Source organism: Aeromonas sp. R4-2 (genome assembly GCF_040908295.1).
GTDB classification, from domain to species: Bacteria; Pseudomonadota; Gammaproteobacteria; order Enterobacterales; family Aeromonadaceae; genus Aeromonas; species Aeromonas veronii.
The window spans coordinates 230382-282181 of record NZ_JBFODL010000024.1 but is presented as its reverse complement, the minus strand read 5'-3'; the positions used below and the strand labels follow the sequence as shown (position 1 = coordinate 282181).

The window sequence follows — 51800 nt, the reverse complement described above, 5'->3', positions numbered from 1 at the left end:
GGCCTGTCACGCCGGGGGTCGCGGGTTCGAGTCCCGTCCGCTCCGCCACTAATTTGAAGGCCTTCCCGAATGGGAAGGCCTTTTTGCTATGGGCGGTTTTCGCCCCGTGGCCCACAGATTTGTACGCAAGAACCAACACATAGCCCAGTCTGGCGACTGGGCTATGGTGCTTTTAGTCTGCTGGTGAGCTGCCGACGTCCCACCACGATGACAATACCTTCCCCTGTTGGTGTTCTTGCTACTGTTTCCACCTCTGTATCGCTGCACATCCCACCTTGGCCATATTGTTCTGCTGCGAGCTGATAGAGCTTGATGATTAAATCAGACCATCGTGCAATGGTACGTCATCACTTCCACTTGTTTGTGTAATCCCTTTCTTGTTTATGGATTTATTCCATTAAAACAGTCTTTTATCAATAACTAGCTGTTTTGCAGCAGGAATGCCACATGAGACAAATGATAATGATTATTGTTTGAATGATCGGGGCAGGGTCGTTACAATGCGGGCTGATTAATAAAGTGCTTTTCAAATGAGCCTTTTCTAATACTGCGCGTGGCCGGATGCCAGGGCGTTGTAATGAGTGAAGTAAGGGAATACGTCACCTTCCTACTAAAAATGTTCAGGCTAAAACATGACAACAGTGAAACCGAACAAGCTTGCCTTGCTGATCTGCTCCCTTCTTGTGACCCAGGCCTATGCTGCCGAACAAGAGGTGATGGTCGTCACCGCTTCCGGCTTCCAGCAGAAGATTGAAGATTCTGCCGCCTCCATCTCCGTGATTACCCGTGAGCAGCTGGAGAAACGGGCATATCGCGATGTGACCGATGCCCTGAAGGATGTTCCCGGTGTTGTGGTGACCGGCGGTGGCAGCAGCAGTGATATCAGCATTCGCGGTATGGGTTCGAAATACACTCTGATGCTGGTTGATGGCAAGAAGGTGGATAGCCGTGGCACTCGCCCGAACAGCGATGGTCCGGGTATCGAACAGGGCTGGCTGCCGCCACTGCAGGCGATTGAGCGCATTGAGGTCGTCCGTGGTCCTATGTCATCCCGTTATGGTTCCGATGCCATGGGGGGCGTGATTAACGTGATTACCCGCAAGACCACCGGTCTGGCTTGGCAGGGCTCGGTTCACGCTGATTCGACCTTCCAGGAGAACAAGGATGCTGGCAACAGTTTCCAGACCGATGCCTATACCGCAGGTTCACTGATCGATGGCGTGTTGGGGCTGCGTTTCAACGGTCAGCTTGCCCATCGTGGTGAAGACAAATTTACCCAGGGTTTTGCCGAGCAAGAGACTCGCAGTGGCACGGCCGTGCTCAGCTTCAAGCCTGATGACCATAACCGCTTCGATCTGGAAGCCAGTCGCAGCCTACAGGATCGGAATCGCACGGCCGGCAATTCGCTGGCTGCCAAGGCGAAAGATAACCTTTATCGCTACGAGCGCACCAACTATGCGCTGACCCATGATGGCCAGTATGATTTCGGCTCTTCCAGCAGCTATCTGCAGCAGGAGACCAACAGCAACCCCGCTCGCAAGATGGAGCTTACCAACACCATCGCCGATACCCATACCCAGTTTATTCTGGGGGATCACTACCTGAGTGTCGGTGGTCAGTATCGCTATGAGGATCTGCACGACCAGGGCAATAACCTGAAAGTAGCCAACCCTGCCGAGCAGCTGACCCGCTGGAGTTGGGCGATGTTTGTCGAGGATGAGTGGTCACTTACTGACAGCTTTGCCCTGACAGGGGGCGCACGCATGGATCGGGACCAGAACTACGGTTCTCACTGGAGCCCGCGTCTCTACGGCGTCTGGCATCTGGATGACAGTTGGACTCTGAAAGGGGGCGTATCAACCGGTTACCGCTCCCCTGACTTGCGGATGTCGGCGGCCAACTGGGGCCAGGTCACCGGTGGTGGCAGCCTGGATGGCATGCTGGTCGGTAACCCGGACCTCAAACCCGAGACTAGCGTGAGTGAAGAGATCGGCCTGCTGTGGAACGGTCATCAGGGCTTCAACGCCGGGGTTACCCTGTTCAACACCGACTTCAAGAACAAGATCTCCGAAGTGCGTCGCTGCACCAGCAAGAGTGATCCCGCCTGTACCCTCAATGGTCACAGTTATGACTTCATCAGTGATCGGGTCAACGTCGACAAGGCGAACATGCGCGGTGTCGAGGGGATGATGGATTGGGCCATCAATGAGGATTGGTCGGTCAGCTCCAGCTACACCTTTACCCAGTCCGAGCAGAAGAGTGGTCCACTGGCGGGTCATGCCCTCAACCAAATGCCCCGTCACATGGTCAACGGCAGTGTTGACTGGCAAACCACCGAGGATCTCAGCCTCTGGTCACGGGTAAACTTCCGTGGCGAGACCTCCGAGTACCTGAGCCGGGTCAAGATGGCGGAGGGGACTCCTTCCTACACCTTCTTTGACATGGGCCTGGTCTACAAGGCCAACAAGCATCTGGATCTGACCGCCGGGGTCTACAACATGTTCGACAAGACGGTGGATTACAGCAGCTATGGCACTGTACTGGATGGTCGCCGCTACAACCTGGGCGTGACCTACAACTTCTGATAGGGAACCTGTCATGCGGCCGCCATCTTCCGATGGTGGCCGTTTTTATTGCGCGTCCGTCAGGGGGCTATGCCTGATAGGAGGCGGCTTGCCAGGTATTGCGCCCCCGTCCCTTGGCCTGATACATGAGGGCATCAGCCTGCCGTAGTAGTTGGTCGGCATCAGCCTCTCTCTCTGCGGCTACCCAGACTGCCCCGGTGCTGATGGAGAGGGTCACCTCGCCGCTGCTGGTGTGCAGGGTTTGCCGGTTGCTCTCCAGGCAGATCCGCTCGGCCCATTGCTCTGTCTCTGCCAGCGTGGCCAGCGGCAGCAGCAGGCAAAACTCCTCGCCGCCGATGCGGGCCAGCAGAGCCTCTTCGGGCAACAGGTTGGTCACAGTCGTGGCCAGCTTTTCCAGCAACAGATCCCCGATGCCATGACCAAAGCGGTCATTGGTCTCCTTGAAGTGATCCACATCGAACAGCAACAGGGCACAGGGCTCCCCGCTTGCCAGCCGCTGCTCCATGGCAGGCATGAATGCCCGTCGGTTGAGCAGGCCGGTCAGCGGGTCGGTACTGGCCTGCTTCTCCAGTCTGGCGTTGGCGCGGCTTAACTCGGTGGTACGGCTTGCAACGGCGCGGCGCAATTGCACTATGTAGGCCACCATGATCAATGCACCGGCCAGCAGTAGCCAGGGACCGAGATGGATGGGGTAGACGGTTTCGACATGCATCCACTTGCGGATGATCCTCTCCCGATCGCTCTCTTTGAGCTTGGCGAAGCCCTCTTCCAGCCGGTTTAACAGGGCAAGGTCGCCCTTTTTCACCGCAAAGCGGATCTGGTCGGTATAGAGGTGGCGAACCGGAATAAAGCGGGTGGGATCGTCGGAGGTATAGATGTAGAAGTTTGCGACCTGCAGATCGGCGATAAAGGCCTTTATGTCGCCCCGAAAGGCCGCCGCCAGTAGGGTGTCATTGTCATTGAAGGTCTGCAGTTGGGTGCCGGGGAAGTATCGTCTGGCGTAATACTCCTCGTAGCCACCGGCTACCACACCGACGGTTTCATGGAGCAGGTAGTAATGTACATCGGTGCCGCGCAATTCGCTCGAGAAGAAGAGCTGGGAGTCGAGCTGGGCGAGAGGCCGGCCATAGTCGAACAGCTTGTCCCGCTCCGGTGACCAGAGCAGTCCGGCGTGAACATCCGCTTTCCTCTCATGGAGCAGGTCGAGGGAGCCTTGCCAGTCGACCAGCCTGAAATCGATCTTCTGGCCGGTGACCCGGGCATATTCACGCCACAAATCGATCAGCAGGCCATCCGGCTGGCCCGACTCATTGATATAGGAGAAGGGCTGCCAGGCTTTGGAGTTGGTAATGATGATCGGCTCTTCCGGGGCTTTGGCCCGGGCAGGCAGAGCAAGGGCGAACAGCAGGAGCCCCCACCCGATACTGACTATGACTCCTGTCCTGGAAGAGGCCATCCTTGCTCCAATCCGTTGCCGTATACCGTCCCGTGGTCATCGATTATCACCGCCTTTCTCATCGAAGAACAAGCGCCCAAATGATGAAGTTTGCATGATGCAAATGGCGCCATGACAAGGCTGGCGGATAGAGTAATTACTTACAGCGGCAGGCTGATCCGCGCCTCCAGTCCCCCCTGTGGCCGATTGAGCAGGGTCAGCTCGCCGCCGTGCTGATGGACCAGAGTGCGGGCGATGGAGAGGCCCAACCCGACACTGCCGGACTCGGTGTTGCGCGCTTCATCGAGCCGCACGAACGGCTTGAACACATCCTCCAGCCGCGCCGGATCGATCCCCGGCCCGTTATCGCAGACCCGGATCAACAGCTCCTCCTTGCGCCGCTCCAGCGACACTTCGGCGCTGCCGGCATATTTGATGGCGTTGCCGATCAGGTTCTGCAGCACCCGGCGCAGGGTGTTGGCCCGGCAGGCGTAAACCTCTTTGCCCTCCGCCAGACAGGTGACCGGCTGGCCGGTATCGGCATAGTCATCGCACAGGCTGACCAGCAGGCTGACCAGATCCAGTTCGCGAGTGGCCTCCTGCTGCCCCTCCTCGCGAGCAAAGCTGAGGGTGGCCGCCAGCATCTGTTCCATCTGTTGCAGGGTCTGCTGGATCCGCTCCTTGTCCTCGCTATCGGCCAGAAACTCGGTGCGTAGCCGCAGGCTGGTGATGGGGGTGCGCAGATCGTGGGAGATGGCCGCCAGCATCCGGGTTCTGTCCTGCACGAAGCGGTCGAGCCGGGTGTGCATCCGGTTGAAGGCCTGAATCGATTCGCGGATCTCGGTCGGCCCCTCCTCTTTCAAGGGCTCGATATCCTCGCCCCGTCCTAGCCGCTCCGCATTGCCTGCCAGCTGCTTGAGCGGGCGGGTGGCACGACGAAACAGCAGCACCATCAGCCCGATCACCAGACTGGCGACCAGCATCAGGTTGAGGGTGGTCTGCCACGACCAGCTGCCAGCCTCCTTGTCGACCAGCGAGCTGAACTGCAGCCAGCCCCCCTGCGGCAGTTCGATGGAGCCATAGAGCCGCATATCCCGTGGTGGGGGCGGCCCCTTGCGATCCCGCATCATGCGGGCGTGATGTTCCCACGCCTTGCTGCGCTGGTTATCCTCTTTCAGCTCGGCGCTGATCTCGACGGTGAGGCCGGGGGGGTAGTTGAGGCGCGAGCGCACCAGCTGCTCGAAGCGGGGGCTGCGGTTATCCGGTTGCAGCGGTTCGTCGGAGAGGCGCAGCAGCAGGGTCTCGCTGCGGCTCGCCTTGAGGATCTCGTCATAGAGGGACGGGGGGGAGAGGGAGAGCAGCCTGACCACAGAGATGATCCGCTGCATGGCGTTGCGGCTGTTGACGAAGCCGAGCGCCTCCTCCCGATCCGTGCGGTAGATCTGGATGCTGAGCAGCTGGATCAGGATCAAGCCCGCCAGCGCCACCAGAATGATCTGCCCGGTCAGTCCCTTGGGCCACATCTGTGCCCACAGTCGTCGCAAGGTGCCCATTGTTTAAACCTGCGTCACGTCGGCGGAGAACATATAGCCGCCACCCCAGATGGTCTTGATCAGCTCCGGATTCTTGGGATCCCGCTCCAGCTTGCGGCGCAGGCGGCTCACCAGGGTATCGATGGCGCGATCGAAGGCTACCGCCTCGCGGCCACGGGCCAGATCCAGCAGTTGATCCCGGCTCAGCACTCGCTGCGGGCGTTCCAGAAACACCTTGAGCAGATCGAATTCGGCAGTGGAGAGGCTGAGGCCCACCCCATCCTCATCGACCAGCTCCCGGCGATTGACGTCGAGCAGCCAGCGATCGAAGCGCAGATCCCGGGTCAGGGTTTCGGCGGCGGGTTGGAGCTCTGCCTGGGTGCGGCGCATCACCGCCTTGATGCGCGCCAGCAGCTCGCGCGGATTGAAAGGCTTGGCCAGATAGTCATCGGCCCCCATCTCCAGCCCTATGATGCGGTCGGTCTCTTCCCCCATGGCAGTCAGCATGATGATGGGCAGGTTCGATTTGACTCGCAGCTCGCGGCAGAGGGTCAGACCATCTTCACCCGGCATCATCAGATCCAGCACCAGCAGGTCGAACTCCCGCTCCTCCAGCAGTCGCTTCATCTCCTTGCCATCCCGGGCGCAGCTGACCCGCAGGCCGTGCTGTTCCAGAAAGCGTTTCAAGAGATCGCGGATCTCGCTGTGATCGTCGACCACCAGAATGTGGGTGTTGCCCTGGTTCATGAATACCTCCCCTGCTTGGCGTTGGCACGAGTATACGAAAATACGCTGCACGGTTTGTGTCAAAGTGTGCCAGATCCGCACGATGCCACACTCTGCTACAAAAAAGGGTGAGGCTGGCAAAGTTCAGACACCGATAGGGTGTTTACTTGAGGGCAAGGCAAGAGCGCCGAACCAGAATCATCCCTACAGGAGATAGACCATGAAAAAGCTGACCAAAACCCTGCTGACCGCCACCCTGATCCTTGGCCTGCCGCTGGGTGCCTATGCAGCCAGTGAAGCAGCCCCCACTGGCCAGCCCGGTGCCATGGTGGATTGCCCGATGGACGGTGGTGGCATGATGGGTGGCAAACACCACGGTGGTCGCCACGACAAGATGGCCCGCATGCAGAACATGACCCCGGAGCAGATCCAGGCCAACCTGCAGCAACGTTATGACCGCATTGAAGATCCGGCCAAGAAGGCGGAGTTCATCAAGAAGCTCAACGAGCGTGCCGCCGGCATGACCAAGCACGCCGAAGCGATGAAGCAGTTCGCCGAAGCGAACCAGTAACAGCGCCAGCTGTTATCAACCCAAGGGTGGCCGAGGCCACCCTTTTTGTGTTTACTGCGTTGAGTAGCAGATTGGTTGAACGCTGGTGATTGCCAATAAAAGAGGGGAGCCTGATGCTTCCCCTCTTGCTATCTGTGCCGGTGCGGGTGTGCAACCGACTTCACCGGACGAGCGAACTTAGCCCTGAGCCTTGTCGGTCAGTTCTACTTTCTTGACGGTTTCGCCTTCGAACTTGATGACCACGTTTTTCTTGGCGGCGTCGGTATCTTTCAGCAGGGTTGTGGTTGTCTCTGCCAGCAGTGGAGAGGCCTTCTTCAGGGCATCCAGATCATAGGTCCACACTTCCAGACCGGCCTCGGTCTTGGTAGAGGCAGGTGCGCCCAGCTTCTCTTTGACTGCCTGCTTGTTGGAGCCGCCTTCCTTGATATCCAGAGCCTTTTTGATGGCTTCGTTGGATGCACTGTCCATGGCACCGGATACGGCAGTGCTGGCCGCATCCTTGACGCTGCTGGTGACGCTGTCGGTCAGCGAATCCATCAGGCCGGCATTGGCAAACAGGGGCAGGGTGGTGAGGGCAACCAGCAAACTCTTTTTCATTTTCTACAGCTTCCATGGGTTCAATGAGGCGGCTATGAAATCAGCAAAGATATTGGGCGTCAAGTGAGGCATGCAATTAACATTTCTGTTAACTGGATCTCATTTCTCACCAGCCGTAAACAGTTTTGGTATCTCCCGCACCAGCCAGCTTTTGGCCTTGCCCATGGTGTCTCGCCGCCAGGCCAGCACCACCTGGATCTGATGGCGATATTCGGGGCTGATCACCTTAAGCCGTCCGGCTCGGATGTCCTCCTCAATCCAGCTCTGTGGCATGGTGCCGACCCCGATCCCTGCCAGCAGGGCATCCCGTTTCTCCGTCATGGTGCTGACAGTGAGGCGCGGCTGCTTGTCCAGCAGGCGGTAGGTGAGAACCGGTTTGCGCAGGGCTGTGTCGGCCACCGCGATGGCGCGGTAGCGGCGCAGGGTCTCGTCGGCCAAGGGTTCGGGCTCCTGATGCAGCGGATGATCGGGATGGGCGACGTAGAGCATCACCTCGTCCTTGATCACCTGATGCTTGATGCCGGTCATCATGATGTCCGGGTTGATGGAGGAGATAAGCAGGTCGGCGCGGCCATCTTCCAGACACTCCCAGCTACCCGCCAGCACCTCGGCCCGCAGCCGCAGTCGGGTATCGGTCTGCTCGGCCAGCTTCTCCACCAAGGGGTAGAGGGCCTGCACCGGGACCAGCGCATCGACGGCGACTGTGATGTCGGTCTCCCAGCCACGGGCCAGCGCCCGGGTCTCGCCTACCAGATGCTCGGCTGCCTCCAGCAGCACCCGGCCGCGCTCCAGCAGCATGCGTCCGGCCGGGGTGAACTTGGTGCGGTGGCCGCTGCGGTCAAACAGCATGGCATCCAGTTCGTCTTCCAGCTTCTGCACCGTATAGCTCAATGCCGAGGGCACCTTGCCCAGCTCGTCGGCCGCCGCCGCAAAGCTGCCGCGGCGGTCGATGGCGTCCAGCACCCGGATTGCCTCCAGGGTCAGCGCCCGTTCCTTGTTCGATTCCTTGGCCATTCCTCACCTTCAATTTTTTTGAATATGTTTGCCAGTTTATCTCGCTAACAAGTTAGGTCATGTCACTTTAATATTCAATCAACGCTTAGGCAGGAACGTCGAGCGGCCAAATACGCGGGTAGTTCCGCACTGTGACACACCAAATCGGTCTGTCTGATGTCGGTGAAAGAACAACACACTATTTGAATAACCTCTTGCATGGATGCATTGATTCTGGCCGAAAAGGCCTTGGCAATGACATATAAAACAAGAGAGTGAATAAACATGAAAAACGTAATCAAGATGCTGGCCGTTGCAGGCCTGATGACCACTGGTTTCGCCCAAGCTTCCGTACCGGCTGACTTCAATGCCATGCCCGGCGTGCTGTTTGTGAACTGGAACGCCGCTGCCGCAATGGATGGCAAAGCCAATCCGATGCTGGAAGTGCGTGACGAGTCTGGCGATCTGCTGGCATCAGTCCACGCCAATCTGACAGGCACCCAGCAGGTGCGGATCCCGAGCCGTACCCAGGGCAACCTGACCGTCAGCCTGGCTGACCAGAGCAGCGAATACCGTATTCCGTTCGGTATCGGTAGCGGCAAACAGCGTTAATCAACCGTCCCGGTAGGTGAGGAGCAGACCATGATGCAATTGAGAGCCGCAGAAGCGCGGGGCAAGGCCAACTTTGGCTGGCTGGACGCGCGCCACAGTTTCTCCTTCGGTCACTACTATGACCCGGAGTGGATGGGGCACTCGGTACTGCGGGTGATCAATCAGGATCTGGTTGCGCCGGGTGGCGGATTCGCCACCCACCCTCACGCCAACATGGAGATCCTCACCTGCGTGCTGCAAGGCACCATAGAGCACAAGGACAGCCTCGGCCATGCCGAGCAGATCCCGGCAGGGGATTTCCAGCTGATGAGCGCAGGCAGCGGGATCCGCCACAGCGAGTACAACCCCTCGCAGACGGATCCTCTCTCCCTGTTGCAGATCTGGATCGAGCCGAACGAGTTCGGCACGCCACCCGGATATCAGCAGAAGAAGATCGAGTCCAGACCGGGCATGACGCTGGTGGCGTCACCGGATGGCGAAGCGGGATCGCTGCGGATCCGCCAACAGGCCCGCGTATGGCGGCTGGAGCTGGCCCCGGGCGAGACGCTCGAGTGGGCACTGGCTGGCCGACACGGTTACCTGCAGATGATTTCAGGGGAGCTTGCCGCCAACGGTCTGGCTGCCCGACCCGGCGACGGGGTACTCAGTCGTGATGAATACCGGTGGGAGCTGGTTGCGACCAGTGCCAGCCAAGCTCTGTTATTTGACCTACCCTGAAGCAGTCAGCGGTGATGTGACACAAACGAGGAATATGAAATGGACAAGATGAAAGATGTAGCGCTGCTGGCGGGTCGTGTACTGCTGGCGCTGATGTTCGTAATGGCGGGCTGGAGCAAGATCGGCGGCTATGCCGGTACTCAGGGCTATATGGAAGCGATGGGGGTACCCGGCTTTATGTTGCCGTTGGTGATCCTGCTTGAGCTGGGCGGTGGCCTTGCCGTCGTGCTCGGTCTCTTTACCCGCAGCCTCTCCGTGCTGCTCGCCGGTTTCACCCTGATGGCTGCCTTTATTTTCCATTATCAGCCTGCAGAACAGATGCAGATGCTGATGTTTATGAAGAACGTCTCAGTGGCCGGTGGTTTCCTGGCGCTGGCGGCGGCTGGTGCGGGTGCCTTCAGTGTGGATGCCCGTCTCGGCAAAAACTGGTAATGCCCTGAAGAGTCAAGTTTTCCAATGCCTTTTGGCCGGTGCAACTGCACCGGCTTTTTTCTGTCTGCGTTTTCCGGATAGGTGAGGCGACGGCACAAATCTGCGGCGCCCCTCATGGTTCGGCGGTTTGCCCGCCTGCTGGCCACAAGTGCCTTTTGCATCTTATCCCCCGATCCCTGACAATTCCCTCTCTTGTGAAGTGACGGAAATGGCTCGCCTTTTCCCTCGCCCCCTCTCATCCACAGGCGGGAATTGCTCATGTTTACCCTCTACCACTCCAATCAGCTGGATCTGCTCAAAGAGCTGCTGGTGAGCCGCATCCGGCAGGCCCCTCTCTCTCACCCCTTCGATCGGGAGCAGATCCTGGTGCAGAGTCCGGGCATGGCCCAGTGGCTCAAGCTGGAGCTGGCCAAGGCGTTCGGCATTGCCGCCAATATCGACTTTCCGCTGCCCGCCAGCTTTATCTGGGAGATGTTCACCCGGGTGCTGGCGGATGTACCGCGCCAGAGCCCCTACAACAAGGGCTCCATGAGCTGGCAGCTGATGACCATTCTGCCCGCCTTGCTGGATCGCCCCGCCTTTGCCCCGCTCGCCGCCTATCTGGGCGGTGGGGATGAGGAGGATCCCGCCAGGGATCCCGAGCAAGTGCGGCTGTGGCAACTCTGCCAGAAGGTAGCGGATCTCTTTGACCAGTATCTGGTCTATCGGCCGGACTGGATCGCCCGTTGGGAAGAGGGGGAAGGATTGAGTCAGGAGCTGGCCGGGGTGAGCGGTCAGGATTGGCAGCCCGAGCTGTGGCGCGAGCTGGTGGCTCGCACCCTGGCGCTGAGCCCAAGCGGCTACCACCGCGCCAACCTCTATGAGGGGTTTATCCACGAGCTGGAGCGTACCGCCGATCTGCCGGGCAAGCTGCCGCAGCGGGTCTTTGTGTTCGGCATCTCGGCACTGCCGCCGCGCTATGTGGAGGCACTGCTGGCCCTCGGCAGTCGGTCGGAGGTGGAGGTGCATCTGTTCGTCACCAACCCCTGCCGCTACTACTGGGGGGATCTGCTGGATCGCAAGACCCTGGCACGGCTCGAAAACAAGCTCAAACCCGGCACCGATATCGAGACATTGCAGGGCCCCGCCAACCCGCTGCTCGCCTCCATGGGCAAGTTGGGGCGCGACTACCTGCATCAGCTGATGGAGCTGGAGGTGCCGCAAATCGAGGCCTTCGTCGATATCGACGAGGTGGATGGCAAGGGCAATGTCAGCCTGCTGCGCGCCATCCAGAAGGATGTGCTGGAGCTGGCCGAACGGGGCGCCGGTCAGTTCGACCTCGACAGCAGCCATCACAAGAGCCCGATCGATCCGGCTGATGGATCCTTGCAGATCCACGCCTGCCACGGCCCGATGCGGGAGCTCGAGGTGCTGCACGATCGGCTGCTGGCGCTGTTCGAGCAGGATCCGACCCTCACCCCGAAAGATGTGGTGGTGATGATGCCGGATGTGAACAGCTACGGCCCCTACATTCAGGCGGTGTTTGGCGCGCGCGGTCAGATCCCGTTTGCGGTCTCGGATCGGGCGGCGAGTCAGGAGAGCCCGCTGCTGCAAAGCTTCCTCGCCCTGCTCAGGCTGCCCAACGCCCGCTTCGGGGCAGGGGAGCTGCTCGCCATTCTCGAGGTGCCCGCCGTGCTGCGCCGCTTCGAGCTGGATGACGACGAGTTCAACCAGCTGCGGGTCTGGGTGCAGGAGACCGGTATCCGCTGGGGGCTGGACGACGGCTACCCCGTCCGTTTCGATCTGCCGCCCATGTCCGGCAACAGCTGGCTGTTCGGCCTGCGCCGCATGCTGCTCGGGTTCGCCATGGGGGATGGCGAGCCGGTGGCGGGCATCTTGCCCTACGCCGATATCGAGGGGCAGCAGGGGCTGGCGCTCGGCAAGCTCGCCTGGTTTGTCGACTCGCTGGCCGAGTTTTTGCCCCGCCTGCAACAGGCCCAGCCGCTGGCGGAGTGGAACGCCTGCCTGCTGGCGCTGCTGGAGCGCTTCTATCTGGCCGACGAGGATGAAGAGCGTCAGCTTCAGCTTATTCGCAGCCAGCTGGCCGAGTGGCAGACTCGGCTTGGCGAAGCCCGCTTCGAGCAGCCCATCACCGCCGACCTGTTGCAGGACTACCTCGGCAGCGTGCTGGGGGAGTCCCGCTCCAGCCAGCGCTTCCTCGCCGGTCAGGTCAACTTCTGCACCCTGATGCCGATGCGCTCCATCCCCTTCAAGCAGGTCTGCCTGCTCGGCATGAACGATGGCGTCTACCCGCGTACCCTGGCTCCCATGGGGTTCGACTTGATGGCGGTGGCCTCGCGGCGCGGGGATCGCTCCCGTCGCGATGATGACCGCTACCTCTTCCTCGAGGCGCTGCTCAGCGCCCAGCAGGGGCTCTATATCAGCTATCAGGGCTTCAGCGCGCAGGACAACAGCGACAAGGTGCCATCGGTGCTGCTGGCGGAGCTGATCGACTATGTGCGGCAGGGCTTTGTGCTGGCGGGGGATGAGGATCTCGACGATGAAACCTCCGGCAAGCGGTTGCTCAACCACCTGATAGTGGCGCACCCGCTCACCCCCTACAGCCGCAACTACTTCTACCCGGAGCCGGGTTCACGCCTCTTTACCTATGCCGCCGACTGGCTGCCCGCCCTCAATCCGGTGCGCGGCGCGGCCAACTTCCAGAGCGGTGAGCTGCCGTTGCCGCCAGATTGGAACAGAGGGGGGGGCAAGGAGCAGGGGCTGGAGCTGGCGGAGCTGCTGCGCTTCTATCGGCAGCCCACCAAGTATTTCCTCAACCGTCGCCTCAAGGTTTGGTTTGAGTTGAATGAGGCCAACATCGAGGACAGCGAGCCGTTCGAGCTGGATGGTCTGCAACATTATCAGCTGAAAAACCTGCTGCTCGATGCCCATCTGGCGGAAGGTGACAGTACCGAACGTCGCGAGCGGTTGCAGCTCACCGGCCTGCTGCCGCAAGGGTGGTTCGGCAGCCTGCTGCTGGACGATCTGGACGCCGAGATGGGCAAGTTGGCGGACCGGCTGCGCCCATGGGTTGCGGCCAATGAGTCAGAAAAGCAGGCGGTGGAGATCGATATCTCCCTCACTCAGGGTCAGCTGCAAGGGTGGATCGACACCCAGAAGGGGCGTTTGCTGGTGGTCAAACCCGGCAGCTTCAACGGCAAGGATCTGCTGCTGGGCTGGATCCAGCACCTCTGCCTCTCATTGAGCGGCGCCCCCGGCGACACCCTGCTGTTCGATGCCAAGCAGAGTCTGCGCCTGCCTGCTCTTGCTGCCGACGAGGCGCGGCCCAAGCTGGCGGCGTTGGTGGCGTGTTGGGCGCAGGGGATGAAGCGGCCGCTGCCGTTCTTCCCCAACACCGCCTGGGATTGGCTCAAGGCGATCGAGAAGGATCCCGACAAGCCGGAGGCGGCCGACAAGGCGGCCCTCACCCGTTTCAACGGCGGCTGGATGATCAATGGGGAGGGGCAAGACGTTTACGTTGCCCGCTGCTTCCCCGAACTCGATGACGAGGTGTTGGGGCAGTTGCAGGCACTGGCCCGCGAACACCTGACCCCGCTGCTCAAGACCCTGGAGGAGCTGAAATAATGGCTAACCCGCTCAATACCCTGCGTTTTCCCCTCCATGGCGAACGACTGATCGAGGCCTCCGCCGGTACCGGCAAGACCTACACCATCGCCGGTCTCTACCTGCGCCTGCTGCTGGGCCACGGCCCGCTCATTGAAGAGGGTGCCGATGCCGGTCAGCCGAGCGCCCACGAGCGGCCGCTCTCGGTGACCGAAATTCTGGTGGTGACCTTTACCGAAGCGGCCACCGCCGAGCTGCGCGGGCGGATCCGCGGTCGTATCCACGAGGCGCGCCTCGCCTTTATGCGCGGCCATAGCAATGATGCCTTGCTGGCCCAGCTGCTGGCCGAGGTGGAAGATCACGAACTGGCGGCCCGTCGCCTGCTGGCCGCCGAGCGGCAGATGGACGAGGCGGCGGTCTTCACCATCCACGGCTTCTGCCAGCGGATGCTGAAACAGAACGCCTTCGAGTCGGGTGCCCTCTTTGAAACCGAATTTCTCACCGACGACAGCCAGCTCAGGCTGCAGGCGGTGAGCGACTACTGGCGCGCCGAGTTCTATCCGGTGGATAAAGCCCTCGCCAGCGCGGTGCGTGCGCTCTGGCCGAGCCCCGCCGCCCTGCTGCGGGAGATGGGCAGCTGGCTCGACAACAGCGAGCTGGAGATCCACCCCGCGCTGGGGGACGAGACCCTCGCCGCCCGCCATCAGGCCGCCATGAGTCGCATCGCTGCGGTGAAGAGCGAATGGCTGGCGCAGACGGACGAGATCCGCCGCCAGACCGACGGCCAGATCAGCCGCTACACCGGCAAGAACTACGAAGGGTGGCTCGCCAAGATAAGCGACTGGGCGCAGGACGAGAGCAGCGGCTACGCCATTCCCAAGGAGCTGGAGCGCTTCGGCCAGACGGTGCTGGAGGAGAACCTCAAGAAGGGGGGGACAGTACCGACCCTGCCGCTGTTCAGCCAGATCGACCAGCTGCTGGCCAGCCGCCCCGGTATTCGGGATCTGATCCTGCAACGGGCGGCCAAGGTGGTGCGCAGCCGGATGCAGGCCAGCAAGCGGCAGGCCCATCAGCTCTCGTTCGATGACCTGCTGAAAGATCTCGACGGGGCGCTTGGCTCAAGCCTTGGCGAGCGGCTGTGCGAGCGCATTCGCGCCACCTATCGGGTGGCGATGATCGACGAATTTCAGGATACCGATCCCCAGCAGTACCGCATCTTCCATCGCCTCTACGGCGGCCATAGCGACACGGCGCTTTTGATGATCGGTGACCCCAAGCAGGCCATCTACGGCTTTCGCGGCGCCGACATCTTTACCTACATTCAGGCGCGGCGAAATGTGAGCGCCCACTACACCCTCGGGCGCAACTGGCGCTCCAGCAGTGCGCTGGTGGGGGCGGTCAACGGCTTGTTCGAACGGGCCAAGGATCCCTTTATCTACGAGGCGGATATCCCCTTCCTGCCGGTGGATGCGCAGGGCAAGAGCAAGGCGCTGCTGCTCGATAGCGCCACCGCGCCGGTGCTCCACTGCTGGCAGCTGAGCGGCCAGCCGACCTTCAATCGGGGGGATTACCAGAGCAAGATGGCCCGCGCCACCGCCGCCGAGATCCACCGCCTGCTGACCCTGGCCCGCGAGGGCAAGGCGAAGATAGGCGATCAGGCTGTGAAGGCCGGGGATATCGCCGTGCTGGTGCGCACTGGCGCCGAGGGCAAGCTGGTGCAGCAGGAGCTGGCGCGCCTCGCCATCGCCTCCGTCTATCTGTCGAACCGCGAGAGCGTGCTGGAGCAGACGGAGGCGCGGGAGATCCTGCTGATTTTGCACGCCTGCCAGAACCCGAGCGAGGAGCGCAGCCTGCGGGCGGCGCTGGCGACCGGGCTGTTTGATCTCGACGCCAAGGCGCTCGATGGGCTGGCCAGCGACGAGCGGGCGTGGGAGAGCGCGGTGCAGGAGTTTATGGAGTACCGCAAGATCTGGCACCGCCGCGGCGTGCTGGCGATGCTGCGGGCCCTGCTGCACCGGCGCAATCTCGCCTCTTCCCTGCTGGCGAGCCCCTATGGCGAGCGGCGGCTGACCAACTTCCTCCATCTCGGCGAGCTGCTGCAACAGGTGAGCAGCGAGCTGGATGGGGAATATGCCCTGCTGCGCTGGTTGGGGGAGGCGGTGAGCCGCCCCAACGGGCAGGATGCGGAGCAGGTACTGCGCCTCGAATCCGAGCGCAAGCTGGTGCAGATCGTCACCATCCATAAATCCAAGGGGTTGGAGTACCCGCTGGTATTCCTGCCCTTTATCTGCAGCCACAGAACCGCCGAGACCCCGCTCTATCACGAGGCGGATGAGGCGGGCAATCGCACCATTCTCGATCTGACCGGCGCCGACTCGTCGCTCGCAGAAGCTGACAGGGAGCGCCTTGCCGAAGATTTGCGGCTGCTCTATGTGGCGCTGACCCGGGGCGTCTACGCCACCTGGCTGGGGCTGGCGCCGGTGCGGGCGGGGGCGGGCAAGTCGGAGAAGACAGACCTGCACCATACCGCCATCGGTTACCTGCTGCAAAAGGGCGAGGAGGGGGATGCGCAGACGCTGGCCACCGCCCTGACCGAGCTGGCACAGGCGCGGCCCGGGGTGGCTGTCGGTGAGCCCTCGCTCACCCGTCCGGCCCCGCTGCCGCCAGAGGAGGAGCAGCTGGGCGAGCCGCAGGTGCGCCACTTTAGCGGTTCCCTCGAGCGGGACTGGTGGATCAGCTCCTACTCCGGGCTGGCGGCGCAGGGTCATGGTCACAGCAAGGGGGTCTTGGCCAATCCCGGCTTCGATGACGAGGTCGTCACCGAGGCGGCTGCGCTGGCTTCCGAGCAACCGGAGGAGGCACCCCAGCCCTCCATCTTCACCTTCCCGAAAGGGGCGCGCCCCGGCACCTTGCTGCACAGCCTGTTCGAGACCATCGACTTTCAAAGCGCCGCGGGCGAGCCGTTGGCAGAGCATATCGCCAGTCTATTGGCTCAGGACGGCTTCGACGAAAGCTGGGCTCCGGTGCTGCAACAGCAGGTGGAGGCGGTGCTGGATACCCCACTGGAAACAGGCTTTGGCGAGCCGGTGCGGCTACGGGATCTGGCCCCCGAGCGCAAACAGGTGGAGCTGGAGTTCTTCCTGCCCATGGGGCGGGTGACGGCACCGGCGCTGACCGCGCTCTGCCAGCAGCACGACCCGCGGTCGCGGGGCAACAAGCCGCTCAGCTTTGCCACCGTGCAGGGGATGCTCAAGGGCTTTATCGACTTGGTGTTCGAGTGGCAGGGGCGCTGGTATCTGCTCGACTACAAATCGAACCACCTCGGCATGAGCCCGGCCGATTACAGCCGTCCGGCGCTGGAGCGGGCGATGGCCGAGCACCGCTACGACCTGCAATACCAGCTCTACTCGCTGGCGCTGCACCGGCTGCTCACTTTGCGCCTGCCGGGCTACGACTTCGAGCAGCACTTTGGCGGGGTCTTCTATCTGTTCCTGCGCGGCATGCCGCAGGGGGGCATTTTCCATACCCGCCCGAGCCGTGAACTGGTGCGGGGGCTGGATGAGTTGTTTAGAAACGGTGATCGCTCTGGCGGTGTTTCATCAGCAGAATTAAACGAGGTAGAGGCATGAGCGGCACCATGATCAGCACCGCGACCAGCGCAATGATGGTTGAACGGTTGAAAACACTGGCGCTGGCTGGCCGTATCCGCCAGCTGGATCTGCAATTTGCCAGGCTGGTGGCCGACCTTGGCGGCAGCCCCGAGCTGGTGCTGGGGGCTGCGCTCACCTGCTTTGAGTTGGGGCGCGGCCATGTCTGTCTGCCGCTTGAAATGTTGACTGCCGGATCCCTGCGACCGTTCGGGCTGGATCCCCAGCAAAGCCGGGATCTGCTGGGGGATCTGGCGGATCCTGCCCGCTGGCCCGCCCTGTTTGCAGAGAGTCCCTTGGTGGGTACCGAACAGGATGAGGGGCTAGCCCCGCGCTGGCCGCTGCGGCTGTGGCGCGGGCGGCTCTATCTCACCCGCTACCACGATTTTGAACTGGGGGTGGCCCGCCATCTGCGCGCTTTGAGTGAACGTGCCGAATGGCCGGAGATTGCCCCGGCCCTGTCGCGGCTGTTTGCCCGCGACTACGGGCTGGTGTTCGCGGCGCTGCTCAACGCCCGCCTCGCCCCCGACTTCTCGGCCCGCCACTTTATCGAGAAGTATCTCGATCTGGTGTTCCCCAATGAAGTTGATTGGCTCGCCATCGAAGGGCTGCTGGCCAGTGTCCAGGCGGCGAGCGACTTGAGCAAGCTGGATGCGCTGGTGCCCGAGGCGCTCTGCTGCAACGGCCAGAAGCTGGCGGCGGCCACGGCGGCGGCGCGCCCCTTTGCGGTGATCTCCGGCGGCCCCGGCACCGGCAAGACCACCACGGTCGCCAAACTGCTCGCCATTCTGGTGGAAACCGGGCTGCAAGCAGGCAAGGCACCGGCGATCCGGCTGGTGGCCCCCACCGGCAAGGCGGCGGCGCGCCTCACCGAGAGTATCGGCTCTGCCCTGCAGGCCCTCGATCTGCCCCCCGAGTGGGTCGAAGCGATCCCCACCGAGGCGGGCACTCTGCATCGGCTGCTCGGGGTCATTCCGGGGCGCAGTCAGTTCCGCCACCACGCGGGCAACCCGCTGCACCTCGACTTGCTGGTGGTGGATGAGGCCTCCATGGTCGATTTGCCGATGATGGCGCGCCTGCTCGATGCGTTGCCGAGCCACGCTCGCCTGATCCTGCTCGGCGACAAGGATCAGCTCGCCTCGGTGGAGGCGGGGGCCGTGCTCGGCGATATCTGCAGCTTTATCGAACAGGGCATCAGCCCGGCGCAGGCGGATTGGCTCTCCCGCCAGACCGGCTACCGTTTGCAGGGTACGCCCGCGGGGGCGCCGGTGCGCGACAGCCTCTGTTTGCTGGCCAAGAGCTGGCGCTTTGATCAGCATTCGGGCATCGGCCAGCTGGCACGCGCCTGCAACAGCGGCGATGCCACGGCGGTGGAATCAGTCTGGGGCATGGGCTTTAGGGATATCAGCCTGCACCCCTGGGCCGGGGAGGCCTACGATGCCCTGATTGCCCAGGGGGTGGCCGGTTACGGCAGCTATCTGAAGGCGGCCCGCGCGGGGGAAGCGCCCGCCGCCGTGTTCAAGGCATTCAACAGCTTCCAGATCCTCTGCGCCCTGCGCGATGGCCCGTTCGGCGTGCTGGGACTTAACGAGCGGCTCGAACTCGCCTTGTCACGGGCTGGCCTGATTGCCCGCGATGGTGACTGGTATGCCGGTCGCCCGGTGATGGTGGTGCGCAACGACCACGGGGTCGGCCTCTACAACGGTGATATGGGGCTCTGCCTGCCCGATGAAACTGGGCGGCTCAAGGTATGGTTTGAGCAACCGGACGGCACCCTGCGTGCGCTTTTGCCCAGCCGGCTGCCACCCCACGAGACGGTCTACGCCATGACCATCCACAAATCCCAAGGCTCGGAGTTTGCCCATACCGTACTGGTGTTGCCCGACAGCCCCAGCCCGCTGCTGACCCGCGAGCTGGTCTATACCGGTATCACCCGCGCCAAGGCCCGCCTCGATCTCTACGGCGATCGCGCCCTGCTGGCACAGGCAGTACGGAAAAAGACCGAGCGTTATTCCGGATTGGCGGAGCGGTTGGGGGAGTGATTGGGTATATTGTCCAGATTTCATTACTGTCAACATGATAATAATTAAAGGAGTTGTATGGTTATCAGTGAGGAAAGAATGGCAGAGGTCATGAGAATAATGGAGATATCAGGTGACCTACGAAAAGCTAGCATTAATGATGAGGAGTTAATTTTTGCTGCTATTAATGCCATTCTGGCACATACACCAGCAGGTCTAGTATACTCACTGGAGCATCTGTCTGAGCTGAGGGATATGATTGATGAAATTATTGAGGGGAAGGTTTATAAGGAAGTTGGTCAGCTGTCTGATATAAGTGAAATTAAAGAGCGCTTGAATAATAATTCCAGTTTGGTTAGAGATGTTTCTGCCGGACGTGTAGCCAAAGAAAGTATATCCGAGCTGATCGCGTTTATTGAAGAGTATGAGCCTGATGACTATGCCAAGGACTTTGTTAATTTAGTGACAGAGGTAATATCTAATATCAATGATTTTTATATATCCACCAGAATTTTACCAATAGTGCAAAGGGGGATATATTCAACTGATATCAGTAAGTTAATTGAATCTATGGAACGTGACTTCGTAGATAAAAGAAATGACGAGTCTTTCTGGCAAAAAAAGTTCGAGTTTAATAAAAAACTTTTAGAGTATCTTCTTGGTGGTAGTATTAATATCTGCTCCAGAGAGTTTAGTGTTGGCAGTACGGATATCTCAGGAAAAGGTAATCGACGGACTGATTTTGCATTACTTCATTCTTTAAGTAGAAACATTAGTCTTGTTGAAATAAAAACTCCAGGTACCGCTCTTTTATCTAAGCGAAAATATAGAGGGACGTTTGGACTTTCTAATGACTTGTCAGGTTCTATTGCTCAAGTTTTAATACAGAAGTCTGAATTGATGAAGAATTTTTATAGTAAGAAATATAATGATGAGCTTGATTTTGAGGTTTTTGCACCGCGTTGTTATGTAATATGCGGTTTGTTATCTGATCTCAATAATGAGAAAGATAAGTTGCAGGCATTTGAAATCCATAGAGATGCAGTATCTTCTCATGTGAAAATAATTACTTTTGATGAGTTGTATCGTAATTTTTTAGATTTCAATCGGTCTAATTAGGATGTATTTCGTAGGTTCATCTCGTATATTGGGCTTCGCAGGCTCAGCACCAACCTACCGATTGTGTAGGTTGGTGCTGAGCGTAGTGAAGCCCAACGTTTACTGCGTAATCTCTTTTTTCCTCCCCCTCATCCCCGACCCTTCTCCCGCAAGGGGAGAAGGGAGGTTTGGCCCAGTGGCTATATCTCGAATTTACACGCGATTGCCAACACCATATCCCCGATGCTGCTTTATCCCCTCTCCCTCTGGGAGAGGGCTAGGGTGAGGGGAGCCAGTTTACACAATGCCCATTTCGTAAAATCGGGTAGGGTGCAATGAACGAAGTGAATTGCACCGCCCATATTTATCTTGCAAAATGGTGGGATACTTTTCGTTTTTAATAATAAATCAGGCAGTAAAATGACAATTCATAGTTTTAAAAGCGAACAGCAAAAAAACATGCTGCTTGGGGTTGGCTTTATATTTCTGGTTGTTCTATGGTTGGCAAGTATCTTATTCAAGACAAGATTGTCAGATAAAACACTTATTGCTGACTTGGTTCCTGAGTCGCTCACCTACATTACTGTCAGTGCATTATTTGGATTGGTTGGTGCGATAGTAACTGCTTTTAGATGTCCCAGACGTCATGCCTTAAAATATATTGCAAAAGCGTTTGGCAATTGTTTCTTTATGATGCTTATAACGTCATGGTATGGCTATGATATGTACGTCTATTATTATCCAGATAAAGTGGTCAGTTATGATACGGAATATAAAGTGGTTTATCCCGGGCCATCCAAAGGCAAATACGGCCGTTGTGAGGCAGGCTTAAAAATAAAAGATAAGCATACAGGGTATTGGTTTGATCTTTGTTACAGTGATAGTGAGCTTGGTAAGGCACAGATTCGGAATTATGGTGAGATCTGGGTGAAAACTCGGGTTAACGAGGTGGGGTCATACCTGGAGAGCTACAAGGTATATCCAGACAAATCTTATTTTTCTATCCCCTCACCGCCAACCGCTCTCCAGCAAGTAAATAAGGGATAATCTCGTTCCCGTGCCCAGATTAATTTTCTCTAATCGAACCTACACGGCTGGCGATCATATTTCCGATGCTGCTTTATCCCCTCTCCCTGAGGGAGAGGGCAGGGTGAGGGAGGGTAGGGTGCAAAGAACGAAGTGAATTGCACCGCTGCTATTTATCTGCCAAAAGGTGTAATGCGCTGCGCTTATTACACCCTACATCCAACCCACACATGACAGGATGTCATTGCTTGAGACTTGAATTTAACCCCATCGACCTGGATCGGGATTACGAGCTCTGTGTGCTGGCGCGCAGGGATGCCTATTTTTGCAGCTTTCATACCCATGATGGTTTTGCCGACTTTATCGACGGCTATCGGGAGCGGATCCGCGAAAGGCTGGGGCAAGCGCAATGGCACTACCTTCATGTCTGGGCGGGTGAACAACGGGTGGGCCAGCTGGAGTTTCGCAGCTTTTCCGATGAGCCCGAGACAGGCTATGTGCAGCTGATTTATCTGTTCCCCGAATATCGTGGCACCGGTTTGGCTGCCGTGTTGCAGGCCTATATTCGTCAGCAGTTGCTGGGGGCGGGTTGTAAATGGGCGATCCTCTCCGTGAGTCGTACCAATGTGCGGGCCTTGAATCATTACCGGCGCTTCGGCTGGATATTTCTGCGCCCCAATCCGAAACATCAGGAGACGGATTTTTATCGGCTGACTCTGGCCGAGTGACCTCTGTGGGGCCTCTGGGTATCCCCTCATTTATTCCCATCCCCCAAATGACTGAATCGTGAGTTAAATCCGGTAAATGGGGCGCGCTTGAGCCACACTTATGGCCACCCTGATTCAGCCTGCGCCGTGAGTGGCCGATAACCGGGGAAACGGTGGTGCGGTGGGGTTCTGGCTGACAGATCTGTTGCAATATGCCAAGGTAGCGCCTCATGACAACAGCGCGATTCCCCGTGGTGGCGCGGGGCGGAAGAACAAGGATAACTGCTATGGTGCAGGACAGTGACACGATCAGGATCTCGGATGTCAGCGAGGCCGTGGTGCATGGCATTCTGGAGGTGACCAGCGATGGCATCTGGGATTGGCATGCCAATACCGGTTTTGTCTATCGCAACCCGGGCTGGTACCGGATGCTGGGTTACGAGCCTCACTCCCTCGGCAATACCGTCTTCACCTGGGAGAACGTGATCCACCCCGACGATCTGGCGGCAGTGATGGCGAAGTTCGATCTCTGCCTGAGCGGCAGCGCCCATGAGTATCGCGCCGAGTACCGTTGCCGCTGCCGCGATGGCAGTTACCTCTGGATTGAGGATTGCGGCCGCATCATTGAGCGCAATCCCGACGGGTCTGTGGCGCGGATGATCGGCGCCCATCGCGATATTCACGCCAGCAAGTTGTTGCTGGAACAGCTGGAGCTGCGCAATAACTCGCTGGAGCAGCAGGTTGCCGAGCGCACCGCCGAGCTGGTGCGACTCAACGAGGCGCTGCAACAGAAAGCCGAGGAGAACCGTCTGTTGGCAGAGACCGATGCCCTGACTGGCGCCGCCAGCCGCTATCGGCTGGAGCGGGCATTACAGCTGGAGTGCGAGCGGGCGCGCCGCTTCCATCAGCCGTTTACGGTGATCGCCATGGATGTGGACAACTTCAAGCAGATCAATGACTGCTATGGCCACAACGCCGGGGATCAGACCCTGATCAACATAGTGGCGCTGGTGCGTCGCCATATCCGCGAGATCGATCTGCTGGCCCGCTGGGGCGGTGACGAGTTTATGGTGTTGTTGCCCAACACCGGCCGCGAGGATGCGCTGGTGGTGGCGAGCAAGTTTCAGGCATTGATGGCGAGCGAGCCCATCTGCCCGCACGCTCCCGCTACCATGAGCTTCGGGTTGGCGGAGTATCAGCAGGATGAGCAGAAAGAGAGCCTGATGGTGCGTGCCGATCGGGCGCTCTATCAGGCCAAGCAGCTGGGTAAAGACCAGATCTGCTAACGCGCAGGGTACGGAAAAAGAGCAGTAAAAAGGGCCGCAGGCGTGAAACCTGCGGCCCTTTTGCATTGTTGCTGACGCGGCGCGACTTAGAAGTGGTAGCGCAAGCCCAGCTTGAAGGTATCCAGAGAGTAGTGCTCGTCACCCAGGCTCAGGGCGTCGAACTGGCGCTCGTAACCGATACCGGCAGAGAAGTGGTCGTTGAAGGCGTAGTCCAGACCTACTTCCAGATTGGGGTGTACCTTGCTCTTGGTTGCGCTCTCGTTTACCTGACCGCTGAAGCCGAGGAGGGTGGCGTTGCCGACAACTTCCACTTCGGTGCGGGTGTAGGCGATGCCCGGTTTGGCATAGGCGCTGAAGCCCCAGGCCAGCGGCTGACTCAGCTTGGCTGCCAGGCTGATGCTGCGGGTTTCGATGGTGGTGTCGGCAAAGCCGGTTGCAATCGGGGAGGTCACCCAGGTCAGCTGATCCATCTGTTGGGCGTGCAGGCCGCCTTCAACCGCCAGCCAGGGTTTGAAGCTGTAACCCACGATCAGGCTGCCGCCGTCGAGCTGGTCGTCGATCACTTTGGCGTCATAGGCGTCTTTGGCCGCACCATCGAGATCCATCTTGGAGGTAGTCAGGTCCAGACCTGCATACCAGCCTTCGGCATGGGCGCCGCCATTCATGGCCAGAGCAAGCAGGGAGAATGCGGCAATTTTATTAAACTTGTTCATGGATAAATAACCTTGTGTTGCGTGAACTGCGTGTGATTTATATTGCTCAATCCATGAAGCTTTTTATATTTCCGTCATCGCTCTGCTTTCACAGAGGGGCCGCAGTATAGTCAGCGTATTTCTGAATAACAAGAGAGTGATTTCCCCATTTTTCTAAATATGACTGGCTGCAAGAAGGGGCATTTTGTTTAATAAATGGTGTTATTAGAGTTTTAGCTTTATTGAGATTTAAATAATTAACTGGTGAGGCAAATGACAGGCTGAGAGTTCGGTTTTGGTTCTATGTGATTGATTTGTATCGGCATTAAATTTTCATTCGAGCGTAGCCGTGATGAGTTGTCTAAAAATTGGTATCTCAGATGTCACTGATTGGCATCAGGCTCATTTTGATGTTTTTGTGAGCGCCTAACAAGGTGAAACCGTGAGAAAAAAATCTATCTTTTTGCCTGTTTTTTGCTCTTTTTGAGGTTTGGGATTGTTCCCATTGAGGGTTTTGGTGGTCTTTTGAGGCTGTTTTTACGTGGGCCATGTTGCCCATCAGATACGCGAATGGGCGTTTGTGGGTGGCTTTTCATTTCTCCCGGCAGCACTCATTGGGGTGGGCATGAGGTGTGATAAGCAGATATGGGGTGTGCGGTCTGATTAATTTTGTTTGCTTATATATCCAAGCCATTTAAAAGATAGGTTTTTGGCGTTTTAAATAACTTTGTTATATTCGTTTTTATATTTTTCGAAGCTTTCCAAGCAAGCCATTTAAATATATTGAATGGCAATAACACGGTATTGGTGGCTGTTTAGAATACCTTACCAGAGAGGTCGTGGTGGCTGGTGCATCAGTGGGCGGCGGGTGACCGGTGACACTTCCCCTTGCCGGGGCCCTTGACCTGACCTGCGAATTCAGGGAAAAGAAAAGGGCGGTGCTATCAGCGCCGCCCAATGCCAGGAAAGAGAAAAAACCTTACGGTTTAAAAGATAAAAATTTGGAAGCAAACAATCGATTTCTCAACCAGGAAGGGTCTTGAATTCGATACGTTTCGATTATGCGCGATGTTCTATGCAGCACTAGCAAAATGTTTGCGGGTTGAAAGATATGCACTGTCTGGTGTCAGATTTTGCGACCTCATCGTTCAACTGGTCTGTCCTGATGGGCGTTGTAGGCGATTTTTTCTCTAGGCTGTTTTTTCGGTGTCAATATCTGAGCCTTGAAGGTAAAAACAGGTCAGAAGCTGACTCGGCATAACCATGCAATGAAAGTGCGATAACAAGGAAGAGTGGCATGACCTACAGCCAGACCCTGGCCAACAATATTCTCGACACCCTGAAGAAGACCCTGACCGACAAGGGGATCCGCTATCAGACCCTGGCAGAAGCCATGGGTGTCTCCATCGCGACCGTGAAACGGATGATGAACAAGCCCTCGCTGCCGTTCGATACTCTGCTGGAGATCTGCCATCTGGTGGGGCTCTCGTTCGAGGAGCTGCTGGATCGCACTCAGGACGCCCAGAGCCGCCGCGCCGTCTTCACTCAGGAGCAGGATGAGGCGTTTCACAACGAGCCGGGGCTTTACGCCTTTCTCGCCAATATCTTCTGGCGCGACAAGACGCTGATCGATCTCAAGCGGGAGTACGGCCTGACCGATGCCTCCTGCTACCTCTATCTGCGCAAGCTGGAGAAGCTCGGCATTTTGCAGCTCGGTATCGACAACAGTTACCACTTCCTGATCAGCGAGCGGATCAGCTTCGAGCAGCACAGCCGTTTCGCCCGCCAGCAGGCACGGCAGGCGATGTCGGTGCTGGGGGAGTATCTGGTGGAGAACATGCACAAGTCGAACAACTATATGGCGCTCTGCCAGCTGCACCTCAACGAGGGAGAGGCGATGGCGCTGATCGACCGGATGAAGGAGTACTGGCATCAGGAGATCAAGCTCAACCGCCCCGCCATCGGCCAGCAGGAGCACGCCAAGACCTACACCATGTCGCTGCAACTGGCCGACTGCGGCTACCAGAGCTTTGACGACATGATCCCCAATATCGACAACTGATCCCGGCGGATCCTGCGGGATCCGCTCTGTTGGCTGGAGTCTAATCTGCGACCCGTGTTTGTTGCAGCTTGCCTGCGAGCGGCTGCAACGCTCGCGTATCGAGACAGATACGAATGGCATCCGGCCGCCAGTGCTCGATATCGCAATCCACCAGAGCGCCTCGCTCGTCATAGTTGACCCGCACCAGCCGCAGCACCGCGCTCCCCTCCGCCAGATTGAGGGCGCGGGCGATGGCGCCGCGCGCCGCCGAGGGGGTGATCTCGAGACTCGCCCCACCCTGGCCTATGCCATAGCGCTGCTGATAGAGCTCGGTGAGGGAGCTGGCCAGCGGCGCGCTGGCGATATCGGGAAAGCGGCTCGCCAGCAGGTGGTGGCTGACATGAAGCACCGGGCGGCCGTCGATCAGTCGCTGGCGGCGGATCTCATAAAGTGGAGTGAAGGGTTCCAGCCCCATCCAGCGGCACAGTTCGCTGCTGGCAAGTTCGCTGCCGTGGGCCAGCACCCGGGTTTCGGCGGTGCGCTGCTGCTCGCCGATCCACTGGTGAAAGTGGGTGTGGATGGCGGGATCGTAGGTGAGGCGGGGCGGTGCCACGAACCAGCCGCGCCGCTCGGCCCGGTAGATAAGGCCGTCCGCTTCGAGGCTGGAGAGCGCCTCCTTGATGGTGATGCGGGTGGTAGCGAAGCGTTCGCTCAGGGCCCGTTCGGCGGGCAGCTGCTGCCCGGCCCCCAATTGGCCGCTGCCGATATAGCGGCGCAGGGTCTGGCAAATCTGTTCGCACTTGGAGGAGGAGCGGCCATCGGCCATGCTCTGTTCGTTCACTCTCTGCTCGCTCAATCTCGGCTCGGTCACACTCTTGTCCCTGTTGCTTATTCAGAAGGCGGATGACTGGAGTAGTCCAGCCTCACTCGGGTTCAGAGTTGTAACTGCTGTGGATGACAGCGCCATGACAGGGTGATTGTCATCAAACTGCCATTAAAGCGCCCCGCCACCGTCACAATTCCCCTCTAGCATCCCTCTCGAACCTTAACTGACCTAGTCCAGAGGGATGGGATGATGAAAAGCGTGATCGCAAGTGCACTGGCCATGGTGGCCATCAGCCAACCACTTTTTGCAGCTGAAAATATCGCGGATCTCGAAAAGGCCGCCCGTGGCGAAGGCCAGCTCCACAGCATCGGCATGCCTGACAGCTGGGCCAACTGGAAGGATACCTGGCAGCAGCTGGGCAGCATCTACGGCATCAAGCATCAGGATACCGACATGAGCTCTGCGCAGGAGATCGCCAAGTTCGCCGCCGAGAAGGCCAATGCCACCGCCGATATCGGCGACGTGGGTGGTGCCTTCGGCCCGGTTGCGGTCAAGCAGGGGGTCACCCAGCCCTACAAACCCTCCACCTGGGCTGATATTCCCAACTGGGCCAAGGATGCGGACGGTCACTGGATGCTGGCCTATACCGGCACCATCGCCTTCCTGATCAACAAGGATCTGGTCAAGGCCGCCCCCACCAGCTGGCAATCCCTGCTGGGTGGCGACTACAAGGTGACCCTGGGTGATGTGGGCGTCGCCTCCCAGGCCAACAACGGCGTGCTGGCGGCGGCCTATGCCACCGGCGGTAGCGAGAAGAATCTGAAACCTGCACTGGAGCTGTTCGGTCAGCTGGCCAAGCAGGGTCGTCTCTCCCTGAACGATCCCACCATCGCCAACATCGAGAAGGGTGAGGTGGAAGTGGGTGTGCTGTGGGATTTCAACGCATTGAACTACCGCGACCAGATCGACCCCAAGAAGTTTGATGTGGTGATCCCGAGTGACGGCTCCGTCATCGCCGGTTACACCACCATCATCAACAAGTGGGCCAAGAACCCCAACGCTGCCAAACTGGCCCGTGAATACATCCTTTCCGATGCCGGTCAAATCAACCTGGCCCGTGGCTACGCCCGCCCGATCCGCAGCAACGTTGCGCTGCCGGATGACGTGAAGGCCAAGCTGCTGCCGGCCGAGCAGTACGCCAATGCCAAGCCGGTGCAGGATCACGCCGCCTGGGAGCAGAGCTCCAAAGCCCTGCCGCGCCAGTGGCAAGAAACCGTCATGATCAACATGCAGTAAGGGAATCCAGTGCAACACAAGGTGATAGTGGTACTTGTGGATGGTCTGGCAGCCGAGGTAGCCCACACCATGGGCTACCTCGGTGGCATGGTGGAGGCGGGGCGGGGCCTGCATACGACCCTGAATGCTGCCCTGCCGTCTCTCTCCCGACCCCTCTACGAGTGCATCCTGACCGGCGTGCCGCCGGTGGTGAGCGGCATCACCCACAACGGGGTGAGTCGCCTCAGTCTGCATGACTCCATCTTCCATCTGGCCCGCGCCGCGGGCAAACGCACCGCAGCGGCGGCCTACCATTGGGTGAGCGAGCTCTACAACAAGAGCCCCTGGCTGGCGGCCCGCGATCGCTTTACTCATGACGAGCTGCTGCCGATCCAGCACGGCTGCTTCTACTGGGATGACCACTACCCCGACAGCCATCTGCTGATGGATGGGGAATGGCTCAGAACCCAATATGACCCCGATTTTCTGCTGATCCACCCGATGGGGGTGGACGATGCGGGCCACAAGTTTGGCCTCGATTCCCGCCAGTACCGCAATCAGGCGCGCCGGATGGACAGCCTGCTGGCCGATCTGCTGCCCCAGTGGCTGGCGGAGGGGTATCAGGTGGTAGTCACCTCGGATCACGGCATGAACAACGACCTGAGCCACGGCGGCACCCTGCCTGAAGAGCGCACCGTACCGCTCTGGCTGTTTGGCGATGCCTTCGTCGAGCGCTGGCCTGATGGGGTGGCGATTGCCCAGACCCAGCTCTGCGCCCTGATGGCGGATCTGCTGGGGGTTTCCCACGACAAGGCGGCAGCGCCACCGCTGCTCAAGGCCGCCTTTATGCGCGAGGTGCACTGATGATGCCTGCAACCACCGAGATCCTCGTGGATCAACCCGTGGCAACCAAGCAGAAGATGCGCCGCCACTGGCTGCCCGCGCTGGTGCTGCTGCCCTTTATCCTGCTGATGATCCTGTTCCAGCTTGCCCCCATGGTGTGGGTGCTGGTGGGCAGTTTCCAGACCCCCGATGGCTGGGGCCTCGACTACTACCGGGAGATTTTGAGCTCCCCCTTCTACCTGCAATCGTTCGGCAACTCGCTGCGCATCGCCGGTATCGCCAGTCTGGCGGGGCTGGCCATCGGCACCCTCGGGGCAGCCGCGCTGCGCCACAGCGGCGAGCGGGTCAAGCGGGTGCTGCTGGCCTTCGTCACCATGACCGGCAACTTCAGCGGTGTGCCGCTGGCATTCGCCTTTATCATCATTCTTGGCATCAACGGCGCGGTCACTCTGCTGCTGAAATCCTGGGGCCTCATCGACGGTTTCAACCTCTACTCGGGCAGCGGCCTTATCCTCATCTACACCTACTTCCAGATCCCGCTCGCCCTGCTGCTGCTCTATCCGGCGTTTGATGCGCTGCAGGATGAGTGGCCGCAAGCGGCCGCGCTGCTGGGGGCGAGCAAGGGGCAGTATGTGTGGCATGTGGCGCTGCCGGTGCTGACGCCTGCGCTGCTCGGTACCCTGATCATCCTGTTTGCCAACGCGGTGGGGGCCTATGCCTCTGCCTACGCCCTCACTACCGGCAACTTCAATCTGGTGACCATCCGGGTGGCCAGTCTGGTCTCCGGCGATATCTTCCTCGAGCCGAATATGGCGGCGGCGCTGGCGGTGATCCTGATGGTGCTGCTGGGGGTAGTGACGGCCGCCAACCAGTGGCTGCTGAAAAAGAGCTATGTGAACAAGGGGCAATCCCATGCATGATTTGACGCCGCGCTGGCCCAAGTGGGTGCTGGGTGGGCTGGTCGCCACCCTGCTGCTGCCGCTGCTGGCCACGTTTCTCTACTCCATCTCCACCCGCTGGGGGGCGACCCTGCTGCCGGACGGCTTTACCCTCGACTGGTATGTCAAGCTGTGGGGCGATCCGCGTTTTCTGGCGGCGTTTGGCCGCAGCCTGCTGGTCTGTTTCGCCACCCTGCTGCTGGGGACCCTGGTGCTGGTACCGACCGTGCTGGTGGTGGCCTACTACTTCCCAAAGCTGGATCCCTGGATGAACCTGCTGATCCTGCTCCCCTTCGCGGTGCCACCTGTGGTCTCGTCAGTGGGGCTGCTGCAGATCTACGCCGATGGTGTCTTGCCGATTATTGGCACGCCGTGGATCCTGATCGGCACCTGGTTCACCGTGGTGCTCCCCTTCATGTACCGAGCGCTGGCCAACAGCCTGCAAGGGGTGCCGCTCAGGGATTTGATGGATGCCGCCCATCTGCTGGGGGCCAGTAGTCGCCGCGCCTTTCTGTTGGTGGTGATCCCCTGCCTGCGCAAGGGATTGCTGGCGGCGCTGTTTCTCTCCCTCTCCTTCCTGCTCGGCGAGTTCGTGTTTGCCAACATGCTGGTGGGCACCCGTTACGAGACCCTGCAGGTCTACCTCTACAACATGCGCGCCACTTCTGGCCACTTCACCAGTGCGCTGGTGATGAGCTACTTCCTGCTGACCCTGCTGCTCACCTGGGCGGCCAACAGATTTCATCGGTGATCCAAGATGTTTCATTTAGAAGTCAATCAGTTGCATAAATCCTACGGCGATACGCCGGTGTTCGAGGGGATCGAATTCGGCATCCGCAAGGGGGAGCTGGTGACCCTGCTCGGCCCCTCCGGCTGCGGCAAATCCACCCTGCTGCGGGCGCTGGCCGGGCTCACCCCGGTGGATGGCGGTCAGGTGCGGGTGGCCGGTGAGGAGATCACCTGGCAGGAACCCCAGAAGCGCGGCATCGGCATGGTGTTCCAGAGTTATGCGCTGTTCCCCAACATGACTGTGTGGGACAACGTCGCCTTCGGCCTCAAAATGAAACCCCAGCCGGGACGGGATCTCGCCGCCAGCGTGCAGGAGGCGCTGGCGCTGGTGGAGCTGACCGGTTTCGAGCGCCGCTATCCTGCCGAGCTCTCCGGCGGTCAGCGCCAGCGGGTGGCGCTGGCCCGGGCGTTGGTGGTGCAGCCGCGGATCCTGCTGCTGGACGAGCCGCTCTCGGCGCTGGATGCCCGCATCCGCCGCAGCCTGCGCCAGCAGATCCGCGAGATCCAGCAGCGGCTCGAACTCACCACCATCTTCGTGACCCACGATCAGGAGGAGGCGCTCACCATGTCGGATCGGATCTTCCTGATGAACAAGGGATCCATCGTCCAGAGCGGCACGCCGGAGGAGATCTACACCCGTCCCGCCAGCGAGTTTGTGGCGAGCTTTATCGGTAACTACAACCTGCTCGGCGCAGAGCAGGGCAAGTCGCTGTTCGGCCCCCGTTTTCAGGGCAAGCTGGCGCTGCGGCCGGAGTCCATCACCCTGCTGCCCGCTGGGGCGGCCAGCAGCGAGCCCAGCCTGCCCGGCATCGTTCGCCAGCAGCAGCTGCTCGGCAACGTCATCCGCTATCAGGTGGAGTGCGAGGCGGGGCTGTTGACGGTGGATTGCCTCAACCGTTCGGCTGGCGATCTGCTGGCAACCGGCAGCGCCGTGACCCTGGCGGTGGTCCGGGATCAACTCTGTGAGGTAGCATGACGCCTCGTTTCATTTTCGTTGTTACCGCAAGGAGCCCTCATGGCACTGGCACTGTTTGATCTGGACGAGACCCTGATTGCCGGGGATTCAGCCAGCCTCTGGCTGGAGTACATGGTGGCCGAGGAGCTGGCGCCCGCCAGCATGATCGCGGAGGAGCAGGCCATGATGTCCCTCTACCATCAGGGCAAGATGGACATGCACCAGTACATGGCCTTCACCCTGCAACCGCTGGCGGGCAAGACGCGCCAGTGGCTCGACTCGCTCTCTACCCGCTTTGCCGAGCAGGTGCTGCGCGAGCGCCTCTACCCCGAGGGGTTGGCGCGCATCGAATGGCATCGGGAGCGGGGCGACGATCTGGTGCTCATCTCCGCCTCCGGCGAGCATCTGGTGACCCCCATGGCGAAGATGCTGGGGATGGATCACTGCGTCGCCATTTTGCTCGATGAGGAGGAGGGGATGCTGACCGGCCAGACCCGCGGCACCCTCAGTTTTCGCGAAGGCAAGGTGGCCCGCATCAACCAGCTGTTTGCCGGCAGGGACCACCTCTGGCAGGGGAGCTTTGGCTACAGCGACTCCCACAACGATCTGCCCATGCTGCGGGCGGTGAGCCATCCCCACGCGGTCAATCCTGCCCCCGCGCTGCGTCAGCAGGCCGAGGAGCTGGGTTGGCCAGTGTGGGAGTGGCAGCGCTGAGCTGCCCGCCACACAGGCTTAACGTGCGGCAAGAAGCACGTTAAACAAAGAGAGAGGCTGGAGCCTCTCTCTTTGTTTTTGCGGACGGCGTTGTGGTTGAGGCTGGCGGCGGTGGCTACCCCTCGTTGGTTTGTTGCCGGGGCTCGCCAAAGGCGGGCACTTCCTCCTCGGCACTCTGGTGAGGGGCGTGGCGCAGCGGGAAGCAGATACGGTTTTTCCCCTCCCGCTTGGCCTGATAGACCCCCTTGTCGGCCAGCTCCACCAGCTCTTTGGCCGAGAGCCCGGAGCGGCTGAAGGCCACCCCGCCGCTGATGGTGATGGTGATGTCGGGTTCGCGCCACTCCAGCTGCTCCACCCCGAGCCGGAACGCTTCCAGCAGGGAGGGGAGCATCGGCTGCTCTTCGCCGTAACGGAAGATCAGCACCAGCTCCTCACCGCCATAGCGGCAGAACCAGCCCCACTCGTGGAACAGATTCATGCCCAGCTTGCTCACCCGCTTGAGCACCACATCCCCCGCCTGATGGCCGTGGGTATCGTTGACCCGTTTGAAATCATCCAGATCGAACATCACCACCCCGAAGGGGGCGCCACTGTTGAGCTGCTTCTGCAGGCACTCGTCGAAGAAGCGGCGGTTGTAGAGGCCGGTGAGCTTGTCCTGATGGGCTTGCAGGCGGATCTGGGCAAAGTCCTGGCTGGCGGCATCCATCTCTTCATAGACCTTGGCCAGCTCCAGCATACGGCGGCCGTTGTAGGCAATACCGCCGGAGCGGCTGGCGCGGATCAGCAGGGTGATCTCCCCCAGCATGCGGCGGAAGTAGCGGGACCAGAGCAGTGCCAGCAGCAGATAGAGAATGCAGGCGACGGCAATCATCAGCTGCACGTTGATGGAGACGCTGTCGATCACCTGCTGCATGCTGGCAGTCGGCTCGACGCTGAGCAGGATCCAGCGCTGCTCGGGGATGCGGTAGTAGGAGACCATCAGGCCGCTGGCATTATCGAGGAAAAAGCCCTGCGGCTGTTGCATCCGGGCCAGCCAGTCGGGGTGAGCGAGGGGTTTGAATACCCGTTCACGATCCGGATGGGCCAGCACCAGTCCGTCATGGTTGAGCAGGAGCTGATAGCCATTGCCCAAATGGTGACTCTGATCATGCCGACTGTTTAGCCAGCTGGCGAGGGGGGTGAGCTGGGTATCCAACGAGAGTACGCCAACCCGCTTGCCGTCAGGATCTTCAATCACCCGGGCCAGCGCCATGGTGAGAGTGCCCAAGGTGTAGTCGTAATAAGGATCAGTCCAGACAATCTGTCCGGGATGGCTGGATGCCAGCAGATACCAGGGGCGGGTTCTGGGATCGAACTTCTCGTCAGCCTGCCAGGAGGGGTGGATCAGCATCTTGCGATGCTCGGTACCCACGTAGACGTAATCGAGCTCCATCACCTTGTGGTAGGCCTGCCACTGTTGCAGGTAGCGCTCGCCGTTGCGGATCTCCGGGCCGCTGAAATCCTGATAATTTACCTGCTGATAAATGAGCGTAAACTGGCGTTTGAGGGTCGCCAGATAGGGTTCGATCAGGGTATGGAAATACTGGGTGTTGCGAGCAATCAGATATTGTTGCTGCTCGTGGCGCAGGGTGCGCTCCATATGCAGGTAGTAGATGCTGCCGAGCAGCAACACAGGGATAAAGAGCAAGAGGAGGCCCAGCCGCATGCGGGTGATCAAAGACCAAGTGTTCTTGGGCTTGGCGGGGGACATGAACAGATCCTTTTCGTCTCGGGTGACACCAGCATATATGATGCGGTGCGGCTCGTCTAAAGGCAGAAAATGAGATGTTTCCGATGCTGAACCACACTCTGCTCTCAATGATTCATTATGGCAGCATAGCGGTGCTAATCCTTGCCCTCTGTGTCGAGTATCTGATCTTTCGGCGCGGCCTGAACATGCTGCGAGTGCGCCGCCTGCTGCTGGCAGATGGGGTGGCTGCGCTGGCGCTCTTCTCCATCTTTGCGACCGGGTGTCTGCTGGCCCTCGAGCATGCCAGCTCGGTGGCAGAGATCTTTGCCCATCCTGCCCACGGCCTCAAGATGGGGCTGTTTCTGCTGATTGTTGGCTCCCTCGTTTATCCCAGTCGCCTCTTCTATCGCTGGCGTCGCGCCCTGCGTCTGGGCAAGGCGCCGATGATCTCCATCCAGCAGCACTTCCGGGTGGTTTGGATCCTGCGGGGCAATCTGCTACTGATTGCCCTGTTGGCCGTGTTCACCAAGCCCTCGCTGCTGTAACACTCGCGGTGCTCAAAAGCAGTGCGATGCAGCGCGTTGAGAGCGAGAGCGAAGACAAAGAGTGGAGACAAGAGGATAGGGAGGCGGGTATCTTGGATCGGATAACCCGTCACGCGCCGATTTAAGGAAGAATCGCCATGCGCTCCAATCTGATGTTGCTGATGGCTGCCACCATCTGGGGTATGGGCTTTGTCGCCCAGCGCCTCGGGATGGATCACATGGGGCCCTATACTTTCAATGGCCTGCGCTTTCTGCTCGGCGCCCTCTCCCTGCTGCCACTGCTCTGGTGGCTCAAATCCCGACAACCTGTTGCCGTCGCGGGCGACCATCGCCAACTGCTGATCGGTGGTGTGCTGGCCGGGCTGGTGCTGTTCTGTGCCGCCTCCCTGCAGCAGGTGGGGCTGCTCTATACCACTGCCGCCAAGGCCGGTTTCATCACCGGGCTCTACATCATTCTGGTGCCGGTACTGGGGCTGCTGCTGCGCCACAAGAGTGGTCTCAATACCTGGATCGGCGCCGTCATTGCGCTGGCCGGTCTCTATGTACTGAGCGTCACCGACGAGTTCACCATCGGCTTTGGCGATCTGCTGCAGGTGGTCGGCGCCCTGTTCTGGGCCGTTCACCTGCTGCTGGTGGATCACTATTCCAACCGGGTTGCCCCCATCAAGCTGGCTGGAGTGCAGTTCGTAGTCTGCGGCCTGCTCAGCCTTGCCACCGCCTTTGTCATCGAAACCCCGACGTTAAGTGGCGCAGTGGCCGGTTGGCAGGCGCTGCTCTATGCCGGGCTGGTATCGGTCGGGGTGGGTTATACCCTGCAGGTGGTGGGGCAGCGGGGCGCTCATCCTGCCCATGCCGCCATCATCCTCAGTCTGGAGACCGTCTTTGCCGCCGTGGGTGGCGTGTTGCTGTTGGGTGAGACGCTGGATGAGCGCGCCATTGCCGGTTGCGCCCTGATGCTGGCGGGGATGCTTATCTCCCAGATCCGGCTGCGCTGGTGGTGGAAGTCGCGCCGCGACAAGGTGCCAGCGACCAAGTAAACCGCGCTCGCTGCATAACAAAACGCCCCGACTGTCGGGGCGTTTTTCATGGTGGCTGTTCGGTCAGGGGCGCTGATCCAGCTCGCGCTCCAGCTCTACCGCCTTTTGACGGGCCGGATGGGTATTGAGGCGCTGCCAGTAGGCTTGCAGGTGCGGGAAGTTGGCCAACTGACCGCTTTGTGCCAGCAGATCCACCAGGAAGGAGTTCATGATGTCGGCGCCGGAGAGGCGATCCCCCACCAGATAGTGGCGATTCGCCAGTACCTCATTGAGGTAGCCCAGCACCTTGGCACACTCCGCCTTGGCGTAGTCCGGCAGGAAGCGCATCGGGCTGCCATCCTTGCGCACGAACATGTCGAGCAGCAGCGGCAGGATGCCGGAGCTCTCGGCAAAGTGGAGCCACTGCAGATATTCGGGATACTCCGGGCTATCTGGTGCCGGTGCCAGCCGCTCGGCGGCGTAGCGGGCGATCAGGTACTCGGTGATGGCGCCTGATTCCGCCAGCACCCGGCCGTCGAACTCGATGACCGGCGACTTGCCGAGGGGGTGGATGGCTTTCAGCTCGGGCGGTGCCAGAAAGGTGGTGGCATCGCGCTGATACGCCTTGATCTCATAGGGCTGGCCCAGCTCTTCGAGCAGCCAGATGATGCGCTGGGAGCGGGATTTGTTCAGGTGGTGCAGGACTATCATAACGACCTCGATTCGGTGGCAGGATGGGGTATACGAGCGGGTGAGGAGGGCGGTTCACCGGCAGTACAAAAAGAGCGGGCTGATGCCCGCTCCCTCGTTGACTGACTCAGGCCTCCAGCGCCTGATCCAGATCCGCCAGTATGTCCTCGATCGCCTCGATCCCCACCGACAGCCGGATCATCTCGGGTTTCACCCCGGCCTTGGCCTGCTCTTCCTCGCTCAGCTGGCGATGGGTGGTGGAGGCGGGGTGGCAGGCCAGCGACTTGGCATCGCCGATGTTGACCAGCCGCTTGAAGATCTTCAGCGCATCGTAGAAGCGCACGCCCGCCTCGTAACCATCCTTCAGACCGAACGAGAGGATGGCCGAGGGGCGACCGGCCATGTACTTCTCTGCCAGCAGATAGTGGGGATGACCCGGCAGACCGGCGTAGCTGACCCAGGCCACCTTTGGGTGATGCTTGAGGTGGTGGGCGACCCGCAGGGCGTTGTCGACGTGGCGCTCCATGCGCAGGCTGAGGGTCTCCAGCCCCTGCAGCAGCAGGAAGGCGTTCATCGGCGCCAGCGCCGCGCCGGTATTGCGCAGCGGCACGGTACGCACCCGCCCGATAAAGGCGGCCGGGCCAAAGGCCTCGGTATAGACCACCCCGTGGTAGGAGGGTTCGGGTTTGGTCAGCTGGGGGAAGCGCTCGGCGTGATCCGCCCAGGGGAACTTGCCCGAGTCGACGATGACGCCACCCAGCGAGTTGCCATGGCCGCCGACATATTTGGTCAGGCTGTGGACGACGATGTCAGCGCCGTGTTCGATGGGCTTGCAGAGCACCGGGGTGGCGACCGTGTTGTCGACGATAAGCGGCACGCCGCGGGCGTGGGCTGCCTTGGCCAGCGCGGCCAGATCGACGATGTTGCCCGCCGGGTTGCCGATGCTCTCGCAGTAGACCGCCTTGGTCTTGTCGTCGATAAGGGCGGCGATTGCTTCGGCGCTGTCATCTTTGGCAAAGCGCACCTCGACCCCGAAACTTGGCAGCATGTGGGCGAACAAGGTGTAGGTGCCACCATAGAGCTGGGGTGTGGAGACAATGTTGTCACCGGCGGCGGTCAGCGCCTGAATGGCGTAGGTGATGGCGGCGGAACCTGCCGAGACCACCAGTGCGGCGATCCCCCCTTCCAGCGCGGCCATCCGCTGCTCCAGCACATCGTTGGTGGGGTTCATGATGCGGGTGTAGATGTTGCCCGGCACCGCCAGATTGAACAGATCCGCCCCGTGCTGGGCGCTCTCGAACTCGTAGGCCACCGTCTGGTAGATGGGCACGGCGACGGCCTTGGTGGTGGGATCGCTGGAAAAGCCGTGGTGCAGGGCCAGGGTCGCATCTTTCATCACACACTCCTTGTTGGATGTTGCTTGTCGCAGTTATAGATGGATAGACGTCCAATCTATCAGGCCCGTGGCCGATGTAAACAGCAAGATCCGGCAAAGCAATGTCGCCCGCAGGGGATGCGCGTCCCGAGTGGCTGGCATGGCCCGCACTCAGAGGCGACGGCGATACTCCTTGTCATCGATCTGGTTCATATCCCACTGCATCAGGCGGTTGAGCTGCTGCATGGGATCCTCGATGAGCGCCAGCGGGCGCGGCAGGATCCGCTTGAAGTAACGGCGCAAGGTCTGCTGGATCCGGTTAGGTTTGAGGGGGTTGGCGTGGCTCATGATGGTGCTCCTCTACTGTGGTTCTCACGTTCATCAGCAGTATTGAGCTAAAATGCGGAAGTAAAAACTGATGACTTACAGCAACGGGATTTCCTCTTTTATGCCGACCGGTCGCCTCTATCAGCAATTTCAACGACTCGCCCAGCTGCTTGGCAGCGACGAGCGGGAGATCAGTCTCGCCGAGGTGGCGGATCTGCTCTGCTGCACCCCGCGCAACGCCCGTCTGCTGCTGCGGCGAATGCAGGATCAGGGCTGGCTCAGCTGGTCGGCCGAAGCGGGGCGGGGGCGGCGCTCCCGGCTCACCCTGCTCGACAGTCAGGAGAGCCTGACCCGGCGCCGGCTGCGGGATCTGCTCAGTCAAGGCCAGCTGGCGCAGGCGGTGCGGCTGGCGGAAGATCGCCTCGATCTGCTCACCCCGCTGCTGATCGAGCAGCTCGGTCAAGCCACCCGCGAAGGGCGGCAGATCCTGCGGGTGCCCTACTACCGGCCGCTGCCGCAGTTGCTGCCCACCGGCCCGATGCGCCGCTCCGAAATTCACCTGAGCCGCCAGATCTTCAACGGCCTCACCCGGCGAAATGAGGAAAATGGGGAAATCGAAGGGGATCTCGCCCACCACTGGGAGTGTCTGGGCCCCTGCCGCTGGCGCTTCTATCTGCGTCCGGCGGTGCGTTTTCATCACGGCCGCGAGCTGGTGGTGGAGGATGTGATGGAGAGTCTGCTGGCCTTGCGGGATCGCCCGCTGTTCGCCCATCTGGACCGGCTGGAGAGCCCCTGGCCGCGCACTCTGGATCTCTATCTCGACAGTCCGGATCCCTGGCTGCCCCACCTGCTGGCGGAGCCGGTGGCGACCATCTTGCCGCGGGAGCTCAAGGGGGAGGCGGGCTTTGCCCTGCAACCGGTGGGCACCGGCCCCTACCGGGTCGCCGCCAACGATCCCCTGCATCTTTGCCTTGCCGCGTTCGACGATTTTTTCGGTTTGCGGGCCCTGCTCGACGAGATCGACATCTGGATGCTGCCGGAGCTTGCTGAGCGGCTGGAGACCCACCTGCAGCTGGGGCGCGACAGCCCAGAGCTCGGCACCATGCGCGGCGAATCGGAGCTGGAGTCGGGATGCTACTTTCTGCTGCAGGACGATCGCTCCGGATCCTTGCAGGCTCCCGCTCTGCGGCAGTGGCTCGGCCAGTTGCTCAATCCGGTGGCCCTGATGGGGCGGGTCGCCCCCGAGTTGCAACGGGGCTGGACCAGCGCCCTCGGCCTGCTTCCTCACTGGCGCGAAGCGTTGCCCACGCCCTTGCCCACACCTGCGCAGTTGCCGGGGAGACTGGTGCTCGCCTGCTTCAACCAGCATCTGGAGTTCAACGAGTGCGCCAACGCCATGAGCAGCCTGCTGGCCGAACAGGGGATCAGGCTCGAGGTGCGCACCCTCGATTACGGTCGCTGGGTGAGTGGCGAGGATGAAGACGTGGATCTCTGGCTCGGCACCCTCAACCTCGAACATGCCGGCCCCTTTGCCCCCTACGTCTGGTTGCAGGGCACCCCGTTGCTGCGCAAGGTGTGGAGCAGTCAGCATGAGTTGTGGCAAGGGTTGATGCAGTGGCGCGCCAGCGGTGAGGAGCCAGGCCCCCGCGCCCTGCTGGCAACGGTGCAGCAGCAGAGCTGGTTTGTGCCGCTGTTTCACCACTGGCTGGAGCTGGAGAGCCGGGTCGGCGTGCACGGGGTGCGGATGACAGCGCTCGGCTGGTTCGATTTTCGCAGCGCCTGGCTGCGGCCCGAGCCGCCCCATCAGCCCGCAGAGGCGCCATAGTTCGTCCAATTTCTGTCGCGGCCGACGGGCGCTCCGTGGCCGCTTGCGTGAAAGATCCGTAAATCGGCCGTTGCTGCACAGTTTGTGTCACGCCTCTGTGCCATGCTGTTTCAGGTTATGGACAGCAGAGCAAATGAGGAAAACGATGAGCAATAATTCAGACAGTTCCGCAGGAAAATGCCCGGTCATGCACGGGGGAACCACCTCTGTCGAGACGTCCAGAATGGAGTGGTGGCCGAAGAGCCTCAACCTCGACATTCTTCACCAACACGATACCAAGACCAATCCGCTGGGGGCCGGTTTCAACTATCGGGAAGCCTTGAAGGGGCTCGATATGGCGGCCCTCAAGCAGGATGTGACCGCCCTGATGACCGACAGTCAGGAGTGGTGGCCCGCCGACTGGGGCCACTACGGCGGCCTGATGATCCGCATGGCCTGGCACTCGGCCGGGACTTACCGCATCGCCGATGGCCGCGGTGGCGGTGGCAGCGGCAACCAGCGTTTCGCCCCCCTCAACTCCTGGCCGGATAACGCCAACCTCGACAAGGCCCGTCGCCTGCTGTGGCCCATCAAGAAGAAGTACGGCAACAAGATCAGCTGGGCCGACCTGAGCATTCTGGCGGGCACCGTGGCCTATGAGTCCATGGGGCTCAAGACCTTCGGCTTCGCCTTTGGCCGCGAGGATATCTGGCACCCGGAGAAGGATATCTACTGGGGATCGGAGAAAGAGTGGCTGGCGCCCAGCGGCAAGCCGGGTGGTCGTTACTCCGGCGAGCGGGATCTGGAAAACCCGCTGGCGGCGGTGATGATGGGGCTTATCTACGTCAACCCGGAAGGGGTGGATGGCAAGCCAGATCCACTGAAAACCGCGCAAGATATGCGAGTTACCTTCGCCCGCATGGCGATGGATGATGAAGAGACGGTAGCGCTGACCGCCGGTGGCCACACCGTCGGCAAGGCCCACGGCAACGGCGACGCCAAACTGCTTGGGCCCGAGCCGGAAGGGGCCAGCCTCGAAGAGCAGGGGCTCGGCTGGATCAATCACCACAGCCGCGGCATCGGCCGCAACACAGTGACCAGCGGCATCGAGGGGGCCTGGACCACCCACCCGACCCAATGGGACAACGGCTACTTCGAGCTGCTGTTCAAGTACGACTGGTGGTTGCAAAAATCACCGGCGGGGGCCCATCAGTGGGAACCGATCAATATCGCCGAAGAGGATATGCCGGTGGATGTGGAGGACCCGTCGATCCGCTGCAAACCCATGATGACGGATGCCGACATGGCGCTCAAATTCGACCCCGAGTACCGCAAGATTGCCGAGCGCTTCCGCGATGATCCGGCGGCCTTCTCCGACGCCTTCGCCCGCGCCTGGTTCAAGCTGACCCACAGGGATATGGGGCCGAAGAGCCGCTATGTCGGCCCCTATGTGCCGGCAGAAGATCTGATCTGGCAGGATCCGGTGCCAGCCGGACGTGCCGATTATGATGTGGCGGCGGTGAAGGCCAGGATCGCCGCCAGCGGCCTCTCCATCAGTGAGCGGGTCACTACCGCCTGGGATAGTGCCCGTACCTTCCGAGGCTCCGACAAGCGGGGCGGTGCCAACGGCGCCCGCATCCGGCTGGCGCCGCAGAAGGATTGGCCGGGCAACGAACCGGCGAAGTTGGCGAAGGTGCTGGCGGTCTATGACAAGCTGGCGGCCGAGTGTGGCGTCAGCGTCGCGGATCTCATCGTACTGGGGGGCAACCTCGCCATCGAGCAGGCTGCCCAGGCCGCCGGAGTGACGGTGAGCGTACCGTTTGCGCCGGGCCGGGGGGACGCCACTCAGGCTCAGACCGATGTGGCCTCGTTCGAGGTGCTGGAACCGCTGGCCGACGGCTTCCGCAACTGGCTGAAGCAGGACTATGTGGTGACGGCGGAGGAGCTGCTGCTGGATCGCGCCCAGCTGATGGGGCTCACCGCCTGCGAGATGACGGCGCTGGTCGGCGGGATGCGGGTGCTCGGCACCAACCACGGCGGTACCGGGCACGGGGTCTTTACCGATCGGGTCGGGGTGCTCAGCAACGACTTCTTCGTCAACCTGACCGACATGGGCTACCAGTGGCTGCCGAAAGCGAGCAATCTCTACGAGATCCGCGATCGCCGCAGCGGCGCGCTGAAGTGGACGGCCACCCGGGTGGATCTGGTGTTCGGCTCCAACTCGGTGCTGCGCGCCTATGCCGAGGTCTATGCCCAGGATGACAACAAGGAGAAGTTTGTCTGTGACTTCATCACCGCCTGGAACAAGGTGATGAATGCGGATCGCTTCGATCTGTTGGGCTAGTCCCCGAGCCGTTTGGTTATCTGCATCAGCCCCGCACACCCTAGGTGTGTGGGGCTTTTTACTGCCCGCTTTTCTGTGCAGCCCTACAATCCGCCGCGCTGCGACACCCGCTGGCCGGTCGCGCAGGGCCGCTGGCATCCCTGTGCTTGGGCCAGCAGTATCATGTAACATGCTGATCCGCTGGTGATGCCCGGCGGCCACCCATTGGCCACTGATGTCCCATGAACGGACAAGGACAGAAACAAAGAGACAAGGAGTCAACCCATGCTGGAAATGCATATCCAACCCCGTTTTCAGGAGACGGATGCCCTCGGCCATATCAACAATACGGTGCCGGCGGTCTGGTTCGAATCGGCGCGGGATCCCCTGTTCCGGATCTTCTCCCCCGATCTGGATGTGCATAACTGGCATCTGATCATCGCGGGTTACACGGTGCAGTTCAAACGGGAGCTGTTCTACGGCCAGCCGGTCACCATCAAGACCGGCGTGCGCCGCATTGGCACCAGCTCATTTACGGTCTGGCAGGAGGCCTGGCAGGGCGGCGAACTGGCCGTCACCGCCGAAACGACCCTGATCCATTTTGACTACCGGGCCCGCCAATCCCTGCCCCTGAGCGATGCTCACCGGGAAGGGCTGCGGGCCTGGCTGACAGAGAGTTAACCACGGGCCGGATGGCCCATCACAGGAGTGTTATGTACAACTCAATGCGCAACACAGCGATCGCGCTGACCCTGGGATTCTGCTCCCTCCCTTCTCTGGCCGCTTCTCTCGCCGAGCAGTTTACCCTGATGGAGAAGGGGGCCGAGAGCGCTCTCGATACCCGTCAATTCAGCCATGACGGTGTCGACATCAAAGCCTGGATCGATGGCGCCCCCGTCATCATCGCCGTGCCCATCATGAACGAGCTGGGCAAGCTGGAAGGGGAGAGCCGCTACTACTTCAAGGGCGGCAAGCTGTTCGGGGTCAAAGAGCCCGCCGCCCAGTTCGCCTTTGACGACAGCGGCAAGCTGACCCAATGGCTGGACGAGAAGGGCCAGCCCGCCGAATTCGTCAGCAAGATGAGCATGCAGCAGCGTCAGGAGTGGCTCACCAAGCGGGCCGCCGAGCTGAGCAAGCTGTTTGTGGTGAGTGCGGCCGAACAGAAGGCGGCCAAGGGGGGCGTCAAGCTGAAGGGGGCGGATCTCGCTCACTGGCTCTGCAACGGCAAACTGATGGATCTCGCCCACGGCGACAAGGTGATCTTCGAGCAGGATAAGCTGAAGATTGGCGAGCAGGGGATCGAAGGGGAGGTCTCCCTGCGTCAGGAGAAGGGGTGGCAGGAGCTGAGCCTCAAGTGCGAGGTGCAGGGCACCCAAGTGACCCGCCTCACCTGGCAGCCGCTGCCGGGGGCCAACAAGCCGCAATAAGCGCAATAGCAAGGGGGCCCATCGCGGGCCCCCTTCTCATTCGGCTTGTGGCTCCCCCAGTTTGAGCCGGGTGAGTGCCTCGACCCGGCGCCACTGTCCGGGTTCGAACCAGCGGGCCAGCAGCTCCTGCTGCTGTTCGGCCCGGGCCTCGTTCGGCAGTTGCCTGAGCTCGGCCAGAAAGCCGCTGAGCTGCTCCTCGAACCCTTGCCGGTTCTGCTCCAGCTGGCGCATCCGATCCACCGCTTCCGGCCCCCCTGTCTCCAGCAGCAGAGCCTCCCGTTTGGCCGGGTCCATCTGCGCCAGCTCTTGCAACTCCTCAAGCAGGCGGCTGTTGGCCTCCGCCTCGCGAAACCAGCCCGGTTGCTCCGCCAGCCAGAGATCCAGCTCGCTGACCAGCTGCGACTTGTCGCTGTCTCTCGCCTCCGCCAGCGCCCTGCGGCGCAGGGTCAGCTGCTCCATCAGCCGATCCTCGGCAAACAGCTGGGCCTGCTCGGCCGGGGTAAAACTCTGCTGGCGCAGCTGCTCCCGCTCGTCAAACAGGATCTGCAAGCTGGCGAGGGAGATCTCGGTGGGCACCGTCAGGCTGCTCTGGGCGGAAACAAAGGTGCGATAGCGCGCCTGTAGGGCATCGGCGGCCTCCTGCTCGGGATCGTGCGGGTGGCTCTGTGCATGCTGGCTGGCTTGAGCCTGTGATGAGTCTGCCGTCGGTGCAGTGGGCCAGAGCAACACCCCGCCAAGTAGCAGGGTGATGGCGCAGGGCACGACGAGCAGGGTGGCTATCTTCATAGTCCCAGCTCCTTGAGACGGTTGGCATGCTGGCGATAGAGGGTGACCGGATCGGTCTCGAACAGATGGTGGATGCCGAAGGACTGGTTCACTTCGTCCAGATGGTTCATCCGGTAGCTGGTGCCGATCACCTTGCCGAGGTGGCTGCTGCAGACCCCGACCAGTCCGTCATTGGGCTCCTTGAAGAAGGCGCCGGTCAGCGCCAGCGCAGGATCCACCGGATCCAGCAGATTGGTCAGGTTGCCGCGCCCGCTCCAGGAGAAGTAGTAGACGCCGTTGCTGGCCTGCATCGGCCCCTCGCCGCAATAGCGGCTGGGCAGCCCCTCCGGGTAGCGCTGGTTGAACTGGCTGGCCCCCTTGCTGGTGAGGGCATCGAGGGCGGCGACCGGATCTTGCGGCAGCTGGCTCCCGCCCGAGAGCAGTGAAATCATGCCGGAGAGGGCGTGGGCCGCGGCGGCAGCCAGCTTCTCGGCGGCGCTGCCGGGGGCGGCATTGGCCCGCACCAGATCGGCAATCTCGGAGCCATAGTTGACCCCGCCGACGCTGGTGGCGGAGGCGACCAGCTCGGGGGCGACCGAGGCGACATAGCGAATGGTGGGGCCGCCGTGAGAGTGGCCGATCAGGTTGACCTTCTCGGCGCCGGTGGCCGCCAGTAGCAGCTCAACCTGGGCGAGCAGTTGCTCCCCCCGTTGTTCCGAACTGGCGGTGGCCGACACCTGAGCCACGTAGACTTTGGCACCATCCCGGCTCAGGGCCTGGGGAATGCCATAGAAGTAATCGACCCCGAGCAGCTTGTCGAAGCCGAACAGGCCGTGCACCAGCACTATGGGGTAGCGGGTCTGGGTGTATCCGCTGGCGTGTGCCAGCATGGGCAGGGTGCAGAGCAGCACCAGAAGCCATCTCTTCATCATCAGCATCCTTGTTGATTCGTGAGGAACAGATTGTGTGGCGTACTCCATGTTCGCCGGTGCCAGTATGGTGGCTGCTGACGGGAGAGGCTGTGAGGGGGATCGCAACTCGGGAGTCAAAAGGGATTCAGGGTGCGGGCAGGGAGGCAGTGCTCCCCGCCCTGCGGCTTATTGCCACTCCACCAGGTGATACTGCTTCTTGCCCCGGCGCAGCAGCAGGTAGCGGCCAAACAGCCGATCCGTGGCGCTCAGCTGTTCATCCTGCTTGAGCACACCATTGAGACTGATGGCGCCCGCCGCCAGCAGTTCGCGGGCGATGCGCCTGGAGTTAGCCAGACCGCAGCTGACCAGCAGGCTGACCAGATCCGCCTCGCCGCTGATGGTGCTGCTCGGCATGCCATCCTGCGCCAACTGGGCCAGATCGCTCTCGCCGAGGCGGGTCACGTCGCCACTAAACAGCAGCTCGCTGATGCGCTGTACTGCCGCCAATGCTGCCTTGCCGTGTACCAGCTCGGTCAGCTCGTTCGCCAACACCTGCTGGGCCTGCTTGCGTCCCTGCCGCTTTGCGTCTTCCGCCTCCAGTGCATCAATCTCGCTCAGCGACATAAAGCTGTAGTAGCGCAGGAAGCGGTAGACATCCTCATCCGCGGTGCCGAGCCAGAACTGGTAGAAGGCGTAAGGGGAGGTGAGCGCCGGATCGAGCCAGACCGCGCCCCCTTCGGTTTTGCCGAACTTGGTGCCGTCCGCCTTGGTGATAAGGGGCAGGGTCATGCCGTGTACCTGCGCCTGATGGAGGCGGCGGGTGAGATCCATGCCGCTGGTGATATTGCCCCACTGGTCGTTGCCGCCAATCTGCAGGGTGCAACCGAGCCGCTGGTGCAGCACCGCAAAGTCGTAGGATTGCAGCAGAGCGTAGGAGAACTCGGTGAACGAGATGCCCTGATCCGGGCGAGCCAGCCGCTGGCGCACCGATTCCCGCGCCAGCATGGCATTGACCGAGAAGTGCTTGCCGATATCCCGCAGAAAATCGAGGGCGGACATCTGCCCCATCCAGTCGCCATTGTTGACCAGTTGCGGGGCCGACAGGCCCTCATCGGCGGGCAGCAGCGCCCTTATTTGGGCAGACAGGCTGGCGACCCAACCCTGCACGGTATCGGCACTGTTGAGGCTGCGCTCGGTCGCCTTGAAGCTGGGATCGCCGATAAGGCCGGTCGCCCCGCCCACCAGAGCCACCGGGGTGTGGCCCGCCAGTTGGAAGCGGCGCAGCATCAAGAGCGGCACCAGATGACCGATATGCAGGCTGCCGGCAGTGGGATCGAACCCGCAATAGACGGTGCGCGGGGTGGCAAGATGATCGGCCAGGGCCGCGGGGTCGGAATTCTGGGCCACAAGGCCGCGCTCGGTCAGCTCATCGAGCATGTGGGGGTTGATCATGGGTTCTCCAACAGCAGGGGGAAAAGCCGTCATCCTCGCCGTTCTGGCCGGTGGCGGATATGTCCCCTTAGGGACAGTTTTGCCACTCTCGTGCTAGCATTCAGCCATAGCGGGGAATCGCTCCCCGTCACCGGAAACGTGTCACCATGACCCAGCCATTCACCACAGATACCTTGACCCGCAGCATGACCGAGGTGGTCGATGCCCTGCACAGCAGCGCCTTTGCGGCGGCGCTGGTGCGGCTGATCCAGCAACAGGTGGCGTTTGATTGCGCCCTGCTGCTCGGGGTGGGGCAGCGCCCCGTCTACCTCTACGACAACCTCAATCATCAGCGGGCTCTGTTGTTTGACCGCTACCTCACCAGCCACTTCAGTCAGGATCCCTTTATGCAGGCGCTGGAACAGGGCTTGCCTGCCGGCGTCTGGACCCTGGCGCAGGTCTCCCAAGGGCGGCTCGATCCCGAATATCGCCACCACTTCTATCAGGCCACCGGCTGGCAGGAGGAGGTGGGGCTGATCCTGCCGGTGCGGGACGGGCTGACGCTGATGCTGTTTCTGGGGCGACTCGACAAGCGCAGTACCCTCAGCCGTGACGAGCAGGCAAGGCTGGAGCAGCTGTTCCCGCTGGTGCATTCGCTCTGTCGTCAGCAGTGGCGGCAGAGTCAGCCACTGCTGGCCCAGAGCACTGCACTGCCAGACAGCGCCAGCCTCAAGAGTGCGGTGGAGCAGGCGATGGCGAGTGTTGGGGGGGATCTGCTCACCCGGCGCGAGCGGCAGGTGGCGGAGTTGCTGTTGCAGGGATTGGATACCGAGGCGATTGCCGCGGAGCTCGGGATTGGCAGCGGTACGGTGAAGAATCACCGCAAGCATCTCTATGGCAAGCTGCGGCTCGGCTCGCGGGCCGAGCTGTTCAATCTCTTTCTGAACCACCTCATTACGGCGCCGATGGAGGCATCCCCCGTTTCATCGATGGGAGATACAACGAGCCCACCATAGGGCGGGCCGGGGTTACTCGAGGCGCGGGATGGGGGGATTGGTTTCGGGCAGGATACTGAGCAACTGGTAGCGCTTCACCAGCTGCTTGTATTCATCCCCCTGTCTGACCTTGTCCAGCGCCTGTTGCAGGCGGGCAACCTGCTGCTTGTCTGCCCTCAGGTTGAAGGCGAAGCAGTTGTCCTGCTCTTCAAGAATCGCGACGGTGACAAAATCCTCGCTGGGGAAACCCAGCTCCTTGGCCTGATGGCGCAACATCACCTCGTTGCCCGCCACCAGATCGGTGCGCGCCATGATGAGCTGGCGCACCACCTGCTCCATCCGCTCCACCGACATCATATTGCCCGGGCTGATCCCGCGATTGAGCAGCAACTGCTCCCCGACATCCGCCTGCATCACGCCGATCTGCAGCTTGGCGAGATCCGCTTTGCTGGCCACTTTGGGGGCATCCTGCTTGCGGCCGACCAGCGCGACCCTGGAGTGGCTGATGGGGCAGACCCAGAGGAAGTGGGGATCCCGCTCTTTGGTATGGGCGGTGGTAAAGAGCACGGCCTCTTGCTGCTGGGTCAGCAGATACCAGCCGCGGGCCCAGGGCAGAAAGTGGATGGGTTGCTCCGGCTCTCCCATTTCACGCCACATCAGGCGCAGCAACTCGACTGCCAACCCCACAGGCTGACCATTTTTATCCTGGCCATTGAGCGGCATGTTCTGTTCCGAATAGTAGATAAGTGCCGGAGCCGGGAGCGCGATAAACAGGGCGAGAGAAGCGAGAGCAGGGAGCAGACGACGCATGATGCACTCCTTGTGCGGGTAGTTACCTAACAGTCTATGTGGCCTTTTCCATAACGTCATGATCCGGTAGCGGGATAAAAAACAGGCCACCTTGCGGTGGCCTGTCGGTTTATTTGAGCAGGGCTTCCATCTCTGCCTCTGCCTTGGCGCGAGCCTTGGCTTCCGCCGCTCTCGCGGCATCGGCAATGCTATCTCCGGCCGTATGGGATGCGGCACTGACGGCCTGCTGGGCGGGTGCTGCCACGGCCTTGGTCGCTTCTTGCGTCACGGTGGCTACGGCGCTACTGACGGTCTGTTTGGCCGGAGCAGTAACGGCCTTGGTGGCTTCTTGGGTCGCGGTCGCAGCGGCGCTGCTGACCGCCTGTTTGGCAGGAACGGCAACAGCTTTGGTGGCTTCCTGCGTTACGGTCGTAGCGACACTGCTGACAGTTTGTTTGGCAGGAACGGCAACAGCCTTAGTGGCCTCCTGCGTCACGGTAGTAGCTGAGCTGCTGACAGTTTGTTTGGCAGGCGCGGCAACAGCCTTGGTGGCTTCTTGCGTTGCGGTTGCAGCGGCGCTGCTGACTGCCTGTTTGGCCGGAGCGGCAACGGCCTTGGTAGCTTCTTGCGTTGCGGTCGCAGCAGCGCTGCTGACGGCTTGCTTGGCAGGAGCGGCAACGGCCTTGGTGGCTTCTTGGGTTACGGTCGCAGCGGCGCTGCTGACAGCCTGTTTGGCCGGTGTGACAAGGGCTTTGGTGGCCTCTTGCGTCACGGTGGCGGTGGAGCTGCTCACCGCCTGTTTGGCGGGTGCAGTGACTGCGGTGGAGCTGCTCACCGCCTGTTTGGCGGGTGCAGTGACTGCGGTGGTTGCTGTGCGGGTAAGTGCGGTCGCGCTTTGGCTCACTGTTTGGGTGGCCTGCCCTGTGGCGTTGGCGGCTGTGCCGCTGATGGCCTGACTTGCGCTGTTGGTCAGCGAGCCGGCGACGCCGCGGGTCACTGTGCCCAGCGCGCTGCCAAGGGAGAAGGGGGAGGCGCCACTCTGATTGGTCGCTGCGCCGGTCAGGGCATTGGCCGCCGGGGTGAGCTGGCTGGTGGGGGTCTGCCAGCCCTGCATGGCGGTTGGCCAGGTCGGTGCCGTGCCTGCCAGATTTTCGCCGAAGGTCAGGGTGGTGCCATCCCCTTTTTGCAGCAATACCGACATCTGGTTGGTTTGCGAGTTCCACACCATCCCCGCTTGCTTGGCGATATCCGGCACCGGCGCATACTCGGAGACCACATAGAAAAGCGGCCCCTCCTGCTGTAACTTGTCGGCAGTCTTGAGCAACTGCATGGTGCTGTCGTAGTTGGGGCCAAGGATGGCGGTCATCCGATCCTTGATCAGGGGTTGTTCGAACAGATTGACCTCGTTCGGGTCAAAGCCGACCAGCGGCTTGAGCAGGGCCCACATCAGCTGGCTGGTGGGGCTCATCATCAGCAATGGGGCAACGCAGGCGGACAACATCAGGCTCAGGCAGGCCGCCTGAAGCAACGGCATAATACGCATTGGGATAATATCCAAATAACGATTTGATAAATAAGGTTATGTTTTGTCAGGACGTGACAAATTCACCGGAAGTTTGCGCGTGGCAGCGAGAGACTGCCCGCAGGCGCTGGCAGGCTACCATATTGGTTCCACAATGCCAGCAGGCAGTATGATTGTCAGTCAAGTAAACCACGGGGCTGGTCGATTCTTCGAGAGTGCCCCCCATCGAAACAGGATCCCTCTCATGAAAAATGTACTGCTCTGCCTGCTGGCATCCCTCTGTCTTACCCCCGCTCTGGCTGCGTCCAAAACCACTGTGGTGGGCGAGTCTGCCAGTCCCGAGCTGGTGTTGCCGCTGGGCTCATTGCCCGAGCGGGTCTGCTGGTTTGCGGATCAGAAATATTCCGAAGGGGCCCGCATTCTGCAGGGAGATATCTGGCTGGAGTGCGGCCCGCAGAACGACCTCGAGAGCAATGGCCCGTTGGCCTGGCGCTCTCCTGCGGTGGTGTTGCCTGCCACCCGTGGTGCGAAAGCTCAGAAGACGATTTCCGTGGGTCAGTGAGGCTTTTCTTGATCCAGCTAAAGACATGGACGTGATCCCTGTCGCATAATGCAGCTCCTTTCTTCTCTTGGCTGGAACCTAAGAAATGGCTCGTCGCTCTTCCAATGCACAACGTCGTCGCAGTAGCTGGTGGTACAAACGCTTGTTGGCAAGGGAGCGGGAAGAGCGCGAAGCGCGTTCCGTAAGGGATTGATACTGCATTGAAAAACGGAGCCTCGGGCTCCGTTTTCTATTTCTCACCGTCAATATCACGAGAACGGGGGCCATCAGGCCCCCGTTTTGTTTTTGCAGATGTTGCCTGCTTGCGGCTTAGCGCTGCAAGGCGGCCAGTGCCAGTTCGACCCGTTTGGCGTACTCGGGGTCGGCCTGTTCGAAGTGTTTGAGCTGGGCCGCGACGATGGCGTCATCCTCCACATTGATAAGGGAGCGGGCCAGGTTGGCGGCGAGCCGCGAACGCTGTCCCTCGTCCATGATGCGGAACAGGTTGCCCGGCTGGCTGTAGTAGTCGCTGTCGTAGTCACGGAAGTCGTAGTGCAGGGCGGCCCCTTCCAGACTCAGCGCCGGTTCGTGCTGTTCGCTCGGCTGCTGGGTACCGAAACGGTTCGGCTGATAGTTGGGGCTGGCGCCGCCATTGCTGTCTGCCCGCATGGCACCGTCACGATGGGCACCGTGATGGAACGGGCAGCGCGGGGCATTGACCGGCAGCAGACCGTGGTTGACGCCAAGGCGATAGCGCTGGGTGTCCCCGTAGGAGAAGAGCCGCCCTTGCAACATGCGATCCGGCGAGAAGCCGATACCGGGCACCACGTTGGCCGGGGTAAAGGCGGCCTGCTCCACATGGGCGAAGTAGTTGTCCGGGTTCTGGTTGAGCTCCAGCACGCCCACCGGGATCAGCGGGTAGTCGCTGTGCGGCCACACCTTGGTGAGG

General features: G+C 60.8%; 44 protein-coding genes (1 of these 44 only partly in view). 27 read left to right on the top strand and 17 right to left on the bottom strand.

Annotation, left to right across the window (positions count from 1 at the left end; translation table 11 throughout):
- The first annotated feature begins 632 nt into the window (after nt 1–632).
- Nucleotides 633–2585: a ligand-gated channel protein gene (locus tag AB5Y99_RS19500; RefSeq protein ID WP_368210600.1), complete on the top strand. Its 1953-nt coding sequence runs from the start codon at nt 633–635 to the stop codon at nt 2583–2585.
- 67 nt (nt 2586–2652) lie between these two features.
- Here the strand turns inward: AB5Y99_RS19500 and AB5Y99_RS19495 are convergent, their stop codons facing one another.
- From AB5Y99_RS19495 to AB5Y99_RS19485, 3 genes are all read right to left on the bottom strand, one after another.
- Nucleotides 2653–4041, bottom strand: a complete 1389-nt coding sequence (locus tag AB5Y99_RS19495) for a transporter substrate-binding domain-containing protein (RefSeq protein WP_368210597.1) — start codon at nt 4039–4041, stop codon at nt 2653–2655.
- Between the two features lie 140 nt (nt 4042–4181).
- The gene (locus AB5Y99_RS19490; RefSeq protein ID WP_368210595.1) at nt 4182–5573 is read right to left on the bottom strand and encodes an ATP-binding protein; all 1392 of its coding nucleotides are present in this window, start codon (nt 5571–5573) and stop codon (nt 4182–4184) included.
- A 3-nt stretch (nt 5574–5576) separates the two neighbouring features.
- Nucleotides 5577–6299 (bottom strand): response regulator, encoded by a 723-nt coding sequence (locus AB5Y99_RS19485; RefSeq protein WP_368210593.1) that lies wholly within the window; start codon nt 6297–6299, stop codon nt 5577–5579.
- 199 nt (nt 6300–6498) lie between these two features.
- Between AB5Y99_RS19485 and AB5Y99_RS19480 the strand changes: the two genes are divergently transcribed.
- Nucleotides 6499–6849 carry a hypothetical protein gene (locus tag AB5Y99_RS19480; protein ID WP_005355311.1) on the top strand — a complete coding sequence of 117 codons (351 nt, stop codon included), beginning with the start codon at nt 6499–6501 and terminating at the stop codon, nt 6847–6849.
- A 177-nt stretch (nt 6850–7026) separates the two neighbouring features.
- Here AB5Y99_RS19480 and AB5Y99_RS19475 read toward each other — a convergent pair whose 3' ends face one another.
- A complete protein-coding gene (locus AB5Y99_RS19475) occupies nt 7027–7446 on the bottom strand; it encodes a hypothetical protein (protein ID WP_021231764.1) in 420 nt (139 codons plus the stop codon).
- Between the two features lie 99 nt (nt 7447–7545).
- A complete protein-coding gene (locus tag AB5Y99_RS19470; protein WP_368210590.1) occupies nt 7546–8460 on the bottom strand; it encodes a LysR family transcriptional regulator in 915 nt (304 codons plus the stop codon).
- A gap of 258 nt (nt 8461–8718) precedes the next feature.
- Here AB5Y99_RS19470 and AB5Y99_RS19465 point away from each other — a divergent pair, with 258 nt between their 5' ends.
- The 10 genes from AB5Y99_RS19465 to AB5Y99_RS19420 all read left to right on the top strand — a co-directional run bounded on the left by AB5Y99_RS19465 (nt 8719) and on the right by AB5Y99_RS19420 (nt 23588).
- Nucleotides 8719–9051: a hypothetical protein gene (locus AB5Y99_RS19465; RefSeq protein WP_113740771.1), complete on the top strand. Its 333-nt coding sequence runs from the start codon at nt 8719–8721 to the stop codon at nt 9049–9051.
- Nucleotides 9052–9081: 30 nt separating this feature from the next.
- Nucleotides 9082–9768, top strand: coding sequence for a pirin family protein (locus tag AB5Y99_RS19460; RefSeq protein ID WP_005356843.1), 687 nt, complete (start codon nt 9082–9084; stop codon nt 9766–9768).
- A gap of 39 nt (nt 9769–9807) precedes the next feature.
- A complete protein-coding gene (locus AB5Y99_RS19455) occupies nt 9808–10200 on the top strand; it encodes a DoxX family protein (RefSeq protein ID WP_005336513.1) in 393 nt (130 codons plus the stop codon).
- 258 nt (nt 10201–10458) lie between these two features.
- Nucleotides 10459–13824 (top strand): exodeoxyribonuclease V subunit gamma, encoded by a 3366-nt coding sequence (recC, locus tag AB5Y99_RS19450; RefSeq protein WP_368210587.1) that lies wholly within the window; start codon nt 10459–10461, stop codon nt 13822–13824.
- Nucleotides 13824–17432 (top strand): exodeoxyribonuclease V subunit beta, encoded by a 3609-nt coding sequence (gene recB, locus AB5Y99_RS19445; RefSeq protein WP_368210585.1) that lies wholly within the window; start codon nt 13824–13826, stop codon nt 17430–17432. The genes recC and recB overlap by 1 nt, the downstream gene beginning before the upstream one ends.
- Nucleotides 17429–19492, top strand: coding sequence for an exodeoxyribonuclease V subunit alpha (gene recD / locus AB5Y99_RS19440; RefSeq protein ID WP_368210583.1), 2064 nt, complete (start codon nt 17429–17431; stop codon nt 19490–19492). The genes recB and recD overlap by 4 nt, the downstream gene beginning before the upstream one ends.
- 57 nt (nt 19493–19549) lie before the next feature.
- The gene (locus AB5Y99_RS19435; RefSeq protein WP_368210582.1) at nt 19550–20590 is read left to right on the top strand and encodes a Shedu immune nuclease family protein; all 1041 of its coding nucleotides are present in this window, start codon (nt 19550–19552) and stop codon (nt 20588–20590) included.
- A 399-nt stretch (nt 20591–20989) separates the two neighbouring features.
- Nucleotides 20990–21616 carry a hypothetical protein gene (locus AB5Y99_RS19430; RefSeq protein ID WP_368210580.1) on the top strand — a complete coding sequence of 209 codons (627 nt, stop codon included), beginning with the start codon at nt 20990–20992 and terminating at the stop codon, nt 21614–21616.
- Nucleotides 21617–21843: 227 nt separating this feature from the next.
- A complete protein-coding gene (locus AB5Y99_RS19425; protein WP_368210578.1) occupies nt 21844–22323 on the top strand; it encodes a GNAT family N-acetyltransferase in 480 nt (159 codons plus the stop codon).
- A 266-nt stretch (nt 22324–22589) separates the two neighbouring features.
- Complete coding sequence (locus tag AB5Y99_RS19420; RefSeq protein ID WP_368210575.1) at nt 22590–23588, top strand: diguanylate cyclase; 999 nt, start codon at nt 22590–22592, stop codon at nt 23586–23588.
- An 86-nt stretch (nt 23589–23674) separates the two neighbouring features.
- Here the strand turns inward: AB5Y99_RS19420 and AB5Y99_RS19415 are convergent, their stop codons facing one another.
- Nucleotides 23675–24301, bottom strand: coding sequence for a porin family protein (locus tag AB5Y99_RS19415; protein ID WP_043821800.1), 627 nt, complete (start codon nt 24299–24301; stop codon nt 23675–23677).
- A gap of 1276 nt (nt 24302–25577) precedes the next feature.
- On the opposite strand from AB5Y99_RS19415, the gene AB5Y99_RS19410 reads away from it, so the two are divergent.
- Nucleotides 25578–26342 carry a helix-turn-helix transcriptional regulator gene (locus AB5Y99_RS19410; RefSeq protein ID WP_005336490.1) on the top strand — a complete coding sequence of 255 codons (765 nt, stop codon included), beginning with the start codon at nt 25578–25580 and terminating at the stop codon, nt 26340–26342.
- A 40-nt stretch (nt 26343–26382) separates the two neighbouring features.
- Here AB5Y99_RS19410 and AB5Y99_RS19405 read toward each other — a convergent pair whose 3' ends face one another.
- A complete protein-coding gene (locus AB5Y99_RS19405; protein WP_227274335.1) occupies nt 26383–27213 on the bottom strand; it encodes a UTRA domain-containing protein in 831 nt (276 codons plus the stop codon).
- 183 nt (nt 27214–27396) lie between these two features.
- On the opposite strand from AB5Y99_RS19405, the gene AB5Y99_RS19400 reads away from it, so the two are divergent.
- From AB5Y99_RS19400 to AB5Y99_RS19375, 6 genes are read left to right on the top strand one after another with little or no spacing between them, the layout of a single operon-like run.
- Nucleotides 27397–28443 (top strand): ABC transporter substrate-binding protein, encoded by a 1047-nt coding sequence (locus tag AB5Y99_RS19400; RefSeq protein ID WP_069554147.1) that lies wholly within the window; start codon nt 27397–27399, stop codon nt 28441–28443.
- A 9-nt stretch (nt 28444–28452) separates the two neighbouring features.
- Nucleotides 28453–29286 carry an alkaline phosphatase family protein gene (locus AB5Y99_RS19395; protein WP_368210573.1) on the top strand — a complete coding sequence of 278 codons (834 nt, stop codon included), beginning with the start codon at nt 28453–28455 and terminating at the stop codon, nt 29284–29286.
- Nucleotides 29286–30185: an ABC transporter permease subunit gene (locus AB5Y99_RS19390; RefSeq protein WP_323917996.1), complete on the top strand. Its 900-nt coding sequence runs from the start codon at nt 29286–29288 to the stop codon at nt 30183–30185. The genes AB5Y99_RS19395 and AB5Y99_RS19390 overlap by 1 nt, the downstream gene beginning before the upstream one ends.
- Nucleotides 30178–30954 carry an ABC transporter permease gene (locus AB5Y99_RS19385; protein ID WP_263085200.1) on the top strand — a complete coding sequence of 259 codons (777 nt, stop codon included), beginning with the start codon at nt 30178–30180 and terminating at the stop codon, nt 30952–30954. Before AB5Y99_RS19390 ends, AB5Y99_RS19385 begins: the two co-directional genes overlap by 8 nt.
- A 6-nt stretch (nt 30955–30960) precedes the next feature.
- Entirely contained in the window at nt 30961–31968 is a 1008-nt protein-coding gene (locus AB5Y99_RS19380) for an ABC transporter ATP-binding protein (RefSeq protein WP_323917993.1), read from the top strand.
- Between the two features lie 39 nt (nt 31969–32007).
- On the top strand, nt 32008–32661 hold the full coding sequence (locus tag AB5Y99_RS19375) for an HAD family phosphatase (protein WP_110303945.1): 654 nt from the start codon (nt 32008–32010) through the stop codon (nt 32659–32661).
- A 115-nt stretch (nt 32662–32776) separates the two neighbouring features.
- Here AB5Y99_RS19375 and AB5Y99_RS19370 read toward each other — a convergent pair whose 3' ends face one another.
- Complete coding sequence (locus AB5Y99_RS19370) at nt 32777–34411, bottom strand: diguanylate cyclase (protein ID WP_368210570.1); 1635 nt, start codon at nt 34409–34411, stop codon at nt 32777–32779.
- A gap of 83 nt (nt 34412–34494) precedes the next feature.
- On the opposite strand from AB5Y99_RS19370, the gene AB5Y99_RS19365 reads away from it, so the two are divergent.
- Both AB5Y99_RS19365 and AB5Y99_RS19360 read left to right on the top strand, forming a co-directional pair.
- A complete protein-coding gene (locus tag AB5Y99_RS19365; protein ID WP_005355246.1) occupies nt 34495–34935 on the top strand; it encodes a DUF2214 family protein in 441 nt (146 codons plus the stop codon).
- A 137-nt stretch (nt 34936–35072) separates the two neighbouring features.
- Entirely contained in the window at nt 35073–35972 is a 900-nt protein-coding gene (locus tag AB5Y99_RS19360) for a DMT family transporter (RefSeq protein ID WP_368210568.1), read from the top strand.
- 63 nt (nt 35973–36035) lie between these two features.
- On the opposite strand, the gene AB5Y99_RS19355 is transcribed toward AB5Y99_RS19360, so the two are convergent.
- From AB5Y99_RS19355 to AB5Y99_RS19345, 3 genes are all read right to left on the bottom strand, one after another.
- Nucleotides 36036–36662 carry a glutathione S-transferase family protein gene (locus AB5Y99_RS19355; RefSeq protein ID WP_201958425.1) on the bottom strand — a complete coding sequence of 209 codons (627 nt, stop codon included), beginning with the start codon at nt 36660–36662 and terminating at the stop codon, nt 36036–36038.
- Between the two features lie 106 nt (nt 36663–36768).
- Nucleotides 36769–38037 carry an O-acetylhomoserine aminocarboxypropyltransferase/cysteine synthase family protein gene (locus tag AB5Y99_RS19350; protein WP_019445447.1) on the bottom strand — a complete coding sequence of 423 codons (1269 nt, stop codon included), beginning with the start codon at nt 38035–38037 and terminating at the stop codon, nt 36769–36771.
- A gap of 150 nt (nt 38038–38187) precedes the next feature.
- Nucleotides 38188–38364, bottom strand: a complete 177-nt coding sequence (locus tag AB5Y99_RS19345; protein WP_101323416.1) for a hypothetical protein — start codon at nt 38362–38364, stop codon at nt 38188–38190.
- A 100-nt stretch (nt 38365–38464) separates the two neighbouring features.
- Here AB5Y99_RS19345 and sgrR point away from each other — a divergent pair, with 100 nt between their 5' ends.
- The 4 genes from sgrR (at nt 38465) to AB5Y99_RS19325 (ending at nt 43897) form a co-directional block, all read left to right on the top strand.
- Nucleotides 38465–40168 (top strand): HTH-type transcriptional regulator SgrR, encoded by a 1704-nt coding sequence (gene sgrR / locus AB5Y99_RS19340; protein ID WP_368210609.1) that lies wholly within the window; start codon nt 38465–38467, stop codon nt 40166–40168.
- A gap of 145 nt (nt 40169–40313) precedes the next feature.
- Complete coding sequence (gene katG / locus AB5Y99_RS19335) at nt 40314–42491, top strand: catalase/peroxidase HPI (protein WP_368210564.1); 2178 nt, start codon at nt 40314–40316, stop codon at nt 42489–42491.
- Nucleotides 42492–42755: 264 nt separating this feature from the next.
- Entirely contained in the window at nt 42756–43151 is a 396-nt protein-coding gene (locus tag AB5Y99_RS19330; RefSeq protein ID WP_368210561.1) for an acyl-CoA thioesterase, read from the top strand.
- Nucleotides 43152–43195: 44 nt separating this feature from the next.
- A complete protein-coding gene (locus AB5Y99_RS19325) occupies nt 43196–43897 on the top strand; it encodes a hypothetical protein (RefSeq protein ID WP_042081272.1) in 702 nt (233 codons plus the stop codon).
- A gap of 36 nt (nt 43898–43933) precedes the next feature.
- On the opposite strand, the gene AB5Y99_RS19320 is transcribed toward AB5Y99_RS19325, so the two are convergent.
- From AB5Y99_RS19320 to tyrS, 3 genes are all read right to left on the bottom strand, one after another.
- Entirely contained in the window at nt 43934–44683 is a 750-nt protein-coding gene (locus tag AB5Y99_RS19320; RefSeq protein ID WP_368210560.1) for a lipase secretion chaperone, read from the bottom strand.
- Nucleotides 44680–45591 (bottom strand): triacylglycerol lipase, encoded by a 912-nt coding sequence (locus AB5Y99_RS19315; RefSeq protein WP_005336451.1) that lies wholly within the window; start codon nt 45589–45591, stop codon nt 44680–44682. Before AB5Y99_RS19315 ends, AB5Y99_RS19320 begins: the two co-directional genes overlap by 4 nt.
- Before the next feature lie 168 nt (nt 45592–45759).
- Nucleotides 45760–47025, bottom strand: a complete 1266-nt coding sequence (tyrS, locus tag AB5Y99_RS19310; protein WP_368210559.1) for a tyrosine--tRNA ligase — start codon at nt 47023–47025, stop codon at nt 45760–45762.
- Between the two features lie 146 nt (nt 47026–47171).
- Here tyrS and AB5Y99_RS19305 point away from each other — a divergent pair, with 146 nt between their 5' ends.
- Nucleotides 47172–48020, top strand: a complete 849-nt coding sequence (locus AB5Y99_RS19305; RefSeq protein ID WP_368210557.1) for a response regulator transcription factor — start codon at nt 47172–47174, stop codon at nt 48018–48020.
- A 12-nt stretch (nt 48021–48032) separates the two neighbouring features.
- Here AB5Y99_RS19305 and AB5Y99_RS19300 read toward each other — a convergent pair whose 3' ends face one another.
- Together AB5Y99_RS19300 and AB5Y99_RS19295 are read right to left on the bottom strand one after the other, a co-directional pair.
- Entirely contained in the window at nt 48033–48809 is a 777-nt protein-coding gene (locus AB5Y99_RS19300) for an ABC transporter substrate-binding protein (RefSeq protein ID WP_043821827.1), read from the bottom strand.
- A gap of 109 nt (nt 48810–48918) precedes the next feature.
- Nucleotides 48919–50331, bottom strand: coding sequence for a hypothetical protein (locus tag AB5Y99_RS19295; RefSeq protein WP_368210555.1), 1413 nt, complete (start codon nt 50329–50331; stop codon nt 48919–48921).
- A 223-nt stretch (nt 50332–50554) separates the two neighbouring features.
- Between AB5Y99_RS19295 and AB5Y99_RS19290 the strand changes: the two genes are divergently transcribed.
- Nucleotides 50555–50872, top strand: coding sequence for a YnjH family protein (locus AB5Y99_RS19290; RefSeq protein ID WP_216947524.1), 318 nt, complete (start codon nt 50555–50557; stop codon nt 50870–50872).
- A gap of 309 nt (nt 50873–51181) precedes the next feature.
- Here AB5Y99_RS19290 and AB5Y99_RS19285 read toward each other — a convergent pair whose 3' ends face one another.
- Nucleotides 51182–51800, bottom strand: partial view of a catalase gene (locus AB5Y99_RS19285; protein ID WP_005336438.1) — the 3' end only. It continues 830 nt past the right edge of the window; 619 of the gene's 1449 nt are visible here — the last part of the coding sequence; its start codon lies beyond the right edge, outside the window — the gene reads right to left on this strand; it ends in the stop codon at nt 51182–51184.

Excerpts from the sequence above, each read along its gene's own strand:
- AB5Y99_RS19500 (WP_368210600.1), top strand. The coding sequence starts at position 633 with ATGACAACAGTGAAACCGAACAAGCTTGCCTTGCTGATCTGCTCCCTT.
- AB5Y99_RS19495 (WP_368210597.1), bottom strand. The coding sequence starts at position 4,041 with ATGGCCTCTTCCAGGACAGGAGTCATAGTCAGTATCGGGTGGGGGCTC.
- AB5Y99_RS19490 (WP_368210595.1), bottom strand. The coding sequence starts at position 5,573 with ATGGGCACCTTGCGACGACTGTGGGCACAGATGTGGCCCAAGGGACTG.
- AB5Y99_RS19485 (WP_368210593.1), bottom strand. The coding sequence starts at position 6,299 with ATGAACCAGGGCAACACCCACATTCTGGTGGTCGACGATCACAGCGAG.
- AB5Y99_RS19480 (WP_005355311.1), top strand. The coding sequence starts at position 6,499 with ATGAAAAAGCTGACCAAAACCCTGCTGACCGCCACCCTGATCCTTGGC.
- AB5Y99_RS19475 (WP_021231764.1), bottom strand. The coding sequence starts at position 7,446 with ATGAAAAAGAGTTTGCTGGTTGCCCTCACCACCCTGCCCCTGTTTGCC.
- AB5Y99_RS19470 (WP_368210590.1), bottom strand. The coding sequence starts at position 8,460 with ATGGCCAAGGAATCGAACAAGGAACGGGCGCTGACCCTGGAGGCAATC.
- AB5Y99_RS19460 (WP_005356843.1), top strand. The coding sequence starts at position 9,082 with ATGATGCAATTGAGAGCCGCAGAAGCGCGGGGCAAGGCCAACTTTGGC.
- AB5Y99_RS19455 (WP_005336513.1), top strand. The coding sequence starts at position 9,808 with ATGGACAAGATGAAAGATGTAGCGCTGCTGGCGGGTCGTGTACTGCTG.
- recC (WP_368210587.1), top strand. The coding sequence starts at position 10,459 with ATGTTTACCCTCTACCACTCCAATCAGCTGGATCTGCTCAAAGAGCTG.
- recB (WP_368210585.1), top strand. The coding sequence starts at position 13,824 with ATGGCTAACCCGCTCAATACCCTGCGTTTTCCCCTCCATGGCGAACGA.
- recD (WP_368210583.1), top strand. The coding sequence starts at position 17,429 with ATGAGCGGCACCATGATCAGCACCGCGACCAGCGCAATGATGGTTGAA.
- AB5Y99_RS19435 (WP_368210582.1), top strand. The coding sequence starts at position 19,550 with ATGGTTATCAGTGAGGAAAGAATGGCAGAGGTCATGAGAATAATGGAG.
- AB5Y99_RS19430 (WP_368210580.1), top strand. The coding sequence starts at position 20,990 with ATGACAATTCATAGTTTTAAAAGCGAACAGCAAAAAAACATGCTGCTT.
- AB5Y99_RS19420 (WP_368210575.1), top strand. The coding sequence starts at position 22,590 with ATGGTGCAGGACAGTGACACGATCAGGATCTCGGATGTCAGCGAGGCC.
- AB5Y99_RS19415 (WP_043821800.1), bottom strand. The coding sequence starts at position 24,301 with ATGAACAAGTTTAATAAAATTGCCGCATTCTCCCTGCTTGCTCTGGCC.
- AB5Y99_RS19410 (WP_005336490.1), top strand. The coding sequence starts at position 25,578 with ATGACCTACAGCCAGACCCTGGCCAACAATATTCTCGACACCCTGAAG.
- AB5Y99_RS19400 (WP_069554147.1), top strand. The coding sequence starts at position 27,397 with ATGAAAAGCGTGATCGCAAGTGCACTGGCCATGGTGGCCATCAGCCAA.
- AB5Y99_RS19390 (WP_323917996.1), top strand. The coding sequence starts at position 29,286 with ATGATGCCTGCAACCACCGAGATCCTCGTGGATCAACCCGTGGCAACC.
- AB5Y99_RS19385 (WP_263085200.1), top strand. The coding sequence starts at position 30,178 with ATGCATGATTTGACGCCGCGCTGGCCCAAGTGGGTGCTGGGTGGGCTG.
- AB5Y99_RS19380 (WP_323917993.1), top strand. The coding sequence starts at position 30,961 with ATGTTTCATTTAGAAGTCAATCAGTTGCATAAATCCTACGGCGATACG.
- AB5Y99_RS19375 (WP_110303945.1), top strand. The coding sequence starts at position 32,008 with ATGGCACTGGCACTGTTTGATCTGGACGAGACCCTGATTGCCGGGGAT.
- AB5Y99_RS19370 (WP_368210570.1), bottom strand. The coding sequence starts at position 34,411 with ATGTCCCCCGCCAAGCCCAAGAACACTTGGTCTTTGATCACCCGCATG.
- AB5Y99_RS19365 (WP_005355246.1), top strand. The coding sequence starts at position 34,495 with ATGCTGAACCACACTCTGCTCTCAATGATTCATTATGGCAGCATAGCG.
- AB5Y99_RS19360 (WP_368210568.1), top strand. The coding sequence starts at position 35,073 with ATGCGCTCCAATCTGATGTTGCTGATGGCTGCCACCATCTGGGGTATG.
- AB5Y99_RS19355 (WP_201958425.1), bottom strand. The coding sequence starts at position 36,662 with ATGATAGTCCTGCACCACCTGAACAAATCCCGCTCCCAGCGCATCATC.
- AB5Y99_RS19350 (WP_019445447.1), bottom strand. The coding sequence starts at position 38,037 with ATGAAAGATGCGACCCTGGCCCTGCACCACGGCTTTTCCAGCGATCCC.
- AB5Y99_RS19345 (WP_101323416.1), bottom strand. The coding sequence starts at position 38,364 with ATGAGCCACGCCAACCCCCTCAAACCTAACCGGATCCAGCAGACCTTG.
- sgrR (WP_368210609.1), top strand. The coding sequence starts at position 38,465 with ATGCCGACCGGTCGCCTCTATCAGCAATTTCAACGACTCGCCCAGCTG.
- katG (WP_368210564.1), top strand. The coding sequence starts at position 40,314 with ATGAGCAATAATTCAGACAGTTCCGCAGGAAAATGCCCGGTCATGCAC.
- AB5Y99_RS19330 (WP_368210561.1), top strand. The coding sequence starts at position 42,756 with ATGCTGGAAATGCATATCCAACCCCGTTTTCAGGAGACGGATGCCCTC.
- AB5Y99_RS19325 (WP_042081272.1), top strand. The coding sequence starts at position 43,196 with ATGCGCAACACAGCGATCGCGCTGACCCTGGGATTCTGCTCCCTCCCT.
- AB5Y99_RS19320 (WP_368210560.1), bottom strand. The coding sequence starts at position 44,683 with ATGAAGATAGCCACCCTGCTCGTCGTGCCCTGCGCCATCACCCTGCTA.
- AB5Y99_RS19315 (WP_005336451.1), bottom strand. The coding sequence starts at position 45,591 with ATGAAGAGATGGCTTCTGGTGCTGCTCTGCACCCTGCCCATGCTGGCA.
- tyrS (WP_368210559.1), bottom strand. The coding sequence starts at position 47,025 with ATGATCAACCCCCACATGCTCGATGAGCTGACCGAGCGCGGCCTTGTG.
- AB5Y99_RS19305 (WP_368210557.1), top strand. The coding sequence starts at position 47,172 with ATGACCCAGCCATTCACCACAGATACCTTGACCCGCAGCATGACCGAG.
- AB5Y99_RS19300 (WP_043821827.1), bottom strand. The coding sequence starts at position 48,809 with ATGCGTCGTCTGCTCCCTGCTCTCGCTTCTCTCGCCCTGTTTATCGCG.
- AB5Y99_RS19295 (WP_368210555.1), bottom strand. The coding sequence starts at position 50,331 with ATGCGTATTATGCCGTTGCTTCAGGCGGCCTGCCTGAGCCTGATGTTG.
- AB5Y99_RS19290 (WP_216947524.1), top strand. The coding sequence starts at position 50,555 with ATGAAAAATGTACTGCTCTGCCTGCTGGCATCCCTCTGTCTTACCCCC.